Genomic DNA, 57,671 nt, shown 5'->3' with positions numbered 1-57,671 from the left:
GTGACTGTCGGTGGCACCGGGTTGAATGAACTCGTGCCGGTCGCCGAACTTGATCATGAAACCTGTTACCGCGCCGCGGACAGCCGCGACGCGCGGTTCGACGGCGTCTTCTATATCGCGGTCCGGACCACCGGGATCTACTGTCGGCCGTCCTGTCCGGCGACCACGCCGAAGCGCGGCAACCTGACCTTCTACCCGTCGGCCGCCGCGGCCCAGCGGGACGGCTACCGGGCCTGCCGGCGGTGTCGTCCGGACGCGGCGCCCGGCTCTCCGGAGTGGGACTTCCGGGCCGACGCGGTCGGCCGGGCGATGCGGCTGATCGCGGACGGCGTGGTCGAGCGGGAGGGCGTCGCCGGGCTGGCCGCCCGGACCGGCTACAGCCCGCGCCAACTGAACCGGCTGATGTCCGAGCGGCTCGGCGCCGGCCCCCTGGCGCTGGCCCGGACCCGACGGGCGCACACCGCCCGGGTGCTGATCGAGCAGACCGAACTGCCGTTCGCGGACATCGCGTTCGCGGCCGGCTTCGCCAGCGTGCGGCAGTTCAACGACACCATCCGCGTCGTGTACGACAGCGCACCCCGGCAGCTCCGGGCGGCCGCAGGCCCCCGCACCAGGACGGCCACCGGGCCGGCGCCGGCGCCGCTGCGGATCGTGCTCGACCTGCCGGTCCGCCGGCCGTTCGACGGGCCGCGGCTGCTGCGTTTCCTGACCGACCGCGCGATCGGCCGGGTCGAGCGGGCCGACGACGCCGGCTACGCCCGCACCCTCGCCCTGCCCGGCGGACCGGCGGTGGTCCGGTTGACGCCCGCCGACTCCCTGGTCCGGGCCGAGTTCGCGCTGTCCGACCTGCGGGACCTGGCCGCGGCCGTCGAACGATCCCGCCGACTGCTCGACCTGGACGCCGACCCGGAGCTGATCGACGAGACGCTGGCCGCGTCGCCGGTGTTCGCCCCGCTCGTCCGGCGGCGGCCCGGTCTGCGGGTGCCCGGCCACGTCGACGGCTTCGAGGTGGCGGTCCGGGCGGTGGTCGGCCAGCAGGTGTCGGTGGCCGGCGCGCGGACGGTGCTGGGCCGGATCGCCGCCCGGTACGGCAGCCCGCTGCCGGACGGCCTGCAGGACCCGGACGGCGGGCTCGACCTCGTCTTCCCGACCCCGGATCAGCTGGCGGCGGCGGACCCGGAGGAGCTGCCGATGCCGCGCAGCCGGGGCCGGGCCCTGGTCGGGCTGGCCGAGGCGGTCGCGTCCGGCCGGCTGCCGCTCGACTACGGCACCGACCGGGCCGAGGTACGGCAGGCCCTGCTCGCGCTGCCAGGGATCGGGCCGTGGACGGCCGACTACATCGCGATGCGGGCGCTCGGCGATCCGGACATCTGGCTCGGCACCGACCTCGGCGTCCGGCACGCGCTGGCCGCGCTCGGCGCCGATCCGCCGGCCGGCGAGCTCGACCGGTGCCGTCCCTGGCGTTCGTACGCGGTGATGCAGTTGTGGAACCTGGAGGAGAAGCGATGAACCCGACAGTCGTCCGGACGGTGATCGACTCGCCGATCGGCCCGCTCACCCTCGAGTCCAACGGCCGCGCGCTGACCATGATCAGATTCGACGGCGAGGACCTGGGCCGCCCGGCGCCGGTGCCGGTGGGGGAGCCGGACGCGATCCTCGCCGTCACGATCCAGCAGCTGTCCGAGTACTTCGAGGGTGGTCGGACCGACTTCGAGCTGCCGCTGGAGCCGTCCGGGTCGCCGTTCCAGCTCCAGGTCTGGGCGGAGCTGTGCCGGATCGGGTACGGCGAGACGATCAGCTACGGCGAGCTCGCGCTGCGGATCGGCCGTACCCAGGCGGCCAGCCGGGCGGTCGGGCTGGCCAACGGCGCGAACCCGATCCCGGTGGTCGTCCCTTGTCACCGGGTGATCGGCGCCAACGGCACGCTGGTCGGCTACGGTGGCGGGCTGGACCGCAAGAAGGTCCTGCTGCGACTCGAGGCGGAGCATGCGGTGACTGCTCAGGATCGACTACTCTGAGGTGGCCGGAGGGGTCGCTGCGCTATGGGCACCATCACAGTCCGGCGGCACGGATTGACAGGGAACGCTTAGCAGATTGCCAGGTTGGGCCGGAACAATGACGCCCATGAGTAGCACGGTGCGTGAGCCGGAGCAACGGACGAGGACGGGGGAGGACGGCATGCAGAACTGGCCGGCCCCCGACCCCAAGGACTGGCAGCCGCCGGCGGAGCCCGAGTGGCAACCGCCGAGCTGGGAGCAGGTCGTCCGTGATCACAGCGCCCGGGTCTATCGGCTGGCGTACCGGCTGACCGGGAACCCGCACGACGCCGAGGACCTCACCCAGGACGTGTTCGTCCGGGTGTTCCGCTCGCTGCACCGGTTCCAGCCCGGCACCTTCGAGGGCTGGCTGCACCGGATCACCACCAACCTCTTCCTCGACGCCGCCCGGCGGAAGCAGAAGATCCGCTTCGACGGCATGCCGGACGGCACGGCCGAACGGCTGCAGAGCAGCCTGCCCAGCCCGTCGGAGCAGCTCGCCGACGCGGACATGGAGCACGACGTCGCCGCGGCCCTGGCCGCCCTGCCGCCCGAGTTCCGGGCCGCCGTGGTGCTCTGCGACATCGAAGGCATGAGCTACGAGGAGATCGCCAGCGTTCTCGACGTGAAGATCGGTACGGTCCGCAGCCGCATCCACCGCGGCCGGGCCCAGCTGCGGGGGGCCCTGGCCCACCGCCGCCCGACCGCCGATCGGGAACGTTATCTCGGCGTACCCGTTGAGGGAGATGAGGTAGCAGTGACCGAGCCGGCGGAACCGCGACGGCGCGGGCTGCGGAGCTTGCTCGGCGCGAGGACGGCGTGAAGAGGACCACTTGTCACGATTTGGCCGAACTCCGATCCGCTTATGTGGACGGGGCGCTGCAACGCGCCGCTGAAGACCGGGTCGTCAAGCACCTGAGCCGGTGCTCCGACTGCCGCGAGGACGTCGAAGGACTGTTTCGGCTGCGGCAACTGCTGACCCAAGGTGCACCCGCCGGCCCGTCGGCGCCGGGAACCCTGTCCGACCGGCTGGTCTCGATCGCCGGACCCCGGGCCCGCCGGCCGCTGTCGTCGCGACCGTTCGAACAGAGCGCCTGGGCCGACCTGCCCCGGGAACGGCACGCCTCGCTGCGCCGGTCCGCCGCCGTGCTGGCCCTGGTGGCGCTGTTGACCGCGACCGTCGGCGGCATCGGGTACGCTGCGGCGCCCACCGACAAGGCCCCGCTGCTGTCGGATCCCGCCCCACAGGTCCGGACCGAATTCGGCGCCGCGCTGGCCCAACTGCCGACCGCGAGCACGCTGGTCGGCGCCGCCGCCCTGGTCGACCAGGCGTCGCTGTCCGCCCCCGACGCCGACCTCGCCGCGCCCGACCCGGCGACCGGACCCGAGCTTTCCCTGGTGGCCGCGACGAACTGGCTCCGGCGCGCGTTCGAGGCGGCGATCACGGTCGGCTACACCGGTAACCAGCGGATGGTCGCCGGGCTCGGGACCGACCGCACCGCCGGCTCGATGGCCGTGTCCTTCACCCCGGGTCGAGGCAGCAACGTCGTGGTCCGCGGTCCGGACGGCGACGAGCTCGCGGACGGGTTCCTGGCCGCACCACCGCGTACGCCGGTCGGCGACGGCGACGTGTTCCGGATGATCACCGCCGGCTACCGGCTGACCGGCGCGACGCAGGCCAAGTCGGTCGGCCGCTCGGCGGTCATGGTCGACGCGATCAGCTACGCCACCGGCCGGCTCGCGGCCCGCTGGTGGATCGACGAGCAGAGCGGCCTGGTGCTCTGGCAGCAGCGGTTCGACAACGACGGAGCGGTACGGCTCTCGACCGGCTTCACCTCGGTCGCGGTGAACAACGGCCACAGCTCCGAGGACGCGTCGGCCCCGCTCAACCTGCCCGACGACGCCACCACGCTCACCCTGTCGAGCGCTCCCGTGATGTCCGATCGGGGCTGGTCCTGCCACGACCAGCTGGCCGGGCTGTCCCTGGTCCGGCTGCGCAGCGACGGCAGCGACCAGCCGGAGTCGCTGCACATGACCTACAGCGACGGCCTGACCACCGTCGCCGTGTACGAGGCGCACGGCCGGCTGTCCGGCCCGCCCGCGGGTTCGGCCTGGGACGACGAGGTCGGCGCGTACGTACGGAGCGGCACCGCGCTGGTCGCGACCTGGCAGTCCGGCGACAAGGTCTTCACCGTGATCACCGACGGCGACCGCGCGGCGCTGGCCGACGTGGCCGATCAACTGCCCCACGAAACGACTCCTGAGCCAACTACGATGGGCCGCGTCCAAGCGGGCCTGACCCGCATCATCAACAACCTGGTCGGGTAGGCGGACATGGCAGGAGACGACCGCCCCGAGCGGGGCAGTCGGGACGACGACTTCCACTACTACGGACCCTTCGGCACGCCCGAAGGCGACGCGGGATCGTCCCCGACCCCGGCCGGCGCCCCGGGCCCGAGCGGTCCCGGTGGCCAGGCTCCCGGCGATGGTCAGTCTCAAGGTCAGGGCTCCGGTGCACCGGGACCCGGTCAGAGTCCCGGCAGCGCCCAGAACCTCGGCGGTACGCAGACGCCCGGTGGCGCGCAGAACGCCGGTGGTCCGCAGCGGCCGGGTAGCGCGCAGGACTTCGGTGGCCAGAACTTCGGCGGTACGCAAGCGCCCGGCAGCGGCCAGAGCGCCGGTGGTCCGCAGCGGCCCGGTAGCGCTCAGGACTTCGGCGGCCAGCATCGGCCCGGCAGCCCGCAGGGTCCGGGTGCGCAGAACTTCGGTGGTGGGCAGAACTTCGGCGGCGGGCAGGGCTCCCGCGGCATGGGTCAGGCGCAGGACTTCGGTGGGCCACAGGCCCCGCGCAGTGCGCCGGGTCTGGGGTCGCAGGGGCAGGGCTTCGGTGGGCAGGACTCCGGTCGGATGTCGCCCGGCTCCGCTTCCGTACCGCATCAGGGACCGGGTCAGCAGCAGGGCCAGCCTCCGTACGGCACCTCGTCGCCGGGATCGGCGGCCGCGCCGCCGCATCCGTTCGCGGCCCCCGGCCCGACCGGCGTTCCGGCCGGACCGCCGCCCGGCCCGCGCCGGTCCCAGGATCACCAGCCGACGCAACCGATTCCGGTGGCCGGCCCCGGCTACCGCTCGGCGGAGCCGACCCAACTCTTCCCGGCGCCCGGCAACGTGCCGCCGCTGCAGCCGGGCCCCGGCTATCCGCCGCCGCAACCCCAAGCTCAGCCTCAACCTCAGCGTCGCCGGCGCGGCTCCGGCATCGGCATCCTGCTGCTCGCGGTGATCCTCGCGGCCGTGGTCGGCGGCCTGGCCGGCTTCGGCGGCGGGTTGCTGGTCCCCCGGACCGGGACCCAGGCGACGCCGGTCGGCGGACCGCCGGCCAGCACCCGGGAGCCGCTGCCGCCCGCGCCGCCCGAGGCGAACACGGTCGAGATCGCGAAGCGGGTCCTGCCCAGCACCGTGATGATCAGGGTCGGCAACACCGGCGGGTCCGGGTTCATCCTGGACGGCGAGGGCCGGATCATGACCAACAACCACGTCGTGGAAAAGGCGGCCAGCGGCGGCCGGATCACCGTGGTCTACAACGACGGGTCGCGGGCGAGCGCCCGCATCCTCGGCCGCAGCCCGACCTACGACCTGGCCGTGATCCAGGTGCCGACCTCGGAGAAGCTGGTGCCGATGGAGATCGGCGACTCCGACGCCGTCAAGGTCGGCGAGGCCGCGGTCGCGATCGGTTCGCCGCTCGGCCTGGCCAACACGGTGACCCAGGGCATCATCAGCTCCAAGGACCGCCCGGTGGTGGTCGGCGACGACAGCGACCCGGGTGCCAACACCGCCTATATCAACGCGCTGCAGACCGACGCCCCGATCAACCCGGGCAACTCGGGCGGGCCGCTGGTCGACGCCGGCGGCCGCGTGATCGGCGTCAACTCGGCGATCCTGACGATCGGCTCCGGCCAGGGACAGGCCGGCAGCATCGGCCTCGGCTTCGCCATCCCGATCAACCAGGCGATGGACATCGGCGAGATGTTGATCAAGGACGGCAAGGCGACCTACCCGGTGATCGGGGCCAACGTCAGCGACGCCCCGGACGGCAAGGGTGTCGAGCTGTCCGGAGTCGAGAGCGGCGGCCCCGCCGACTCGGCCGGACTGGCCGACGGCGACGTGGTCACGAGCATCGACGGGAAGCCGGTGACCGGGCTGGAGCAGCTGATCGTGGCGATCCGTACCCACCGGCCGGGCGACCAGATCGTGCTGGCGTACGAGCGTGGCAGCCAGAAGGCGGAAGCCAAGGTCACGCTCGGCGCGCGCGAGGGTTGATCACACCCGTGAGAAGCCACCCGCGACCATCGTCACCCGAGTAGGATTCGGTTGTGTTCTTCGACATCGGGCCCACTGAGCTGCTGGCGCTGGTCGTCGTCGCCGTGATCATCTTCGGCCCGGAACGGCTGCCCCAGTTCGCGCGCAAGGCTGCGCACCTGGTCCGGTACGTCCGGACCATGGCCGGGAATGCGCAGAACCAGCTGAAGAAGGAACTCGGTCCGGGCTTCGAGGACGTCGACTTCCGCGACCTGAATCCCAAGGCGTTCATCAAGAAGCACCTGCTGGACGACGTCGAGCCGATCGTCGCCGACGTGAAGGCCGACTTCAACGCGGGCACCGAGGCCGGCAAGGGACTCGCCAAGGACCTCACCGACACGGTCAACAACGCCAAGTCGGGCGACGGCGACCAGATCAACGGCAGCGGCGTCCTGGCGGCTGCCGGCGCCGCCCGCGTGCTGACCCCGTTCGACCCCGACGCCACCTGAGCGGGGGATCGGACGGGGCCCGGGGTCAGCCGACCAGCTGACCCAGCAGTCCGAGCTGGTCATCGACAGGCAGGTCCATCGACCAGAGGATCTCGGTGACGCCGAGCTCCGCCAGCCGCGGGATCGCCTCGGCGACCTGTTCCGGCGAACCGACCACGGTCGCCTCGGTGCCCTGGGCCGTCTCGGTGAGCGACGCGTTCACTCGCAGCACGATCGGCAGCACGGCCGGATCGTGCCCGGCGGCGGAGGCCGCCTCCCGGAAGGCGCCGGCGGTTTCGGTCAGCGCATCCCAGCCGAACCAGATCGGGTTGATGCCGAGGCCGGCCGCCGCCGTCCGCTGCAGTGACGCCGGGGCCATCGCGGCGACCAGGATCGGCGGCCCGCCCGGCTGCACCGGCTTGGGCCCGATCTTGGACTCGGCGAACCGGTAGAAGCGCCCGTCGTACGAGGTCGGATCCGGCGCCCAGGCTGCCCGCATCGCCTCGAGGAACTCGGCGAACCCCGCACCGCGCCGGCTCAGCGGCACCCCAGCCGCCTCGAACTCCTCGGGCATCCAGCCCTGACCGAGGCCGACGACAGCCCGGCCGTTGCTCAGCTGGTCCAGGGTGGCGAAGCGACGGGCCAGGTCCACCGGGTTGTGCAGCAGCGCGACCATGATGCTGGTGCCGAGGGTGACCCGGCTGGTCTTGGCCGCCACGTACGCCAGCACCTCCATCGGCGCATAGACCGAGGCGTAGGCGTCGGGCAACTGTCCGGCGTACCCCTCGTTGGTCGGCATCAGCAGCCGTTCGAAGCTCCAGACCGAGTCCAGCCCGATCCGTTCCGCGCCCTCGGCCGCAGCGGCGATCGCCTCCGCCCCGTTCTCGCTGCCGGCGGTGGGGAGTCCGATCCCGAGTCGCATGCTGAACCTCCTGGGTCGACGATGATCATGGTCCTGTTCGACCCTAACCCGCCGCCCGAAGGTTCGCCGACGATTCAGCGACCGGCCGGCGCCAGCCCCAATTGTTTCCCGGCCAGCCCGCGGCCACGGCCGGCCAGTTGATCGGCCAGCCCGGTCAGCGCGACGGCCGACGGCTGGTCCGGGTCGGTGCCGACGATCGGCGTACCCACGTCGCCACCCTCGCGAAGCTTCGGGTCCAGCGGTACCTGAGCCAGCAGCGGGACCGGGTAGCCGAGCCGCTGGGCCAGCGTCTCCGACACGTCCTTGCCGCCGCCTTCGCCGAAGATGTGGTGCTTCTCGTCGGTGCCGGGGACCAGGTAGTACGACATGTTCTCCACCACGCCGATCACCCGCTGGTTCATCATCGACGCCATCGTGCCGGCCCGTTCCGCGACCTCGGCCGCAGCCTGCTGCGGGGTCGTGATCACCAGCACCTCGGCGTTCGGCAGCTTCTGGCCCAGCGAGATCGCGACGTCGCCGGTGCCCGGCGGCAGATCGATCAGCAGGTAGTCGAGGTCACCCCAGTAGACGTCGGCGAGCATCTGGGTCAGCGCCCGGTCCAGGATCGGACCGCGCCAGGCGACCACCTGATCGCGCCGCGGCTTCAGCATGCCGATCGAGATCACCTTCAGGCCCTGTACCGGGACCGGCATGATCATGTCCTCGACCGAGGTCGGCTTGGAGTCGGCGACGCCCAGCATGGCCGGGATCGAGTGCCCGTAGATGTCGGCGTCCAGCACGCCGACGGTGCGGCCCTTCGCGGCCAGGGCGAGCGCGAGGTTCACGGTGACCGACGACTTGCCGACGCCGCCCTTGCCGGAGGCGACCGCGATCACCTGGGTCAGCGAGTCGGCCCGCGCGAACGGGATGTCGCGTTCGGCCTTGCCGCCGGTCAGCTGCTCCCGCAGCGCGGCCCGCTGCTCGTCCGACATGACGCCGAGGACGACCTCGACCGAGCTGACGCCGGCGACCGCGGAGACGGCCGCCGTGACGTCGCGCCGCAGGGTGTCCTTGAGGGGGCAGCCGGAGACGGTGAGCAGCACCTCGACCCGGACCGCTCCGGCGTCGTCGACGTCGACCGAGTGGACCATTCCCAGTTCGGTGATCGGGCGGCGGATCTCGGGGTCGTTCACCCCGGCCAGGGCCTGCCGGATGGGCGGCTCGAGCGGGTGGTCGGTCGTACGGTCGGACATGTCGCCCAGCCTAGACGGGCCGGTGCGGTAGGCCCGACCCGCAGTCGGGGCCGAGACGGGCGGCCGCCGACACCGGAGGGTCGGCGATCATTCACCTCCGAGGGCTGGTGCACATTGCTTCCCGCCGTGCAGACTGCGCGTGTCAATCTTTTACTCGGGGGAGGTGGCTCGTGCCGACACGTCTGCGGGGCCGGGTGCTGCTGGTCGTTCTCGCCGTTCTGGCGCCGTTGCTGCTGGCCGGTCCGCCGCGTGCGGTTGCCGACGAGCCGGCGGTGGCCGCAGCGGACGGTGCGATCGAGGTCCACCGGCGCTCCCGGCCGGTCGCTCCCGGCGTCACCGCGGAGCAACTGGAGACCCTGGATGCGCGCGGCTGGCAGCAGGGCGACGCGCTCACCATCGACACCAGCCAGGGAGCCCGGATCGGCTACCTGGGCACCGGGGCGCTGACCGAGCCGGCCCCGATCACCGAGCAGGCCGACGCCGCCGGTGCGGTGGCCGCGGTGAACGGCGACTTCTTCGACATCAACAACTCCGGCGCACCGATGGGCCCGGCGGTCGCCGACGGGAAGTTGATCAAGTCCGCCTCGGAGGATCCGTACCGGGCGGTCGGGTTCGACGCCGACGGGATCGGCCGGGTGCTCGAGGTCCTCTTCGAGGGTACGGCGACGCTGCCGACCGGACCGGTCCCGCTGGACCGGCTGAACAGCCCGCTGCTCGGCAAGGACGAGGTGCAGGCGTTCACCGCGCTCTGGGGCGGCTATCCGCGCAGCCGCGCCGTCCAGGGCGTCACCGACCTGGTCGAGGTGATGATCAAGAACGGCGTCGTGACCGCCGTCGATGATCAGGCCGGATCGGGCGAGATCCCTGCGGACACGACGATTCTGCTGGGTCGGGAGGCCGGCGCCGACGCGTTGCGCGCCCTGCGCCCCGGTGACCGGGTGGACGTCTCGTACCGGGCGCGGCCGTCGGACGGCAAGCCGGTGCAGACGGCGGTCGGTGTTCACGAACTCGTCGTCCAGGACGGTCAGGCCCGGCCGGTCGACGACAAGACGTACGCGGGACGGACCGGGATCGGCTTCTCCAAGGACGGCACCAAGATCATCATCGTCAGCGTCGACAGCGACCGGCAGACCCACAGCCGCGGTGCCACCCTGGCCGAGCTGGGCCGGCTGCTCGCCGCCCGCGGCGCCTGGGTCGGCGTGGAACTCGACGGCGGCGGCTCGACGACCCTGGTCAGCCGGCTGCCCGGCGCGGACCGGGTGCAGGTCGACAACACGCCGGGCGACGGCGCCCTGCGCCCGGTGCCGAACGGCCTCGCCGTACTCGGCCCGCGTGGCAGCGGGAAGCCGGCCGGACTCTGGCTGGACACCGCGGCCGACCGCCGGACCGCCGCGAGCGACAGCCCGGTCGCCGGACGGGCCCGGCCCGACCGGGTCTTCACCGGCCTGTCCCGGACGCTGACCGCCACCCCGCACGACGAGACGTACGGACCGGCGAAGGCGACCGCCCCGATCCGCTGGTCGGCCACCCGCGGCACGGTCGACGGCGGCCGGTTCCGCGCCACCGATCCCGGCCCGGCCACGATCACCGCGAGCTCCGGCGCGGCGCAGGGCACGCTCGACCTGGAGGTGCTGGGCCCGGTGGCCCGGCTCGCGGCGACCGCCGAGACGGTCAATGTGCCGACCGCCGACGACACCGCGACCTTCGGCATCCTCGGCTACGACGCCTTCGGCACTTCGGCACCGATCGACCCGGCCGATGTCGAGCTCGACTACGACGACACCCGGTACGCGATCGAACCGACCGCGGACGGCCGGTTCCGGGTGACGCCGCGGCAGGCGTCCGGGGCGGGGCTGGTCACCGCCCGGGTCGGCGGGCTGACCGCGACCCTCGGCGTCTCCGTCGGCGTCGAGAAGCAGCTGCTGGCGACCTTCGACGACGCCGACACCTGGACGGTCGGCACGGCCCGGGCCACGGCGTCGGTGAGCAAGGTCCCGGACGGCGAGGACGGCGCCGCGCTCAAGCTCTCGTACGACTTCAGCCAGTCCACGCTGACCCGCAACGCCTACGCGATCCCGCCGCAGCGGCTCGGCGTCGAGGGCCAGGCCCGGTCGTTCGGGATGTCGCTGTACGGGCACGGTAAGGGGGAGTGGACCGCCTTCGGCCTGTACGACGCCACCGGCAAGTTCACCGCCGTCTACGGACCGTACGTCGACTGGACCGGCTGGAAGAACATCGAGCTCGCGGTGCCGGCCGGGCTGCCGCAGCCGGTCACCCTCGGCCGGATCTACACCCTGGAGACGAAGGCGTCCGCGCAGTACACCGGCGAGGTCTTGATCGACAACCTCTACGTCAAGGCGGCACCGGCCGTCGACGTACCGCCGCCGGCTGCGGTCCGGGCACCGATCGTGCAGACCCAGACCGCCGTCGACGGCCGCAGCTGGCGGTTCGCGGTGATCTCCGACGCCCAGTTCGTCGCCCGGGACCCGGACTCGCCGCTGGTCCGGGCGGCCCGCCGGACGCTCCGCGAGATCAAGGCCGCGAAGCCCGACTTCTTCGTCATCGCCGGCGACTTCGTCGACGAGGCGACCGAGGCGGATTTCCAACTGGCCAAGCGAATCCTGGACGAGGAGATCGGCGGCTCGGTGCCGTACCACTACGTGCCGGGCAACCACGAGATCATGGGCTCGGCGATCACCAACTTCGAGAAGTACTTCGGCGCCACCCACCGGACTTTTGATCATGAAGGCACCCGGTTCGTGACCCTGAACTCGTCGACCGGAACCCTGCGCGGCGGTGGCTTCGATCAGCTCGCGATGCTGCGGACGGCGCTGGACGACGCCGCCAAGGACCGGTCGATCAGCTCGGTGATGATCATCGAGCACCATCCGCCGCGGGACCCGACGCCGGCCCGGAACAGCCAGCTCGGCGACCGGCACGAGGCGGCGCTGCTGGAGACCTGGCTGGCCGATTTCCAGCGCTCCACCGGCAAGGGCGCAGCGTTCATCGGCGGCCACGTCGGCACCTTCCACGCGGCGCTGGTCGACAACGTCCCGTACGTGATCAACGGCAACTCCGGCAAGGCGCCGGCCACCTCACCGGGCGAGGGCGGGTTCACCGGCTGGTCCCTGTACGGGGTCGATCCGGTGTCCCGTACCGACCAGGCCCGGGCCCGCCGGTTCCCGTACCTGGGTGGTCCGGACTGGCTGTCGGCCCAGTTCCGCCCGCACGTCGACGGGCTGAGCCTGACCGCGCCGGCCACGCTGGCCGTCGGGGCGACCGGTTCGGCGAGCGCCGAACTGGTGCAGGGATCGCGGCCGGTGCCGGTGGCCTATCCGGTCAGCGCGGACTGGGCGGCCTCGCCGAATCTGCGCTTCGACCCGGCGACCGGAGAGCTCACCGCGCTCGCGGCGGGCACCGGAACGCTTGCCGTGACGGTGAACGGCACGACCGAGACCGTGACGATCAAGATCACCGGTTAGTCGACGAGGGGGTGGTGCGTTCCTCGTCGAGTTCGGCGAGGATCGTGCGCAGCTCGTTGCGCAGTTCGGAGCGTACGTAGTCGCGGGTGGCCAGCTCACCGACCGACATCCGCAGCGAGGCGATCTCCCGGGCCAGGAAGTCCATGTCGGCACGGTTCTGGGCACCCTGGGCCCGGTCCTGCTCGAGTCCGACCCGGTCCCGCGCCTCCTGCCGGTTCTGCGCGAGCAAGATCAACGGCGCCGCGTACGAGGCCTGCAGCGACAGCAGCAGGGTGAGGAAGATGAACGGGTACTCGTCGATCCGGGGCCGCGGCGGCCCGATCGGTGCGTTCCAGAGCACCCAGGCGATGATCAACACGGTCATCCAGGCCAGGAACCTGGCCGTGCCCATGAACCGGGCGAAGCCCTCGGCGAACTGGCCGAAAGCGTCCCGATCCCAACTGGGCCTGGGAAGCGGGACCCGGCGGCCGCGGCCGGGGGTGTTCAGGCGGTCCCGGTCGCCGGCGGTACGGCTCCGGCTGGACTGTCGATCACTGCTGGCCACGGGTCACCGCCTGAGAAGAGAGTTGGTCCAACTGGGTGCCCCGCCAGTCGGCCGGCAGGACATGATCAAGAACGTCGTCGACCGTCACCGCGCCGATCAGGCGATGATCATCATCGACCACCGGAGCATTGACCAGGTCGTAGGTGGCGAAGTAGCGGCTGACGCTGTGCAGATTGGCCTCGGGGGAGAGCGGCTCCAGCTCGGTGTCGATCAACGCCGAGGCGAGGGTCGACGGCGGTTCGCGGAGCAGCCGCTGGATGTGCACCCCGCCGACGAACTGTCCGGTGGGGGTCTCCAGCGGACTTCGGCAGACGTAGACCATGCAGGCCATCGACGGACTCAGCTCGGGATCGCGGACCATGGCCAGCGCGTCGGCGACCGTCGAGTCGGCGGAAACGATCACCGGCTCGGTGGTCATCATCCCGCCCGCCGTGAACTCGGCGTAGCTGAGCAGCCGGCGGACGTCCTCGGCCTCGTCCGGCTCCATCCGCTGCAGCAGCATCTCTGCCACTTCGGGGGACAGGTCCGCGATCAGGTCGGCGGCGTCGTCGGGCTCCATCTCGGCCAGCACGTCCGCGGCGCGCTCCACCTCGAGCTTCTGGATCAGCTGCACCTGTTCGTCCTCGGGCAGCTCCTCCAGCGCGTCGGCCAGTTTCTGATCATCGAGCGCGGCCGCGACCTCGACCCGGCGTTCCGGCAGCATCTCGTGCAGCTCCCGGGCGATGTCGGCCGGCTTCATGTCCTCCATCTGGGCCAGCAGCCGCTCCGTACCCCGCTCGTGGTCGACACCAAGATCACGAATCACCGACCAGTCGACGATCGTGACGTGGCCGCGACGGCCGAACCGGCGAGGTTTCCCTTCCCGCAGTGCGACCTTGGACAGTTCCCACTCGAGCGTGCGGACCGAGTACATGGCCACGTCGAACACGGTGGCCGGACCTGGGTTGTCGGTGCGGGTGACCTGCACGTCGAACAGGTCGTCGATCACCAGCATCTCGGATTCCCGGCGCTCGAACCGGCGCGGGTTGACCGCGCCGGAGATGACGACCTGGGCCGCGTCGATGCCGCGGACTCCGGCCATCGGCAGGAAGATCCGGTGTTTCGCGAAGAGTTCGACGATCAGGCCCTTGACGCGCGGCGCCCGGCCCGCGGACCGTCGCTGCACGACGACGTCGCGCACCTTGCCGATCTGGTCCCCCGACCCATCGAGCACCGGCAGGCCGCGAATCCGTGAGATGAAGATCGAATTCGAGGTCCCGTTCACGTGTTGAGGGTAACGCCGCGACCTTGCCGGACGGCATCGTGTCGCACCGCGCGGCGGACACAGCCAACTCACAGTCCGCCGGAGTAGATTGGGCGCCGAAGCAGGTACAGGAGGAATCATGGCGTTCTCGCAGTCGCAGGGTGTCAGCTCGATCTTCGAGCTCGAGTTCCCGCAGTCGGTCGGGATCTACAACAGTTACGCCGACGCCCAGAAGGCGGTCGACTTCCTGTCCGATCAGAAGTTCGAGGTGCAGAATCTCGCGATCGTCGGCACCGAGCTGAAGTCGGTGGAACGGGTGCTCGGCCGGAAGACCTGGCGCACCGTCCTGATCAGTGGTGTGCAGTCGGGCGTGTCGACCGGCCTGCTGGTCGGCCTGCTGATGTTGATCTTCCTCCCGGTCCCGAACATCCTGGTCCTGTTCCTGGTCGCGCTCGCCATCGGCATCGCGATCAGCATCGTCTTCCAATCGATCGGGTACGCGCTCTCTCAGGGCAAGCGAGACTTCACCTCGGTCACCCAGACCGTGGCGACGAAGTACGAGGTGCTCTGCGAGCACAAGGTCGCCGCCCGTGCCCGCGAACTCCTGCTCCAGCTCCCCGGAGCCCGCGCCTCCGCCTTCGAATAACCGCCGCCCTCGCACAACCGCCGACTCGGCAGAACAGCAGGCGATTCTGCGGCGTGTCGCTGCGGAAGTGCCGTGTCGGCCCGATCGGGGTGGTGGGCTTCCCGTCGGGTGGCGGGGTCTGTCGCTTGGCTTGATCGGGTGGCGGGTCTCGCGCCTGGCTTGATCGGGTGGCGGGTCTCGCGCCTGGCTTGATCGGGTGGCGGGTCTCGCGCCTGGCTTGATCGGGTGGCGGGTCTCCCGCCCGGCTTGATCGGGTGGCGGGTCTACCGCCCGGCTTGATCGGGTGGCGGGTCTCCCGCCCGGCTTGATCGGGTGGCGGGTCTCCCGCCCGGCTTGATCGGGTGGCGGGTCTCCCGCCCGACTTGATCGGGTGGCGGGTCTCCCGCCTGGCTTGATCGGATGGCGGGTCTCCCGCCCGACTTGATCGGATGGCGGGTCTCCCGCCTGGCTTGATCGGATGGCGGGTCGACCGCCCGGCTTGATCGGAAGGTCGGCCCTACCGTCGGCTTGATCGGGCGGGCGGGCCTGGCGTCGGTTCGTTTTGATCTTGGTTGCCGAGCGCATCGCCGTCCGTCCCATCCGGCCTGAGCCCGCGCGCGTACCTCCGCGACTTCCGGCAGCTCCGTGATCGTTGGACCCACCCATGACCACGCGCCAGTCCTGCCCGGGTGGCTCGATCCGCACCGCTCGGCACGGCCGCGACTGTGGAGCCCCCAACCCACCAAGGCTGCTCCCTTGTCGCGCGCCGTCCTCTTCGCATCCGCGATCGTTGTACGCCTGCGCGACCGTTGCACGAGTCGCGGATGCGAGAAACGGTCGCGCGTGCGGCGGAGGGCGAACCTGGCGTGCGTTGCCTTGCAGGATCGCGACCGTTCCAGCGGAGGCGAGGGTTGAGGGGATAGCGGAGGGCCGGGGCGAGGCTAGCTTGGCCCGGGCTGCTCTTCGTGCCCTGCTCTGCCCTTCCCATCCGCGACCGTTGTACGCAGGCGCGACCGTTGCACGAGTCGCGGATGCGAGGAGCGGTCGCGCCTGCGGTGGAGGGCGAGGGTCGCGCGCGTTGCCTGGTGGGCTCGCGACCGTTGTGCTCAGGCGCGTCCCTCGCCCCCAGTCACGAGAGCGAGGAACGGTCGAGGTCGGAGTGAAGCACGTTCGGTCTCCTCGCGTCGCGCCCTACTTGACGCATTCGCGCCCTTGTACGCATGCGCGCGTCCGCTGCCCAGTCGCGGGAGCAAGGAACGGTCAGGGCTGTGGCGAGTGGAGGTCGGTCCGGGCTGCCCCCGAGCCGTGCCCCGATCTACGCAGGCGCGACCGTTGCACGCAAGCGCGACCGTTGCACGAGTCGCGGCTGCGAGGATCAGTCGCGGCTGCGCGGAAGCGAGCTGGGGTCAGGGGGCGAGGATGTCCTTCATCCAGGCTTCGACGGCGTCGGGGGTACGGGGGAGGCCGGCGGAGAGGTTCTCGTTGCCGGTCTCGGTGATCAACACGTCGTCCTCGATCCGGACGCCGATGCCGCGGAACCGCTCCGGGACCAGCAGGTCCTCGGACTTGAAGTAGAGGCCCGGTTCGATGGTGATGATCATGCCCGGGGCCAGGGTGCCTTCGCGGTAGTTCTCGCGGCGCGCCTGGGCGCAGTCGTGGACGTCGATGCCCAGATGGTGCGAGGTGCCGTGCACCATCCAGCGGCGGTGCTGGCCGCCGGTCTCCGCGTTCAGCGACTCCTCGGCGGAGACCGGAAGGATGCCCCAGTCGGCCAGCCGGCGGGCGATCACCTCGATCGCGGCGGCATGCACGTCGGAGAACTTCGCGCCCGGCACCGCGGCCTTGAAGCCGGCCTCCTGCGCCTCCAGAACGGCCAGGTAGACCTCGCGCTGCGCCTCCGAGAACGTACCGGTCAGCGGCAGGGTGCGGGTGATATCCGCCGTATACAAGGAATCCAGCTCGATCCCGGCGTCGATCAAGATCAGATCGCCGGACTTCAGGTCGCCGTCGTTGCGGATCCAGTGCAGCGTGCAGGCATGATCACCGGAGGCCGCGATGGTGTCGTAGCCGATCGCGTTTCCGGCGTGCCGCGCGTGCAGGCCGAAGACGCCCTCGACCCAGCGCTCACCGCGTCCCCGCCGGATCGCCTCCGGGAAGTCGGCCACCACGGCGGCGAACGCCTCGCCGGTCCGGGTGCAGGCCTCGCGCATCTGCTCGACCTCGTACTCGTCCTTGATCAACCGCAGCTCGCTGAGCGCCGTCGCCAGCTCGGTGTCCGGGTCGACCTGATCTTCCTCCGTCGTCGCCGAGTCGGCCGAGATCCCTGCCTCCGTACGGATTCGGGCCACCTGGGCGGTGACGGCGGGGTCGGCGTCGCCGACGATCCGGATCGGGGTGTCGCCGGCGTTCTTGGCCAGGTCGTCGTCGAGGTCTTCGATCGCGACGCAGCGGATACCGCAGAGCCGGCTCAGCTCGTCCAGCGACGGGCGCTGCCCGACCCACATCTCCCCGTACCGCGCGTTGGCGTAGAACTCCTCGGCGTCCCGGGGCGCGCGCGGCTTGAAGTAGAGCGTCGCGTCGTGGCCGTCGTCGGTCGGCTCCAGCACCAGCACGGCGTCCGGTTCGCGGTCGGTGCCGAGCCCGGTCAGGTGCGCGAACGCCGAGTGCGGCCGGTAACGGTAGTCCGTGTCGTTGGAGCGGATCTTCAACCCGCCGGCCGGGACGACCAGTCGCTCGCCGGGGAACTGGGCGCTGATGGCGGCGCGCCGCGCCACCGCGTGGGAGGCGGCCGGCAGCGGTTCGGGCAGCTCGGTCGAGTACGGAGCCCAGTCGGTCCCGATGAACGCCTTGAACGCCTCGGAGAACGGGGTCTGACGGTTCGGCAGGGCCGGCTGCTTCTCGCTGCTCATGAGGTTCAGTCTCCATCACGCCCGAGCACGACCAAAGTCGAGGAGGGCCGTCGTCCCACTTTCGCCGACCGGGCACCTCTGCAGCGACACGCCGTCCCAACGGCTGCTTTTGTGCCCGGTCGGCGGGGAGGGGGAGGTGGGGGCGGCTTAGGGTTGTCGCGTGGCCGATGCGTACACCGAACTCACTCGACCAGAGCTTGCCGAACGAGCGGCGGCACTCGGCTTCCGCGACGACGATCGGGCCGACCTGCTGACGGCGGCGAAGCAGGTGGCCGGCGAACCGGAACTGCTGGCCGAGATCGACCGGCGGGCCGCCGACCTGACGGCCGCGATCGGGGTGTTCGACCGCGACGGCGGCGATCCCTGGGCCGGCTACGACGCCGAGGCGGCCGGGCCGGGCGCGGCGGGCGTGCTGCCGATGCTCACCCTGCTGGCGACCGTCGACCGGGTGCGCGAATTCCATACAGCTCAGCGGATCCCGGACGACGTCTCCTGGCGGTCCCTGTCCGACCTGGGGCAGCAGGTCTGGGTGCACCGGCTCACGTACGGCAGCTTCGGCCTGCACACGTACGGCTGGCTCCGGGTGGCCTGGTCGGCGGCGCTGTACTGGCTCGGCCGGCTCCAGTTCGACCTGGAGCGGGACCGGGCGGACGACGCGTGGGTGCTGTCGACACACATCCCGCGGACCGGTCCGCTGACCCCGGAGAGCGTGGACGAGTCGTTCACGGCGGCGGCCGCCTTCTTCGCCGAACACTTCCCGGACCAGCCCGCCGCAAGGTTCTACTGCGGCAGCTGGCTGCTCGACCCGGAACTGAGCAAGGGACTGCCGGCCGAGTCCAACATGGCCCGGTTCCAGGGCCGCTGGCGGCTCCGGGACAACCCGCGCGAGGCCGACGGTGACGCGCTGTTCTTCACCTTCGCCCGCCGCGGCGACGTCGACCTGGACTCGCTGCCGCAGGACACCACCCTGCAGCGGCTGATCGTCGACCGGCTCCGCGCCGGCGACCACTGGTACGTCTACAGCGGGACCGTCGACATCGAGGCCTACCGGTGACCACCGAGCTGTACCTGATCCGCCACGGCGAGACCGAGTGGAGCGCGAACGGGCGGCACACCTCGCGGACCGACCTGCCGCTGACACCGCGCGGCGAGGAGCAGGCCCGGGCCCTGACCGGCCGGCTTGATCCGGCGGAGTTCGGGCTGATCCTGTCCAGCCCCCGGCTGCGGGCCCGGCAGACCGCCGAGCTGGCCGGCTTCACCGGCACCGGCGCGCCGACCCTCGACGACGACCTGGTCGAGTGGGACTACGGCGACTACGAGGGCCGGACCAGCGCCGAGATCCGGGAACTGGTGCCGGGCTGGACGATCTGGGACTTCCCGGCGCCCGGCGGCGAGACCGCCGGTCAGGTCCGGGAACGGCTGGAACGGGTGATCGCGCGGGTCCGCGACGCCGGCGTCGAGCGGGCGATCTGCTTCGCGCACGGGCACGCGTTGCGGGCCCTGACCCTGTGCTGGCTCGGCCTCGACCTCACCCTGGGCGACCACTTCCCGCTGCACACGGGCACCCTCTCGGTGCTCGGCACGGAGAAGGACCTGCCCGCCCTGCTGCAGTGGAACGCGCCGTCCCACCCCGGAAAGGCCTGAGCCTGCCGAAACCCCTGGTCAGGGGCGTTCGACAGGCTCAGGACACGGTCGTTCAGGCGGTGGCGGCCTTCTTCAGCCGGGTGCCCGGACGGAGCCGGGCGGCCTTGCTGGCGGCGATCTCAATGGCCTCGCCGGTCTGCGGGTTCCGACCCTGCCGCGCGGCCCGGTCGACCACGTCCAGGGTGAACACGCCCGGCCACTTCACCTCGTCGCCGGAGGACACGGCCTTCTCCAGAGTCCCGGCGAGGGCATCCAGCACCCGGTCGACGGAATCCTTCGTCAGCTCGGTCTCCTTGGCGATCGCCGTGGTGAGTTCGGCTCGATTCACGCTTGCTCCTTCATGTTGTGTGAGCCGTACGGCTCTGGGCGGCGGTTAGCTTACCCGCCAGGGGAGACAGTCAGAACTGGAAGGCCGACATCCGGCGCCAACCGACCAGCAGCAGGGTCAGTGCGAGGCCTGTCGTGCCGACCATCATCGCGGTCATCGGGACGGCCGTACCGTCGGCCAGCGCACCGACGAGCGGCGCCGCCAGACCGCCGACCAGGAACTGGGCCGCACCGAGCAGGGCCGCCGCAGCGCCGGCCGATTCGCCGTGCCGGCTGAGCGCGATCGCGGGCGCGTTCGGGAACGCCAGACCGACCGAGGCGATCACGAACCAGAGCGGGATCACCAGCCCGAGCAGCCCGCCGGTTCCGGTCGCGGCCATGACGAGTGTGATCACGCTGCCCAGCAGGGCCAGGCCGATCCCGACGCGCAGCACCAGCACCGGTCCGTGCCGGCGGACCAGGATCGGGTTGATCTGGGAGACACCGATCAGGCCGGCGGCGATGATGCCGAAGACGAGCCCGTACTGCTGCGGGTCGAGCCCGTACAGCTGCTGCAGGACGAACGGGGAACCGGAGATGTAGCAGAACATGGTCGCGAAGGACAGGCCCGCGATGCCGACCATGATCACGAACAGCCGGTCACTGAGCAGTGTTCGGTACGAGCGCAGGGAGCGACCGAGCTTGGCCGGCAGCCGGCGCTCCGGCGGCAACGTCTCGGGCAGCGCGACCGCGGCCAGCACGACCAGCCCGACTGCGATGATCGCCAGCACGACGAAGATCCCGCGCCAGGACGTGAAGCGCAGCAGCGCACCGCCGAGCGACGGCGCGAGGATCGGGGCGACGCCCATCACCAGCACCAGCCGGGACAGCAGCTGGGCCGCCTTGATCCCGGTGAACAGGTCCCGCACCATCGCCATCGCGACAACGGAGACGGCGGCGCCCGCCAGGCCCTGCACGGTACGGGTCACGGCCAGCATGGTCACCGTCGGCGCGAGCGCGCAGAGCACCGACATCAGGCCGTGGCCGAGCAGCCCGATCAGCAGCGGCCGGCGCCGGCCGACCGCGTCGGAGAGCGGCCCGATGATCAACTGCCCGACGCCGATGCCGGCCAGCACCCCGGTCAGGGTCAGCTGCGCCATCGCGTCGGTGGCCTTGAGTTCGGTGGTCAGGGTCGGCAGCGCCGGCAGGTAGGTGTCGATGGTCAGCGGCCCGAGGGCGCTGAGCGCGCCGAGCACCAGAACCAGCCGGACGTAGGTGCCGCCGACGAAGCGGTCGGCCAGCGAGCCCGGAGCCGCCACGGCGGCGGGTTCCGGGGCAGACGCGGTCGTCATAGATCTTCTCCTTGAATGGGCCCCCCACGACGACCCGAATGCGGGCACATCGATGGCGAACATGCCAACTCTGCGGAGTCCTGATTCATTCCCCGGTCCGGTTGAGTAGGCTCGCACGCACAACTTCACGGCGCACGAAGGGAGATCATCATCAAAGCCGACAAGGGTGCCCAACTGCGCTTGCTCGCTCTGCAGCAGATCGACAGCGCACTGGCCCAGCTGCTGCACCGCCGCAAGTCTCTGCCCGAGCATGATCAGCTCGCGGCCGCGGAACGGGAGCGGGACGTGGCCGAGGCGGCCCTGGTCCAGGCCGAGACCGAGGTCAGCGACCTGAGCGCCGACCAGGCGAAGGCCGAGTCCGACCTCGAGCCGGTACGACAGCGACTGGCTCGGGACGAGGCCCGGGTGGCCGACGGGTCGGTCAGCGACCCGAAACAGCTGGAGTCGCTGGTCGCCGAGGTGGGCCACCTGCGCAAGCGGATCTCCGACCTGGAGGACGCGGAGCTCGAGGTGATGGAGAAGCTCGAGACCGCGACTGCCCGGGCCGCGGAGCTCAAGGCGACGGCCGACCGGATCCGTTCCGAGGTGGATCGGCTGACCGGCGAACGGGACACCAAGGTCGCCGCGATCAATGCCGAGGCCGGGGAGCGGAAGGCGGAACGGACCGCGGCCCAGCCGGGGCTGCCGACCGACCTGCTCGCCCTGTACGAGAAGGTCCGGGCCACCCACAGCGGAGTCGGTGCCGCCGAGTTGCGGAACCGTCGCTGCACCGGCTGCCAGCTGGAGATCAACGCGGCCGAGCTGCGCGTGTTCGCCGCCGCGCCGGCGGATGAGGTGCTGCGCTGCGAGGAGTGCAGCCGGATCCTGGTCCGGACCGAGAACTCCGGCCTCTGACCGCCGGTACCCGTGACCCTGTTCGACCCTGAGCCGCCGGCCGATCGACCCCGCCGGCGGCTGGTCGCGGAGGCCGACGGCGGCGCCCGCGGCAACCCCGGCCCGGCCGCCTACGGGGCGCTGGTCTGCGACGCAGAGACCGGCGAGCTGCTGGCCGAGGAGGGCCTGCCGATCGGCGTCGCCACCAACAACGTCGCCGAGTATCGCGGCCTGGTCGCGGCCCTGGAACTGGCCCGCGCGATCGACCCGACCGCCGAGGTCGAGGTACGGATGGACTCCAAGCTCGTGATCGAGCAGATGGCGGGCCGCTGGAAGATCAAGCATCCCGACCTGAAGCCGCTGGCCCTGCGCGCCGCGGCGCTCCGGCCGCCGGCGGTGACCTGGGTCTGGTTTCCGCGGGAGCGCAACAAGCGGGCCGACGCCCTGGTCAACGCCGCCCTCGACGGCAAGCCGGTGACCCGCAGCATCGCCTGATCGCACTAGGCTCCGGGACATGCCGGCACGCAAGCTAGCCCTGTCCGATCGCGCCAAGGCCGAGGTGGCCGACGGTCTGATCGCTCTCCGTACCGAACTGCAGGTCCCGGACGAGTTCCTGGCCGAGGTGATCGCCGCCGCCGAGCGGGCGGCCAAGGAGCCCCGGCTGCCGGAGCTGGACCGGACCGATCTGGAGTTGATCAGGATCGACCCGGAGGGGTCGCGCGACCTGGACCAGGCGCTGCATCTCGCCGAGTCCGGTGACGGCTTCGTGGTGTCGTACGCGATCGCCGATGTCGGCGCCTTCGTCGAACCGGACGGCCCGATCGACGCCGAGGCGCACCGGCGCGGCCAGACGCTCTACGCGCCGGACCGGCGGACTCCGCTGCACCCGCCGGTGCTCAGCGAGGACGCGGCCAGCCTGCTGCCCGACCAGGTGCGGCCGGCCGTCCTGTGGACGCTCACGCTGGACCGGTCCGGCATCCAGACCGGGGTGACGGTGGAGCGGGCGCTGGTCCGGAGCCGGGAGCAGCTGACGTACCTGCAGGCGCAGCAGGAGCTCGACGGCGGGTCGGCCCGGCCGTCGCTGGAGCTGCTCCGGACGGTGGGGCAGCTGCGCGAGCAGCAGGAGCGGGACCGGGGCGGGGTCAGCCTGCCGATCCCCGAGCAGCAGGTCGCCGTCGCCGATGATCACTGGACGCTGGAGTTCCGGTCGCCACTGCCGGTGGAGGGCTGGAACGCCCAGATCTCGCTGCTGACCGGGATGGCGGCGGCCCGGATCATGCTGGACGGCGGGATCGGCGTGCTGCGGACGCTCCCGCCCGCCGAGGACTCCTCGCTGCACCGGTTGCGTCGGATCGCGAAGGCGCTGCGGATCTCCTGGCCGGACGAGCTCTCCTATCCCGAGTTCGTCCGGACCCTCGACCCGGCCCAGGCCAGGGACGCCGCGATGCTGGCGGCCTGCACCAGCCTGTTCCGCGGCGCCGGCTACGCCGCGTTCGACGGAGCGCCGCCCGAGCAGCCGCAGCATGCCGCCCTCGCCGTCGAGTACGCCCACGCCACCGCACCGCTGCGCCGGCTGGTCGACCGGTACGTGAGCGAGGTCTGCCTCGCCCTGGCCGCCGGGCAGCCGGTGCCGGACCGGATCCGGGCGGGCCTGTCGGCGCTGCCGGAGGCGATGGCGGCGTCGGAACAACAGGCCAAGCGGTACGAGCGCGCCGTCCTCGACCTGGTCGAGCTGGCCGTGCTGCGGTCGGCCGGCGACACGGTGTTCGACGCGATGGTCACCGAGCTGGACGAACGCAAGGACCGGGGCAAGCTCGTGGTCGCCGAGCCGGCCGTCGAGGCCTCGGTGCGCGGCGATCGGCTCCGGCTCGGCGAGGAGCTTCGGGTCCGGCTGATCAAGGACGAACTGGACCGGGGATCCGTCGTCTTCGAACCCGCCTGATCCAAGAGATTTCCGCGGTTCGGTCGTGCCGATTGGCGCGGTGTGCTTGAATCACAAGTGAGTTGCCGTTTGGGGGAGGTTGGGCCGCCGGTCTGTCAGGTCGGTGGTCTCGTCGGGACAACGCGACCCGGTCGCCAGGGGGACGGCCGAGGAGGGCCGGCCCCCAACGGTGTCGCCGCGATCGTGGCTTTCCGTGGGCCGGTCCTCGCCGGGCCGCTCCCCGTACCTCAGGAATCCTTTGTGGCGTACGGTTTCCGGCCGATCACGTGGACCAGTCCGAGAGCCGGCGGCGGGCCGCCCAGCGGGAGATAGTCCCGCACCACCTGCCGCATCGGTGTGTTGCCGTCGACCGCGTCGTCCCAGCGCTGCCACAGTTCCAGACTGTCCGGCGGCACCCAGGCCTTGACGTCGGTGAGCCCGCCGGTGAGCGCCGTGTGCTTGCCCCACCAGTCGGCCGGATGCCAGGTCAGCACCTCGAACCCGGCGGACTCGGCGAGTGACGGCAGCGGCTCGACCAGATACGGGTCGTCGCGCAACGACGGCGTGGCGAAACCGAGCACGCCGCCCGGCTTGAGTGCGGTGACCAGCCGGCGCAGGAAGTAGACGTCGGTGCCGAAGTATTCCCAGGCGTCCAGGCTGACGATCGCGTCGTAGGCCTCCTTCGGCAGGTCGACCGTGCGGATGTCGCCGTGCTGTGGCGTGACCAGGTCGTCAACGCCCATCGCGCGGTACGTCTGCGCAGCCTCCTCGGGCGTGATCCACAGGTCCAGCGCATCGACGGCGACGCCCGCCTCCCGGGCCAGGAACACGGCGGTGGCGCCGCGCCCCGGGCCGAGGTCGAGCACCCGCTGGCCCGGTTGCAGGGCGAGGTCGTCCCAGAGTTCCTCCAACTGCCACAACGGATTCGGGCCCATGTCCAGCGACAGCAACCACTCCGGGTCGTACGTCGACGAACGCGGGAACCGCTCGGGCAGCGACAGCAACTCGGGCCTCAAATGATCACTCCACTTCGACGTGATCACGCCAGGAGTGCTGCGGCTGCCAGCCGAGCAGTTCCCGGGCGCGATCGATGGCAAGCAGAGTCTCGTGTTCGCCGACGGCTCGGGTCAACGGAGTTTCGCCGAACACCTCGGCTAGCAGGTCGGCCGACGGCCGGTTCATGCAGGTGTCGGCGGCGGCGATGATCATGCTGTGGCTGCCGGCGACCGCCTCGGCCGGAGCGGTCAGCCCGGCCCGGCAGGCGGACGCGACGTCGCGTTCGTCGATGTAGCCCCAGAGATTCCACTTGCGCAGTTGGGGATCCGGCCAGAAGGACGGGAACCGGGCGTAGTCGGCGACGGTCATGATGTTGGAGAACCGGAGCCCGATGAACGGGATGCCGGACCACTGGGCCAGCTGTTCGGCGATCGTCTCGCTGGCCACCTTCGACAGCGCGTAGGTCGAGGTGGGCAGCGGATAATGATCTTCGTCGACCGGCGCGTAGCGGGGCGGTGTGTCGAACGGCAGCCCGAGCGTCGTCTCGCTGGACGCCCAGACCACCCGGCCGAGACCGTGCTGGGTCGCGGCCGAGAACACGTTGAAGTTCATCGTGATGTTGCTGTTGAACGTGACGGCCGGGGTGGCGAGCCCGGGCGCCGGGATGTTGGCCAGGTGGACCACGGCGTCGGTGCCGGCGAGCACCTCGGCCGCCTGGCCGTAGTCGGTCAGGTCGGCCTGTAGCACGCCGTCGCGGCGCTGCTCCGGTCCGACCAGGAGATCGGTGGCACGCACCGTGTAGCCGTGTTGGCGAAGATCATCGACGACGGCCCGGCCGGCCTTGCCGGCGGCCCCGGTGACGCAGATCGTTTCGGTCATGTCGATCTTCCTAGCACCCTGGGCCGCCGACGGCTCAGACGGGTCGGACGCAGGCGCACTGGCCGGCGACCAGCGTGCATTCGGCCGCCTCGGTGTCGCTGAGGTCGGTCCTGGTCGGCTCGGGCCCGACGGCCGCGGGTTCCCGGCGCGGCCAGACCAGGATCGCGGTGCCGGCACCGGCCGCGGCCAGTAGGCCGAGGACGATCCAGGTGGTGCCGAGCCCGGCCTGCAGGGCCAGCCAGCCGGCGATCGGGTACGTCACCAGCCAGGCCAGGTGGGACAGCGAGAACTGGGCCGCGAACACCTCCGGCAACCCGTTCGGCGGTACGGACCGGCGCAGCACGCGTCCGGTCGGCGTGATCACCAGGGCCATCCCGGCGCCGATCGCGAACCAGTCGAGGGCGGTGGCCACCCAGGCCGCGGTGCCGCCGGCGTAGTTGACGATCATGATCGCCGCGGCGACGGCCGCCACCAGCAGGAAGCCGCCGGTGATCATGACCGGGCGCTCCGCGATCCGGTCCAGCACCTTGGGCAGCAGCAGCGCGATGATCAAGGTCCCGGCGCCGGACGCCGCGAGCATCCAGGCCACCTCGGACTGGCCGCCGCCCAACCGGTCCCGGACGTAGTTGACCGTGTTGACGATCACGATCGAGCCGGCGGACGCGACGACCAGGTTCAGTGCGAGTACGCCGCGCAGCCGCGGTGTCGCCACGAACCGGCGGATGCCGGCGGCGACCCGGTCGAAGGCCCGGGCGTGCGGGTTGGGCCGGGCGTTCGGGATCCGGGTGGACAGCACCAGCACCGCCGACGCGGCGAACCCGACCGCGGTGCCGACGAACAGCCAGTTGAAGCTGATCAAGGCCAGCGCGAGCGCGGCCAGTACCGGGCTGAGCAGGCTCTCCATGGTGGAGGCGAGCTGGGACGCCGACAGCGCCCGGGTGTAGTCGGCCTCCTCGGTGACGATGTCCGGGATCACCGCCTGGAAGGTCGGCGTGAATGCGGCGGAGGCCGTCTGCAGCAGGCCGATCAGCAGGTAGATCTGCCAGATCTCGGTGACGAACGGGAGCGCGATCACCACGGCGCCGCGGACCACGTCGAGGATCACCAGGAACAGTCGGCGGGGCAGTCGGTCCACGTAGGCGGCGGCGATCGGGGCGACGATCACGTACAAGATCATCTTGATGGTGAGGGCGGTGCCGAGCACGGCGCCGGCTCTCGGGCCGGCGAGCTCGTACGCCAGCAGGCCGAGGGCGACGGTCGCCAGCCCGGTGCCGAACAGCGCGATCACCTGGGCGCTGAACAGGCGCCGGTAGTCGCGGATCGCGAACAGGCTCATCGAAGTTGATCTTTCTCGGTCGAGGGGTCAGGAATCCGGGCGGAGCCCGGCCAGCAGGTTGAAGGCGCCGGTGAGCAGGTTGAGCGCGACGACGCCCACCACGTCGGCGAGTTCGCGGTCGCTGTAGCCGTACTCCCGCAGTTCGGCGAACTGAGCGTCGGTGATCGAGGTCGGCTCACGGTACACCTGGAGCCCGAGCTCGATGATCGCGGTGATCTTGGGATCGGCGGACCGGCCGGCGCGAGCGTTGTCGATCTCCTCCTCGGTGATCTTGAGCTTGCGCGCGGCGGCCACGTGCGACTCCAGGCAGAGGCCGCAGCCCTGCTGCGTCTGGACCGCGATCGAGATCCGTTCGCTGAGCTTGCGGTCGAGCTTGGCCCGGCCCATGGCGCGGCTGAGGTGCAGGTAGCCGCCCAGCACGGCGGGGGAGTGCGCCATGGTCGAGACCATCGTGCCGACCTGGCCGTGCCGGGCGACCAGCTCGCCGAGTAGGTCCTGGGACCTGCCGGTCGCCGTCTCCGGGGTGAGAGCGCTGAGGCGTGGCATCGGGCCCGTCCTCAGTGGTGGTGCGGCCGGCCGGCCTCGACCGTGAACGACGCCGTGCGGACGACGCCGCCGTGCTGGAAGTCCAGGTAGAGCCGGTAGGCGCCGGGGCTGGGGGCGGTCGCGACGAACACGATGTCCGGTCCGGCCGGGGTGCTCCCGTCGCCGGGGTGGCCCTCGGGATGGACGTGCAGGTACGCCAGGTCGCCGACCCGCAGCGCGACCAGGTGTCCGTACGCGGCCAGGTAGGGCTCCAGGTCGGTCACCGGCCGGCCGTCGCGCTGCACCGTGAGGGTCAGCTCGGCCGGCTGCCCGGCCGTCAGGTCCCCGGTCAGGGTCACCGCGTAGTCGTCGATCCGGAACGTCGGCTCGACCGGCTGCAGCGGCTGCGGGTCGAACGCACCGGCGACCGAGATGTCGACGCCGAGCGTCAGCTGGTCGTGCCCGGCCGGCTTGAAGTCGGCGAAGTAGCGCCAGACCCCCGGGGTCAGGTCCAGGTCGACGGTCCACGTGCCGGCCGCGTCGAGCGTCGGGTGTACGTGCTGGAACCCGGTCTGGTCGCGGCGGGTCGCGATCAGGTGCAGTTCCTTGTCGTGCGTCGGTTCGAACGCGGTGACCGGCGTGCCGTCGGGCCCGGCGATCCGGAAGGTGATCTGCTGCCGTCCGGCGGTGAAGATCACCGAGTCCGGCTGCAAGGTGTAGCCCTGCTCCGAGACCGTCAGCCCGCCCGGCCCGTGGCCCGCGTGGGCCGAGTGGTCCCCGTGCGCCGAGTGTTCCCCGTGCGCGGAGTGGTCCTTGTGCGCGGAGTGGTCGCCGTGCGCGTTGTGATCGCCGTGGGCGTTGTGATCGTCGTGCGCGGCGGGTGCGCCGTGCTGCTGGTGCGCCGTGTGATCGCCGTGGCCTGCGTGGTTCGTCATCGCCAAGTCCTCCGTCCGTGCCGGACCAGGTGCCCGGCTCGTACCGGAGCATATACCCCCTGGGGGTATCTGACAAGGCCGGTTCGGCGGCCGGCGGAGGAGTGGAGGAGTCAGACGCAGACGGTGAGGGCTGCGGGCCGGATCTCGGCGGTGATCAGCCGGGTCGGCCCGACCACATCGCCGTCGAGCTGGAGCATCTCGGGGTTCCGGGTTCGGATCTCGACCCGGCGCGCCTGCCATTGGTCGACCGTGTCGTCGTCGCGAGGCCGCCGGGTGATCAGCCGGGCCAGCACCTTGATCCAGTGGGTCAGCCGGCGCGGCGCGGCCACGTACACGTCGAGCAGGCCGTCGTCGGGCTTCGCCCCCGGGATGAGCGTGATCCCACCGGGTAGCTGGCCCACGTTGCCGATGGCGCACAGGGCGGCCCGGCGTCGTCGCGGCCGGTGCCCGTCGACCTCGATCGTCACCTTCATCGGCAGCTGCTCGGCGGCCTTGCGTGCGGCGATGACGTACGCGGCCGGACCGAGGGTCTTCTTCAGCCGCGGGTCGACGTTGTCCATGATCATGGCGTCGATCCCGATGCCGGCCATCACAGCGAAGTGCTGGCCGTCCCGGTCGCCGCCGTCCAGCTTGATCAGATCGATCGTCCGGGTCTCGCGCCGGAACGCGACCCGGATCGCCTCGGCCTCGTCGAGCGGCAGCCCGAGGTTGCGCGCCAGCAGGTTGCCGGTGCCGGCGGCCACCACCCCGAGCGGGATCCCGGTGCCGGCCAGCCGGTCGGCGACGACCCGCACCGTGCCGTCGCCGCCGGCCGCGATGACCAGGTCGACCCCGGCAACGACCGCGCGGTCGGTCATAGCGCGGCCCGGATCGTCCTCGGTGGTCTCGAGCCACAGCGGCTCGGCCCAGTCCGCCGGAAGTCGATCATGGACCAGCAGTCGGAACTCCTCGCTGATCTTGACCGGGTTGTACACCACGGCGCAGCTGGGTGCGGTCTCTGACATCGCTCCGCCGGCTCAGGACTCGGCGCGGCGACGGATCAGGCCGAAGATCAACAGGACGACCAGGCTGCCGATCACCGCGGTGATCAAGCCCTGGAAGCTGAAGATCTCGTCGTAGCGGACGTTGAACAGCAGCCCGCCGAGAAAGCCGCCGAGCAGCGCGCCGACGATGCCGAGCGCGATGGTGGCGAGCCAGCCGCCGCCCTGCTTCCCGGGCAGGATGGCCTTGGCGATCAGGCCGCCGAGCAGGCCGATGACGAGGTAGGCGATAACGGTTCCCATGGTTCTCCTTGGCTGGGTGGGGATGGTGGTCCGGAACGTTCCGGCTCCCGCTGGTCGACGGGAGCCGGAACGGAGGGGTCAGCGGTCGTCGTCGACGACGGTCCGGCCGGCGTCCTTCAGGTTCTCGCCCGCCTGCTTGGCCTTCGCCTTGACCTGTTCGGCCCTGCCCTCGCCGGCGAGTTCGTCGTTGTTCGTCGCCTCGCCGACCTTCTCCTTGGCCTGACCGGCCAGTTCCTCGGCCTTGTTCCTGGCCTTGTCCGCGAATCCCATGACGGCTCCTTCCCTCGTGCGGTCCCACGGTCCCGGTCGGGACCTGGGCCTCATAGGTAGAGACGCGCCGCGTGGCGAAACGTCACGGAACGATCACAGCCCGCGTGAGACCCATCCGCCATCGCGCGTCCTGCCGCGGTGCGGGCTGTGCCCCTGGATCAGGGCACGCTGCAGTTCCGGCTGCCTGGTCAGATTCCAGGACCGGCCACGGTCGTACAGGAAGTAGCCGTACCCGCAGTCGGCGAAGTCGATCACTCCGGCCCGCCAGCCGCCGAGCCAGATACCGCTGGAAGACCAGATCGGACCTGGCGTGCCGCGGATCCCGGAACCTCTGCCGATGCACCCGCAGCACCCGAATGGATCGAGGTCCAGCCTCAAGTTCAGATCGTTGCCGTCACCGAGGACGCTGACCCGAGTGCCCGGCGGGAGCTCGTATGCGCCGTGAAGGTGTTCCAGTTGAGCGCCGGAGAGGAGATCCAATGCCAGTCGCTAAGAACCGAAGCACCGTGCCCGTCGGATTTCGGCCGGACGAACGGCCCAGTCACTCGTAGAGGATCCCGGCCGTGCTTGAACTGGCGTCCCTAGGTCATGCGTTACCAACCTTGCTCTCCGAAGGGGAGCATCACGTAGACGACTATCGCAGCGGAGCGAGCGTCAAGCGAGGTTGCCACACCGTGCGGTCTACATCGAGCCACGGTGTGTCGGCGAACCTGACCTGACGCCATGTCCCAAGACGTCGACTGGCTGGGCGTTGAGGAAGCCGCCGCGGCCGAGACTGCATCTGGGTGGGGTTTCGATCCGCTCAATCGCGCGCAGCATGGAGGTGGATTGCGGGGCTGTCCGAGCGAATTTATCGAAGCGATGTCACGGAGTTGGCGGTGGCTCCGTCGTGCGCCTCGGCTCGTGGTCTCCAGTCCTGCCCCAGCTCGTGCCGACGTCCCGTATCACGTCGAACTGTCCTTAATGATGCCGTCTGATGGACGCGAAGCTTGGCCCGAATCCGCGATGCGGAATCCTCCTGTCTGGCGCCGACTTGCGGCCAACAGTTGTCGCTAGTAGTCGCGCGTGCCGCGGACAGCCGCCCTTCGTGCTTTGACGAGTGATTCTTTGAGCAAGGGCTCGTAGATCTCGACGCCTCGTCGGCCTAGGCGGGCGATGTCCTCGTCGTCAGAGCTGGCAAGACCTCGAAGGTTGTCGAGGCTGGCAGCGTAACGTTCGTGCTCCTCGCCTGTGAATGATCCGACTTCAAGTGTGCGGAGCAGGTCGTCGGGTTCTGCGCTGAGTGGCCGGAGCATCGTGGCGAGGGTGGCGAGTGGGAAGCGGTGTCCGAATTGGAACTGAAATGCGCCAAGGAGGTCACGGATAGAGATATTGAAGGCGGGTTCACTGACGGTGCCAGTAATCCAGTCGGCGTCCTTGCCGGCGATGACCCAGAAGAACTCGTGCGCTATTTCAGTGTCTCTTACTTCCTGCCAGAGTTTGTCCCGGTCGGCGGGGCAGAGGAGCCGCACTGGCTCTTCCCATCCGTCGAGGTCTCTCCAGCTGTTGCCCGTCGTGGTCTTGGCGTTCTTGACGAATAGTTCGATGAAGACATCGGGCGATGCTTTCGCGAGTGAATTGAGTGCTTGGGTCTGGATCTGGTCGTGTCTGCTGTTCTCAGGCACGGTGTAGCACGTCATAGCATTGAGCCAGTCCACGTCATCGGGCTGGGAGTCGTCATCGCAGGTCCATTCGGCCGCCCACAGTGCTGCCGCGGTTCCGCGGACCTCGTCGTTTGTGTGGGTGAATAGCGCTTTCCTAGTTGGTTCGGGCGCGTTTCGAAGTACGAATTGCGATTCGAGTTGTAGGACGTCACCGGGGTTCAGTTGGTCGACGACCCTTTGGACAAGGCCAGGGTTTGTCGATTGGCCGATAGCTGCGCTGATGATGCCGTGTCGGCCGTTCGGGTCAGCGAGCAGCCGGTCGGCGATCGCGGAGGTCAGTTGGTCGGTGCGTACGCATTCGCCGATGAGCACTGAGGCTGACCCTGCAAGGCCATGGTCGATGGCGGCGGTGAGCCACTTGGTTGGCTCCGCATCGGGCTGGTACGCGATGCGCGCGAACACTTGCCAGGCGGCGGTGGTCGTTTGGCCGACGGCCGCGAGCTCAGACTCGTGGGCCTTCAGCCACTCCATAAGCACCTCGGGTTCCTGTTGCTGGAAGGGTGCGAGTGCTTTGTCGAGCGCGGCTTCTTTGAGGCGCCTGCCTTCCTCGTAGTTTGTCAGGCGTTCGCGTGCGAGAGCCTCGAACAGCGTGTCTGGTTCGTCGAGCCGGATATTGAGGGTGCTTACTGCTTTGTTGAACCGGGCTCGGACGCCGGGTGTGGCGATGAATGGGGCGAGGGTATTCGCGATTTCCTTCGCGATGCGGTTGCCAGCGCAGACCTGGGCGGTGTTGGGCTCGCCGCCGAATGGGAGGCCCCATCCGTTCGCGATTCTCACCCATCTGTCGAGCAGGCCGATCAGTGCGAGTTGGATGGTGGGCGTTAGTCCGCGGGCGCGAGCGGTAAGTGCGGGCTGAATGGAATCATATAGCGTTTCCATGTCGGTGGCGGCCCAGGTGAACGACTGCAGGATGAACTGGTGGAGGACCTCGGGGTTCACGTAGTTGCCGTCGAACGTCGGGGCGAGGATTTCGCAAACGAGCGCGGCCCAGACGGTGTCGGTAAGGTTGGCGTCGGGCACTGCCAGGAGTGCTTCGACGAGTCTCGTGAGATCGGCGAGTTGGGGATGGTCGCCGCTGCGGGTGTCGCGGACTTCTTCGACGAGTTCCTTGACCGCCGGTTCGATGTCGTGGCCTGCGTCCTCGAGAACGGTGAGCGCTTTGACAAATGTGGCAACAGCGCCGGGGACGTTGTGTTCCACTGCATCAGCGACGCGGGCGGCCAGGAGCTTCGCTTCGCTCTCGACAGTCGCGAAATAATCAGTGGCGTTGAGCGCTGCACTGACGCGCGCCATGTAGATGTCGACGGCGGCTTGCGCTTGTTCGGGGCCGAGTTGGCCGAAGCTCCGTAGGAGCTCGACGTCTTTCTTAGCATCGGGCAGCACAGCGACAAGTTCGGTGGCGGTCGGCACTCTTGGGTGCGTTGCGCCAAGGAGTTTCGCGTAGATCTGGATCTGCGTGATGTCGGCAGCGAGTTCTGGGAACGTGTCTTTGACGTCGCTCAATCGGACGGGCGAGGCGGTGCCGGAGAAGTAGACCTCGGATGCGACGCTTGCGGCGATGATGGGCGGTTGGACGCGGTAGGTCTGGGTGTGCTCGATCTGCTGGGCCTCATGGTTGTAGTGCTTGTGGTCCTGGACGTCGACGAGGCCGGCGATCGCCACGGATCGAATGAGTCGGATCAGTACAGGTCGCCGGATCTGGAGGACGTCTGCTAGACGTCGTAGCTGGTCGTCGTTGACCTGGCCTAGGAGCGCCAGGGTGCCAAGCACATCGACTGCGTCTTCCGATGCGTTGGACATGCGCAGGAAGGCGAAGATCTGGTCTCGCAGTGCCCTCCCGGTCCATACGGACTTCCAGTCACTTTCATGTATGAGGAGATCGGCCAGGTTCAGTGCCCAGGCTGGGCGCCCGTCGGCTTGTGTGAGGAGGTGCACGATCACAGAGAGTCGGGTGATGCCGCGGTCGCGGAGAATTGCCCCGAGCTCTTCGCGGGTGAGGAGATCGACCTCGAGCTGGTCCGCGTTCGAGATGTGGTCAGCGATCCGGTCCGTTTCGTGCGGCCAGCACGTCGCGATGATCCGGTAGTCGAGCTTCTCCGCGTCGCGCAGTTGTAGGAGCAGATCGACGTCTTGGAGTCGTCCGCCGGCGTCGTCGACCACGACCAGGGCGGGCTTTGTTTCGATGAGATCGTCAAGAAGTCTCACGGGCGTGGGCTGCCGCTCGAGGAACAGGGCGCCATCGAGTTTGCTGGCGACGTGGCTCTTTCCGACGCCTGGAACCCCGAACAGGATCACGTCCGACTCGGACTCCTCTACTTCGGCGATGAGTGCGTCGCGTCCGATGGTCGATAGTTGCTGTTCGTCGGGGCGTGCTCCGCGCGGGTGGCGCGAGAGGCTGAATGGTCCGCCTTCGATGTCGAGGACCTTGCGTCGCCAGTCGGGATTCGCCCGGAACAGGTTCGCGAACCATGCTCGGTCGTAGACCTGCACGAGTTCGCAATCGAACTCCTTCGCGATGGCTCTGAGCTTCTCGCGCTTCGACCTGTTCGCTTCGGCGAGGTTGACCACGACGACACGCTGCACTGGGACATCGTTCTTTCGCATCGATTGCAGGCTGTCTCGCAGGCTCCGCTTCGCGCCGTCCCAACTCCGCGACGACGTGATGATGAGACCGGTGATCTGCGATTCTTCGGTGATCTCAGCATCAAGGCCGAAGTCGGAGCCTCCGGTGATCGGCGCGAGCCCGGGGTGGATAGGACTGAGCAGAGAGGTCGCACAGTCTTCGAAATCGGCCGGGTTGATCCGTGCGCGCGTATCAGAGAGGCGTTGGTCGATGCGGTCGAGCAAGTTCACATCAACCACCTCGGCGCTGACCTGCATCCGAACTTGTTGACTGGTCCCATGGAGCGAATGTACTGGCGGGCGACGATCAAACGACCGGCCCCAAACCCGTGACGCTTCACCCTGTGCCGTTCGAGTCGCTGCGGGCGAAGTGTTCAGCGTTAGAGGTTGCCCGCAGGCATAACATCGCGCACACGACGGTCACCCGATCGCTGGCACGTCATGACGAAGCGATGGAATCACCATCGCCACCCACGCCGGTGAGGCTACGGACCTCACCGCCCTCAGTTCGAGCCCCACGATCGCTGTTGCGCACCATGTCGAATTGCCTTCTGACCAGGAATATTGGGGGAAACAGGCCGAACCCCAGCATCGAGATGTTGGGGTTCGGCAACCTGGGGTGAGTAACGGGACTCGAACCCGCGACATCCTGGACCACAACCAGGTGCTCTACCAGCTGAGCTATACCCACCATGTGCGTCGTGCAGCAGCGTGAATCATAGCGTCCGACCCCGGCGCGGGAGAAATCAGTTCTCGGCCGCGGGCTCGGCGGTCTCCGGGCGGCGGCCGGTGATGACGCCCTGGTGCCGCTCGGCGATCTGCTTCGCGGTGGCGGTGTCCGGGCCCGGCTGCGGTACGAAGACGGCCTCGCGGTAGTAGCGCAGTTCCTCGATCGACTCCTGGATGTCGGCCAGGGCTCGGTGATTGCCGGACTTGGCGGGGGACTGGTAGTAGACCCGGGGGTACCAGCGCCGGGCCAGCTCCTTCACCGACGAGACGTCGACGTTGCGGTAGTGGACGTGCGACTCCAGGGTCGGCATGTCCCGGGCCAGGAACGCGCGGTCGGTGCCGATCGTGTTGCCGGCCAGTGGCGCCTTGCCGGCTTCGGGGATCTGGGCGCTGATGTACTCCAGCACCCGGGCCTCGGCCTCCTCCATGGTCAGCCCGCGGTCGAGCTCCTCCAGCAGCCCGGAGTTCTGGTGCATGGCGCGCACGAAGTCGCTCATCTGCTCCAGTGCCTCGTCGCTCGGCTTGATCAACACGTCGACCCCGTCGCCGATCACGTTGAGCTCGGCGTCGGTGACCAGCGCGGCCACCTCGATCAGGGCGTCAGCGCTCAGGTCGAGGCCGGTCATCTCACAGTCAACCCACACCAGCATGTCATTCACCGGCCATACAATACGGATACGGTCACGGCGCGTCCTTCGACAGGCTGAGGACATGGCGGTCCGGTGCGAATCGTGGCACCCAGCGGGCGACCCACGCGGAGCCGGCCAACGTCAGCCCGGCCAGCCCGAACGAGGCGGCGGCCAGCGGGCCGAATGCGGTGATCAGGGTGATCAGAGCGGGTCCGCCCGCGTTGCCCAGGTCGGCGAACAGCCGCCAGCCGCCGAGGAACTGAGCCCGCGCGTCCGGCGGTGAGGCGTCGGCGCCGAGCGTCATCACGATTCCGGACGAGATCCCGTTGCCGAAGCCCATCAGGGCGGCCACCAGGCCGATGGTCAGGGTGTCGTGGGTGAACGGGAGCAGGATGAAGCCGGCGCCGAGAATGATCATGGACGGTACGGCGACCCAGACCCGGCCGAACCGGTCCATGATCGCGCCGCCCGGATAGAAGAGCAGCATGTCGACGCCGGCCGAGATGCCGAAGATCAGGCTGGTGGTGGCCGCGTCGACGCCGACCGATTCCGCCCAGAGCGGGATGATCGACTGCCTGGTGGCGCGGGCCGCGGCGATCATCAGCACCCCGGTGCCGAGGGTGGCCAGGGTGCGCCGGTGCTCGGCCAGCACCGACCAGACACTGCGGCGTACGGTGACCGGCGCGCGGGTCGCGGCGTTCAGGTCGGGCAACAGGAAGGTGAGTACGGCAGCCGCGAGGCTCATCACGGCCGCGAACCCGTACGCCGCCGCGAGGCCGAAGTGGGTCACCAGCAGGGCCGCGACGAACGGGCCGATGAAGGTGCCGATCCGGCTGGTGCCGCCCAGCGTGGACAGGGCCCGAGCCCGTTGCTGGATCGGGATGGCCTCGGTCAGATAGGCCTGCCGGGCCAGACTGAACACCGCCCCGGCCAGCCCGGCCACGAACACAGCGATCGCCAGCAGGATCAGGGACTTCGCGAGGAAGGCGCCGAGCAGTGCCGCCGCGTCGAGCAGACAGGCCGCGATCAGTGCCCGCCGCTCGCCGATCCGGGCGGCGAGCGCGCCGGCCGGCAGGTCACCGACCAGTTGGCCGATGCCGATCAGGGCGACGATCAAGGCGGCGATGCCGACACTGGCCCCCAGGTCGCGTGCGGACAGCGCGACCAAAGGCAGGATCGCCCCCGATCCGACCGAGACCAGGATGGTCGGCCCGTAGGCCGGAACCGCGATCCGCCGCCACCGAATCGTTTCATCGTTCGGTGGACTCACAAGCGCCCATTATCCCCGGCTAGGATGGTCCGGCGCTCTCGCCCCCGTAGCTCAGCTGGATAGAGCAACAGCCTTCTAATCTGTTGGTCGGAGGTTCGAGTCCTCCCGGGGGCGCTCCAAGCCCTACCAGGTCTGGCCGGCCGGCTCCTGGATGGTCGCGTTGATCCGGTTGAACAGGTTGGTCAGGGCGACGGTCAGGATGATGGCGCTCAGCTGGCCCTCGTCGAAGTGGTCGGTGACCGCGTCCCAGACCTCGTTCGACACGACCTCGCTGGACTTGTCGGCCTGCCGGGTCATCGACTCGGCGAGCTGCAGCGCGGCGCGCTCGGCGTCGCTGTAGAACGGCGCCTCGCGCCAGGCACCGACGTTGCCGACCCGGTCGTCGCCGACGCCGGACTTCTTGAGGTTGGCCACGTGCCCGTACACGCAGGCGCTGCAGCCGTTGATCTGGCTGGCCCGCAGGGCGATCAGCTCCAGCAGCTCGGGGTCGGCGCCGCCCTGATGGGTGGCCTTGACCAGCTTCTGGATGCCTTCCATCGCGGCCGGGAAGGCGAAGGCCGGGTTCTTCATGCGTGCTTCCATGGTGGTGCTCCTTGATCGAATGGGTGACTGCTTCACCCCTCTGACGGAGCCCCGATCGGGAATGTGACGGATCCGGGACGATCAGTTCTGGTCGACCAGGAATCGCCGGACCATGATCAGCAGTCGTACGGTGCAGACGACGGCCGCGACCAGGCCGATGATCATGACGGCGACGACGGCCTCGGGGGCGGTGTCGGTGTAGTTCCACCAGGTCCCGCGGCGGCCGGTGAACCGCGCGTACAGCGACGGCGCCGCCATGATCAGGACGAGCAGGGCGGTCCAGCAGGTGAGCCCGAGGGCCCGCAGCCAGGTTCGGCCGGTTCCCCGGCCGGGCCGGAGGCTGCGGCGGATCGACCAGGTGCCGGCGGCCAGGACGGCCGCGGCGGCGGTCAGCGCGACGAACGGGAGCACGCTGCCGACGCTAATCGGGCCCCGGTGCAGTACGGATCGCTCCGTGGCCACGACCCGGGTACGACCGCGGTCCGATCAGGGGCCCCGTAGGATTCTGACTTGTGCCGATCGACTTTCACATGCCGGAACCGGGCTTGCGATGATCGACCGTCGCCGTCGGAACACAGCCCTGCTGGTCGCGGGGTGCTTCTTCATGGAGAACTTCGACGGCACCATCGTCACCACCAGCGCGCCACGGATGGCGGCCGCGTTCGGGGTCGAGCCGGCGGCCGTGGGGCTGGTCTCGGCGTCGTACCTGATCACGCTGGCGGTGCTGATCCCGCTCAGCAACTGGCTGACCCGGCGGTACGGCACCCGGCCCGTCTTCCTCTCCGCGATCGTGATCTTCACCCTGGCCTCGCTCGGCTGCGCGCTGAGCCAGACCCTGCCGATGCTGGTGATCATGCGGGTGCTGCAGGGTGTCGGCGGCGCGATGATGGTGCCGGTCGGCCGGATGGCGGTGCTGAACACGGCGGACAAGTCCGACATCGTGCGGCTGGTCGCCTACATCGTCTGGCCGGCCCTGGTGGCGCCGGTGATCGCGCCGCTGGCCGGCGGTCTGATCACGACGTACGCGTCGTGGCACTGGATGTTCCTGATCAACCTGCCGCTCGGGGTGATCGCGTTCATTGCGGCCTGGCGGCTGATCGGCTCGATCGACGCGCCGGCACCGCCACCGCTGGACTGGACCGGGATGATCTTGTCCGGCGTCGGGCTCGGCGGGCTGACCTACGCCGCGCACCTGGTCACCGACCCGTCGCCCGGGATCTGGCCGGCCGTGATCGGCGGGCTCTCGGTGATCATCATCGTGGCCGCGGTGCTGCACCTGCTGCGCGCGCGGCACCCGCTGCTCAATCTGCGGATCTGGTCGGTGCGGACGTTCCGTGCCTCGCAGGCCTCCGGGTTCGCCTTCCAACTGGCGATGTCGTCGGTGCCGTTCCTGCTGCCGCTGCTGTTCCAGCAGGGGCTGGGCTGGTCGGCGGTCCAGTCCGGCGCGCTGGTGATCTTCGTCTTCGTCGGCAACATCGGCATCAAGCCGGCCACCACCGGGCTGATCAACGCGTTCGGGTTCCGGCCGCTGTTGGTCGTCGCGACCCTCGGCCTGGCCGGCTCGGTGATCGCCCTCGGCCTGACCACGGCCGCGACGCCGATCCCGGTGATCGCGATCCTCGCCATGATCAGCGGCGTGTTCCGGTCGCTCGGCATGACCTGCTACAACACGATCGGGCTGGCCGACGTACCGCCGGAACAGATGGGTGACGCCAACGCGCTCTCGGCCACCACGCATCAGCTCGCGGCCGGTCTGGCGATCGCGCTGGCCTCGGTCGCCTGGCAGGGCGCCACAATCGTCGCCGGCAGCGGGGGCGGCGCGCTCTCGTACGGCGTCGCCTTCGTCGGCGTCGCTCTGTTCGCCCTGCTCGCCGCGGTCGGCGCGATCCGGTTGCCGGCCGGCGCCGGCGATGCCGTACGTCAGCCGGCGGGGACCCGATCGAGGAGGAACTGAACGTGGAAACGGAAGCGGCCGAGCTGGTGCTCGCCGGCGGGCACGTGATCGATCCGGCGGGCGGCGTGGACGGTGTCGCCGATGTTGCGCTCGGCGGCGGCCGGGTGATCGCCGTCGGGCCGGGGCTGGCGACCGGGGCCGCACAGGTGATCGACGTCTCCGGCCACTACGTGACGCCGGGCCTGATCGACCTGCACGTGCACGCGTTCGACGGGCACCGCAACTCCGTCCTGTCGCTGAATCCGATCATCAACACGTTCAGCAGCGGCGTGACGACGATCGTCGACGCCGGGACGTCGGGCTGGAAGGACTTCCACGAGTTCAAGAGCCGGATCATCGACCACGCGAAGATCAGGATCCTGGCCTTCGTCAACATCGTCGGCGCCGGCATGTACGGGCCCTGGGAGGACGACCCGGCCGAACTGCGGCCAGGCCCGGCGGCCGCGATCGCGCAGGAGTACGCCGACGTGGTGGTCGGGATCAAGACCGCCCACTACTGGATCAAGCGCGACTTCGACGCCGAGCACCCGCCGTGGCTGGCGGTCGACAGCGCGGTCGAGGCCGGTGAGCTGGCCGGCGTGCCGGTGATGACGGATTTCTTTCCCTGGAAGGAGGAACGGCGCTACTCCGACCTGATCCTGCACCACCTGCGGCCCGGCGACATCCACACCCACGTGTTCGCCCAGCAGTTCCCGATCGTCGACGACCAGGGCAAGGTCCGTGATCATCTCTGGCAGGCCCGGGAGCGCGGCGTGATCTTCGATCTCGGCCACGGGTCGGCCAGCTTCTGGTTCCAGAACGCGGCGCCGGCGGTCCGGGACGGCTTCGTACCGGACTCGATCAGCACCGACCTGCACACCGGCAACCTCAACGGCCCGGTGATCGACCTGCAGACCGCGATGAACAAGATCCTCAACCTCGGCGTACCGCTGGCCGACGTGATCGCCCGGGTCACCGTCGCGCCGGCCCGGGAGATGCACCGGCCGGAACTCGGCACCCTGGCGCCGGGGGCCGAGGCGGACGTCGCGGTGTTCGCCCTGGACCGCGGCGACTTCGGGTACCTGGACAGCGGCAGGGTCCGGCTGGCGGGGGATCGGCGGCTGCGCTGCCGGCTCACGCTGCGGGCCGGCGAGGTGGTCTTGAACCCGGACGGGCTGGGCCGGCCGACCTGGCAGGAGCAGCCGGAATCGCGGGCCGAGGTCGCCCTGCTGGCGCAGAGCGGCGACGCTCCGGCCGGGTCCGCCGTCGCTCCCTAGTCCGCCTGGGCGGGTCAGGAGTTGCCCTGGAACCGGCCGTCGGTAGCCTTGGCGTCGTGTCGGAGACCGTAGCGGAGAGGCGTGCCCGGATCCGGTCCGGTATTCCGAAGGAGTCGGACCCGAGCGTTCCGCCGCCCAAGCGGCTGCTGATGAACCACCTCTTCTGGATCGGCATCGCGCTGCTGTTCACGTACGCGGTGCTGCTGGTGCTGCTCTACCAACAGGTGGTCCCGGACCGCGAGGTCCCCGGCGGCCGGCTGATCGGGCTCGGCACCGAGGCGCTGCCGAAGGCGGCCTGGTACGCCGCGCTGACCGCCGTCCCGCTCTCCCTGATCTTCTTCTTCGCGGACCGGTTCCGGCCGCAGCGGCTCTGGATCTGGCTGCTCGTGTTCGGCTGGGGCGCCTGCGTCGCGACGTTCGTCTCGGCGAACGTGAACAGCTGGGCCGCCTCGCAGCTGAGCATCATCGGCGACGGCGACCCGGCCACCGGAGCCCGGGCGGCGATCTTCGTCGCACCGTTCGTCGAGGAGTCGACGAAGGCCACCGTGCTCTTCGGCATCGCGATCCTGATGCGGTACCGGCTGGTCAGCCGGATCAACGGCGTGGTGCTGGCCGGGCTGTCCGGCGTCGGCTTCGCGTTCGTCGAGAACATCCTCTACTACGGCCGCGTCTACCGGTACGTGGCGCAGACGTTCGGCCCGGTCACGCCGCTGGAGGCGATGCAGTCGCTGGCCTTCCAGCGCGGCCTGCTGACCTGCTTCGGGCATCCGCTGTTCACCTCGATGGCGGGCATCGGGCTGGCGATCGCGATCCGCAACAAGAGCAAGGTGGTCCGGATCGTGGCCCCGGTGGCCGGGTTCTGCGCCGCCGCGTTCCTGCACATGGCGTTCAACACGACGGCCACCCTGGTCTCCGGCCCGACGCTGATGTTCATGTACTTCGGCGTCGCGCTGCCGCTGGTGCTGGCCATGATCATCTTCGTGGTCCGGCAGGTGTTCCGGGAGGGCCGGCTGATCCGGGAACGGCTGACCGACTACCACCGGCTCGGCTGGCTGCTCGACGTCGAGCCGTATTCGGCCTCCCGGCTGCGGACCAGGCTGCGCGCCCTGTGGCATGCCCTGTTCCTCGGCCCGTACGAGTTCATCGACACGGTCCGGGCGCAGCGGACGCTGACCGAGCTGGCGTACCTGCGCGACGCGATCACCCGCGGCATCATCGACGACGCCGGGCTGCGCCGGGAGAAGATCCTGCTGGCCCGGATGCAGCAGCTGCGCGGCCGGGCGGTGCTGAACCCGACCGGCCGGGCGCGCTACCCGAAGCTCGCCTTCCGCCGGAAGTCGGAGATCGAGAACTATCCGGCGCCGAGCTATCCCGGCCCGGCCGGGATCGGCGGCTACTTCCCGGCCCCGAACGGCTCGTCGCCCGGCTCGGTGCCGCTCGGGCAGACCGCGACGCAGTACTCCGAGGTCGACCCGAACTGGAAGCCGCCGAGCCAGTAGTCAGCGGCGGCCGGTCACGAGAGTTCGACGGCTGCCGTACCGAAGGCGACGTTGAACCGGTCGCACCAGATCACCACCGAGGTCAGCCCGTCCAGGTCGGCGTCGGCCGGGATCTCGTAGTTCTGGTTGCCCCGGTTGGCCTTGAGTACGCCGAGCTTCACGTACCGGCCGTCGTCGTAGGAGGCCCAGTCGCCGCCGCTCGGCTGGTCGGTGATCCAGACGTGCAGGTCCGGGCCGTCGGAGGTGTCCAGGTCGACCAGGCGGAGCACCCGCCGGCCGTCGGCCAGCTTCCGGATCACCGCCTCGCCCGAGGTACCGTGCTCGGCGTCCTCGAAGTCGCCGCGGGCCAGTTCCAGGTCCTCGGGTTTGGGCTTCGGCTTCGGCGTCTGGGTCTGGGTCTGGGTACGGGACGGTTCGGGAGACGGCGTGCCGGACGGTGTCGGGTCAGGGGAGGCCGGCGCACTGCTCGGAGCCGACGCCGGCGCTTCCGGTGCGGCGGACAGCTCGGCCTCGTCGACCGTGCTGGACGTGAACAAGCGCCAGGGCTGGAACAGCGCGAGGACCACGGCCAGCGCGAGGACCGCGGCGGCCACGCCGGGCACGAGAAGTCGTCTCATGATCACAGCATGGCCGTCGGTGGTGGTCCGGGCGAGGCTTCGGCCCCTTACCGAATGATGACGTTGTGGGTCCCTGCCACGCTGGAGATTGAAATCTATATAATGGGTGACACTTCTATATTGTGAGTCTCGACGACACGAGGTTGCCATGACGTTTCCTGCGACCGGGCTCGTACCGATCCTGGCCACGCCCTTCGAACCCGACGGTGCCCTGGACCGGCCGGGCCTGCGCCGGCTGACCGAGTTCCAGCTCGACTGCGAGGTGGCCGGGCTCGCCGTGTTCGGTCTGGCCAGCGAGGGGTTCAGCCTGACCTCGGCGGAGAAGGCGGCGATCCTGGCCGAGGTCCGTACGGTCGCCGGGCCGGAGGTCGGCGTGGTCGCCGGCGTGAACGCGACCAGCACGGCGACGGCGGTGGAACAGGCGCAGGCCGCGGCCGACGCCGGAGCGGACGCCCTGATGGTGCTGCCGCCGTTCCTGACCAAGCAGCCGGCCGGCCGGCTGGGCGACTTCTTCGCCACGGTCGCCGAACGGTCCGGGCTGCCGGTGATGGTGCAGGACGCCCCCGCCGCGACCGGGGTGGCGATGTCGGTGCCGCTGCTGGTCGAGCTGAGCAAGCTGGCCGGCGTCGAGGCGGTCAAGATCGAGACCCAGCCGACCGCGCCGAAGGTCGGTGCCGTCGTCGATGCCGGGACGACCTGGGCGGTCTTCGGCGGGCAGAACGCGCTGTTCGTGCTCGAGGAGTACGCCCGCGGCGGGGTGGGCACCATGCCGGCCTGCGAGTTCGCGGATGCGCTCGCCGTCGTGCTGCGGGACTGGGAGCAGGGCCGCGTGGAGGAGGCGCACCGCGGCTTCAACGCGCTGCTGCCCTTGATCAGGTTCGGCCTGCAGCCGGGGATCGCGCACGCCGTCCACAAGGACGTGCTGGTCCGGCGCGGGGTGATCGAGCACGACACCGTACGGGATCCGGTGCAGCCGCTCGACCCGGGCAGCCGGGCCGCCCTCGACCTGATCTGGACGATGAACCCGCTGCCGGCCTGGACGCCGTCGAGATGACCTCGCAGACCAACCGGTCCAAGGGAGTGCTGCTGGTCGGTGCCTCGACGCCGATCGGGCGCTCGATCACCGCCCGGTTCGTCGCCGCCGGGCACCGGGTCGCCGGGGTCTCCCTCGAGGCTGCCGGCGATCCGGCGTTGGCCGCCGACCTGGTCGCCGACTGCTCCGTCGACGCCGGCGCGCGGTCGGCCGTCGCCGGCGCCGCGGAGGCGCTGGGCGGACTCGACGTCCTGGTCACCGCGGCCGCCCGGCAGCCGCGCGGGCCCGCCCACCTGCTCTCCGACGAGGACTGGCAGCGGGCCTTCACGGGCAGCGTCGACACGGTGTTCCGGACGGCCCGGGCCGCCCTGCCGCTGCTCTCGTCCGGCGGTTCGATCGTGGCCGTCTCCTCGGTGAACGCGACCCGGCCGGCCCCGCGGGTGACCGCCTACGCGGCGGCCAAGGGCGCGGTCGAGGCCCTGGTCCGGGCGATGGCGGTGGACTACGCGAGCAGCGGCATCCGGGTCAACGGCGTCCGCCCCGGCATCGTCCCGCGCCCCGACGCGCCGCTGCGCCCCGGCCTCGAGGCCGGTTACCCGCTGGGCCGGGTGATCCATCCCGACGAGATCGCCGCCGCCGTCCACTTCCTCGCCTCGGACGAAGCCAGCGCGATCACCGGCGTGATCATCCCCGTCGACGGCGGCCTCTCGATCGCCTCCGCCGCCACCGGTGCCCGCCCCGACCTGGCGGCCCTCGCCGCGGAAGCGTTCTTCGACTGATGCGTTCGGTGCGGAGCGGTCCTCCGCGTCAGTGTTCGGCGCGTCGATAGATCAGTTCGGCGAAGCCGTCGGCGTAGTGCCCGTGGTGCAGCAGTTCGAGCGAGGTCAACGATCCGGCCAGTGATTCGGCGGGCGGCCGATCTGCCGCCGAGGCCCAGACTTCGGCGGTGTACGGGACGGGCCGTTGGTCGAACAGCGGCACCCCGGAGCCGAGCAGCAGGGGCATGATCAGGATCTCCAGGCGGTCCAGGACACCGGCGCCGAGCAGGGACCGGATGGCGCCGCCGCCGCCGACCACCTGGGCATCGCCGTCGAAGACGCCGGCCTGCTCCGGCAACGGCCGGGACGAGAGGACGTACACGGGAGTGTCGGGCCAGGGCCACGTTTCCCAGCCACCGCCGAAGCCCTGGTCGAAGCTGGTCCGCCCCCAGACCACGGCGCCGCAGCCGGCCTTGTACTCGGTGAAGCCATGATCATCTTCGGTGCTGGGCCCGACGTCGACCACCGGCCAGCCGGCCGGGGTTGAGATGTACCCGTCCAGGCTCATGGAAATGCGGGTCTTGATCAACATGCGTTCTCCTTGGTCCCCGGTGACTCGGTACCAAGGTAGGCAGCGCGAAGCGGGCCCGGTAGTGACACCAGTCAGACGCGGGCGGCGCCGAGGCTCACGCTGTTGTAACCGAGGGCGGTGGAGATCTGGTCGGCGTGCTCGATCACCAGGGTGCCCAGTTCGTCCTGGCGGCGGCCGAGGTCGATCGCGGACAGCGGGCCGGAGACGGAGATGGCGGCGACGACCCGGCTGGTCTGGTCGCGGATCGGGGCGGCGACGCAGGCCCGGCCGAAGGCCAGCTCCTCGATCTCGGTGGCGTAGCCGCGAGAACGTACCTCCTCGAGGGCCTTCAGCAGGTCGGCCGAGCGGGTCAGCGTCTTCGGGGTGAATCCGGGCAGCGTCTTGCCGAGCAGCTCGACCACCTCGTCGGGGTCGGAATCGGACAGCAGGGCCTTGCCGAGTCCGGTGGCGTGCAGCGGGCCGCCGCGGCCGACCATCGTGAAGTTGCGCGGCGCCTGCCGGCCCTCGAAGTGGCACAGGTAGAACAGCCGGTCGTCGACCCGCTCCGCGACGTTGGTGCCGAGGCCGAATTCGGCGGCCAGGTTCTGCGCCACCTGCCGGGACTGCCGGAACACGGCGGACTGGTTCAGCGCCAGCGAGGACAGGCTGATCGTCCGCCGGCCGATCCGGTAGAGGCCGGACCGGGCGTCGTGGGCCAGGAAGCCGAGCGCCTCCAGGGCGCCGACCAGTCGGGACACGGTGGACTGCCCGAGCCCGGTCAACTGGACGAGTTCCGACACCCGGCGCTCCGGATGCTCTTCCGTGAACGCGTCCAGCAGCGACAGCGCCCGCTCGATGCTCTGCGTGCCGCCCGGCTCCTTGCCCGCCGCCCGAACCATCCGTCCTCCTTGGGTTCCTGTGTCGGACCACTGTAGTGACAGGGTCCGGCAACGACTTCGGATCAGCGCGCCGCCGACCGGATCGCGTCCTCGTCGACCGTCACGCCGAGTCCCGGTCCGGTCGGCAGCCGGTAGTGGTCCGGCCGGGCCTCGAGCGGGGTGGTCAGCAGCCGGTTGGCCGCCTCGACGGTGGCCGGCCCGTATTCGAAGTACGGCGCGTTCTGGGCCGTGGCCGCGACGTGCAGTCCGGCCACCAGGGCCAGCCCGAGGGCGGCCGAGTGGTGCGGCAGGATCGGCCGGTACGCGGCGTTGACGAGCTCCGCGATCGCCGCCCCCTCGGTGATCCCGGTCCGGCCGATGTCCGGCTGGTAGTAGTCCAGAGCGTCCATCCGGAGCCACTGGGTCACCTCGGTACGGTGCCGGAAGGCCTCGCCGCCGGCGATCGGCAGGTCGGCCCGGGCGGCCAGTTCGGCGTAGCCGGCGGCGTGCTCGGCGGGCAGCGCCGACTCCAGGAACCAGGCACCGCGGGCGCCGAGTTCCCGGGCCAGCCGGAGCGCGTCGGCGCCGTCGTACACGCAATGGCTGTCGACGGCGATCTTGACGTCGGGCAGCGCCGCGCGCCCGGCCGCCGCCGCGACATCGAAGCTGCGCAGGTCGGCGTCGACGCCGTTGCCGAGGTGCAGCTTGAACCGGCTCGCACCACCCTCGATCAGTTTCATGATCGTTTCGCCGCGGGCCTCGTCGGTGGCGCCGCCGACACTGGTCACATAACTCGGGATCTCCCGGCGGTACGCGCCGCCGAGCAGGGTCGCCACCGACAGGCCGGTGGCGACGCCGAGCAGGTCCCAGAGCGCGATGTCGACCGCGGCCAGCGCGTCGGCCTGGTGCCCGACCAGGTGCCCGCGTTCCCGCATCAACTCGCCGAGCCGGAACCGCAGCGGCTTGACCTCGGCGGCGTCGGCGCCGACCAGGGCCGGCGTCAGCAGGTCGGTGACGATCGCGGCCGGGACCCGTGGCGCCGCCGGCGCCAGGGCCTCGCCCCAGCCGACGTGGCCCGACTCGGTCTCGATCCGGACGAACAGCGTCTCGCGGCCGGTCGGATAGATCGTCGGCCGGTTCCGCCCGACGTGGTAGCGGGCTCCGGCGGGATCCGGCCGTCCGTCGCCGGTCAGGGTGAGCGGGAAGGCCTCGACCGAGCTGATGATCAACTCCGGCCGGCCCGGGGCTGCTGCGGTCAGTCGACGCTCGGCCAGATCCGGATGATCATCATCGGACACCATGCCGTGGTTGATCATGTGTTGGCTCATGATTTCACTGCTCCTGCGATCCCTTCGACGAACGTGCGTTGCAAAAACAGGAAGACCGTGACGATCGGCACCAGGCTGATGCAGGCGGCCGCGGCGAGACCGGTCCAGTCGGCCGTGTACTGGCCGAAGAAGCTGTACATGCCCACGCCCAGGGTACGCAGTTCGGGCCGCCCCAGCGTGAAGACCAGTGGCACCATGAACGCGTTCCAGGCGCCGATGAAGGAGAACAGCGTGACGGTGCCGATGATCGGCTTCGCCAGTGGCAGCATCACGGTGGCGAAGGTGCGCAGGAAGCCGGCGCCGTCGATCTTGGCCGCGTCCTCCAGCTCCTGCGGCAGCTGGGCGAAATAGCCCATGAACAAGAGGATCTGGATCACGTGCGCCGGACCGGCCGCGGCCAGCACGGCGCCGATCAGCCCGTTGTTCAGGCCGAGCGCGTCGACCAGCTTGAACACCGGGATGATCGTGTAGCCGTGCGGGATGAACATGGTCGCGATCAGGACGCCGATGATGATCTTCTTGCCGGGCATCCGGCCGCGGCCGAGAGCGTACCCGGCGGTGGCCGACACCAGCACGATGATCACCACCACGGTGAACGAGAAGACCACCGTGTTCGCCGTGTAGGCGCCGAAGTTGGCCGTCTGCCAGGCCCGGCTGAAGTTGTCCAGCGTCGGCTGCTGGGGGAGTACGGAGAGCCCGCCGAGCAACATCTCGGACTGCGACTTGAACGCACTCGACAGCACCCAGATGAACGGGTAGATCCAGACCAGGCAGAACGGCAGCAGGAACAGGTGCCACAGCTTGGCCCGGTGCCGGAACCACAGGGAGAGCTGTGATCCGCCCCGGCTCGGACTGTCCGACGGTGCGGCCGGGGTGGCGAGCTCACGATCGGCCAGCGTCGTCATGCGACCCCCTTCGTGTAGCGGCGCCGCAACAGCGGAGCCTGGATCAGGGTCAAGATCAACGTGAACATCCCGAAGACGACGCCGGCGGCGCAGGCAAACCCGTACCGTGGCGCGGCCATCTCCGGATCGAACGCGTACCGGTAGATGTAGGTCGCCACGACGTCGGTCGCATAGTTCGGGCCGGCCTTCGTGGTCGCCTGGATCAGGTCGAACGGATTCATGCTGGACTGGAAGGTGAGCAGCAGGATCACGATCGCGATCGGCACCAGCATCGGCACCGTGATGTTGGTCAGCACCTGCCGGGCGCCGGCACCGTCCACCTTGGCCGCCTCGTAGATCTCGGCCGGGATCGTCTGCAGAGCGGCCAGCCAGTAGATCAGCGTGATGCCGAACCCCTTCCACAGATCGATGATCAACACCGTCGGCAGCGCACTGCCCTCGGAGCCGAGGAAGTTGATCGGGTCCTTGATCAGACCGGTCGACTGCAGCACCTCGTTGACGAAGCCGCCGGACGGGTCGAGCATCACCGCGAACACGATGCCGACCACGGCGGTCGTGGTGACCACCGGCAGGAACAGGAACAGCCGATAGAGGTTCCGGCCGCGCAGCCGCGGGTTGTTCAGGATGATCGCCATGATCAAGGTCAGCGGCATCTGCACGAAGATCGCGACCAGCGAGAAGATGAACGAGTTCTTGAAGGCGTTCCAGAACCGCGGGCTGGTCAGCACCTCGGTGTAGTTCTGCACGCCGAGGAAGTCCTCCGCCGGCCCGAGCCCGTCCCAGTCGAAGAACGAGTAGTACCAGCTCGCGATCATCGGCCAGACGGTGAACAGGACGAACAGCACCAGCATCGGCACCAGGAACAGGTAGTGCCACCGGTGTTCGATCATGCGCCGGCCGAGGCTCTTCTGCCGGGTCCGCCGCGGCGCTCCGGGACCGGTGATCATGGACGGGGAAGCGGTCACGCCGGCGTCCAGTCCTTGAGCGGGTCGTAGTCGGCGTAGACCAGGTCGTCCCGGGACACCTCGACCCCGGAACCGCTGAGCTTCTTGATCTCGGCGTCGAGGAACGCGTCCAGGCTCTTGTTCAGGGTGGCCGCCTTCGGCGCGAAGTCCTCGTTGCGGGTGATCGACTGCAGCGACGAATCGGCGTGCGCGAGGTCGGGCTTCGCGCTCTTGGCCGCGAGCAGCTTCTGCACGCCGACGCTGCCGTCGGTGGCCGGTCCGGGCGCGCGCCGGATGCTCGCGTCGAACGCCTCGATGATCCCCTTCTCCTGCTCGGAGAGATCGGTCGCCTCGCGCCAGGCCGATTCCATCGCGGTGAAGGTACGGAACTTCGCGAAGTAGGCGCGCTGGAACTCCTCCGAGACGAGGAAGTCCATCAGCTTCCAGGCCTCCTCGGGGTGCTTGGACTCGGCCGACATCGACCACAGCGGCGCGAACGCCGAGGACTGTCCGTAGTACCCCTTGCGGCCGGAGTCCGGGACCGGGACCGGGCTGACCCCGAAGTCGAGCTCGGGATTGAGCTTGGCGATCTCGTTCACGTTCCAGCCGCCACCGATGTAGAAGCCGATCTTGCCCTTGGCGAACTCGGTGAAGACCCGAGCGCCGTCCCAGCTCTCCCAGCCCGGCTGGTAGACCTTGTCGGCCTGCAGCTTGCGGATCAGCTCGACCGCGTCGACCAGCGAGGGGTCGTCGAAGGCGGTCTTGCCGGTGCGGTAGTCGATCCCGATGCCGCCGATGCTGGACGGCCCGGCCTGCGCCTGCAGCGCGTTGATGTCGGCCGGCTTGGCACCGGACAGCGCCGCGCCGAAGTACTTGCCGGATCCCTTGCTGGTCAGGGATCTGGCGTACGTCTCGTACTCGCCGACGGTCTTCGGCGGCTCCGCGTACCCGCCCTCGGCGAGCAGCGTCTTGTTGTAGACCAGGAATCCGCCGGCGGACCACTGGCCGGAGACCAGCGGCAGCGACAGCAGCTTGCCCTCCCGGTGCAGGCCCGAGGTACGAGGATCGAGCGCACCGTCGGGGAACCGGGAGGCAAGATCACTGGCCGTGGCCTGCTCGTCCAGTGCGGCGACCCAGCCGCGACCGGAGATCCGGTTCAACGCCTCGGCGCCCTGGCAGCGGAACACGTCCGGAGCGTTGCCCTGCTGGAACATCAACTCGATCGCGTTGAGTTGCTGGTCGGTCGGGTTCTCGATGATCTTGACGTTGATGCCGGTCTTCTTGGTGAAGGCGGCGAACTGTTCGGCGTAGAACTGCGAGGCGCCCGACGGGTCCGGCACGATCGCGACGGTCAGGGTGACGGTGCCGTTGCTGGACGTGCTGCTCGGGCCGGAGCCGAACAGGGTGCACGACGCGGTGGATGCCGCGCCGATGCCGATGGCCGCGCCGGCGCCGAGGCCGCGCAACAGGCCACGGCGAGTGAGGGTGGAACCGGTCACGAACCTGCCTCCTTGCAGAAGTGTCTGAATGAAAGAACCGTATGGTGAATCTTAGACCCATAAATAGGGATTCGTCACTCGACCTGGAGGAAACGCACCGCCGACGCGCGGTGATAGCCCGGGTTGCGGACCTCGAGCGTGACCGATCCCTCGGTGCCCGCCGCGAAGCGGTAGCGGCCGATCGGGAACCAGGTGTTCGGCTGCTTGCGCTGGTCGACCACGACCTCCGAGGTGCCTTCCGCGTGCCGGACCAGATAGACGGCGGCTGTGGTCGTCTCGAGGTTCGACGGGTACCAGACCGCTACGTCGTACTCGGCGTTCGTCGGCAGGTCAGGGGTCCAGCGCGCGGTCCCGCCGAGCATGCCCTCGGCGCTGTAGCGGGACCGGATCTGGTTCCAGCCGGCCAGCGAGCTGGGCAGCCATTCCCCGGTCTCGCGGTAGGCCGGATACGGCGTCTCGTTGTGCACGATGAGGCCCGCGTCAGCGATCTTGACCCGCGTCGTGGTCGTGTGGACGTCGGCCAGCCGGACCCGGAACTGGAAGGTCCCGCCCGCCATCGCGTCCGCGGGGGAGTGCGAGACGAAGGTGTGACTCGCCTCCGCCTTCGGCGGCAGCTGGACGGTCACTGCGGGGTTCTCGATGGGCCAGCCGGGCTGGCCGCCCAGGGTGAGCAGGCCTGTGGTGGCGACCGGGCCCGCGTTGTAGAACCTGGCCGTCAGTCGCACGCTGTCGCCGGGCTTGGCCAGCACCTCCGGCTCGGCGCGGAGGCTGATCACGCCGCGCCCGTCCCGGACCGCCACGGTGGCCGGCCGGGGCGTCAGCTCGCCGCCGGTCCAGCGGATCCGGCCGGTCAGGCTGACCTCGCCGAAGGCTGCGGTGGCTGCCGCGGTGACCCGGAAGCTCGCCTCGGCCGTGCCGTGGCCGGGCACGGTGGCCGGGGCGTCGCCCGGGGTGCTGGTCCAGCCGTCCGGCACCGTCAGCTCGTACGTCAGCCCGGACAGTGGGGCCGAGCCGGCGTTGCGGATCCGCAGCACGACCTCGGCGGTGCCGCCGGCCACGGTGCTGGCCGGAGCCTCGACCTCGCCCGAGGCGGGCTCGCCGGCCGGCGTGATCAGGGTGACCGCCGGCGGCAGTCGGAGGGTGACCGGTTCGGTGGTCAGGTCCGCGTTGACCAGCCGGTACGTGAACGACGCGGCCGGGTCGTCGACGCCGATCGTCCACTCGTACGGGAACGGCTTGGCCGGTGTCTCCTGCTCGGGGCCGTCGCCGATCCGGTACCGCAGCCTGGTCGGCGTCTCGGTGTCGAACTGGACGTAGGCGTCGTAGCCGGACAGGTCTGGCCGGACCAGCAGCAGGCCGCGGGCCAACCCGAAGTCGGAACCCGGGTCGGTGTCCTGGCTGTGGCTGCTGCCGGCTTCGTGATCTTGGTGGCTCGGCACCGGTGGCCGGTGTCCGGGCACCGTGACCTTGCGGAAGATCAACGCGGCCTGACCCTTCCGCGGCACGGTCAGGGTGACCGCCGTGCGGCCCGGCTCAAGCCGTAACCGCTTCGTCGTACCGGCGCTGTGCTGGACGACGTCGATCCCGTCCGGCGCGGCGACCTTGATCAACTCCGTGCCGACGTCGACGGTGACCTGCTGGGCGGCGGTCGAGGAGTTGGTCAGGCTGACGTACAGCGAGTCGTTGCCGACCCCGGTCAGCCAGTTGATCAACGGGTTGTCGATCTTGATCAGTCCCGGGGGCAGGTAGGGCCAGACGTCGTCCTCGCCGTGGAAGGTGCCCGGCCGGTGCCCGTACACACTGAATTTGAAGTAGACGAAGTTCGCCTCGAAGGCGCCCGGGAAGGAGACCTTGCCGCCGGACCGGACGAAGTGCTCGCTGAACAGGTAGTCCATCGCCAGGCCGAGCTGGGCCGGTGCGTGGTGGAAGTAGATCCCGGAGAGCCCGGGCGGCCCGGTCACGGCGAAGTCCGGCTTCAGCGTCGAGGCCAGGAACTGCCGGTTGTAGTAGCCGGGGTAGGTGGTGAACCGGCCCACCACGAGGTTGTCGGCGATGTCAGCCAGAAGATCATCATCGACGTAATGGGCGAGCCGGAGCAGGAACGGAGCCCAGCACGGATTGAGCACGAAACCGCCACCGGGGTTGGGATTCGTCTCGCTGAACACCTTGAACGTGGAGAGCTGCTCGAAGGTCAGCCCGGAGGTGGAGACCGTCCAGGCCGGCACCTGCTCCGGCTCCGGAGTCGTGCCCGGATAGTCGGGCAGGGCGCCGTCCGGCCAGTCGAACTGGCTGTCGATCACGTGGCCCTGCGGCACGGTGATCGTCCCGTCCGGCACCACCCGCACCTCGGTCTGGGTGACGAACCGCTTCGCCTCCCGATAGGCCCCGGCCAGGAACCGCTCGTCGCCGGTCGCCTCGAACAAGATCAACAAGTCGGCCCAGTAGCGGCAGTAGTTGTAGCCGAAGCCGACCTCGGAACCGACCGCCGTATAGGGAGTGTCGATCTCGTCGGTGATGTAGCGCTCCGCCAGCAGTCGGGCCGCCTCGAGATAGGAGTCGTCGCCGGTCAGCCGGGCCGCCGCCAGGGCGACCGAGAACGGGTGCCGGGCCTGTCCGGTGACTTCGCTGACCGCGAGCTGCCGGCCGAGCCGGCGCAGTCCGGCGTTGCGGCGCAGGGTCAGTTCGTCGAGGCCGTTCAGGGTCACCGTGTCGCCGGGGATCTGGCCGACCCGGTACTGGGTGAGGTCGCCGTAGACCGCCTTGCCCTTGATCGGGGTGTAGCCGATGCCCTTGCGCGAGAGCTGGTACTCGAGCAGATGCCGGGCGCGACGCTGATAAAGATCATCATCGCCCTGGTGGGTCAGGTAGTGCGCGCCGAGCAGGACGCCCGCGATCGAGGTGCGGACGCACTGGTCGTTCTCCACGTCGATGAAGCCCTTGGCCCGGTTCCACCAACCGGAGAAGGACGGCACGAACTGCTCGGTGTCGTCGCCCTCCGGCTCGATGCCGACCAGTTCGATCAGGTTGTGCACGGTGTCGGTCAGCGAGGTGTCGTAGACGTTCTGGCGGTAGGCCCGGTAGTCGTACTCGGTCCGCAGCAGGTGGTCGTAGGCCTGATACAGCGAGCCGGGTTGGGCGATCACGCCGAACGAGAAGCCGCGCTTCTGCCCCGTCTTCAGCGGGGTCAGCTCGCCGACGTGCGGGGCGTAGGCGACCGGGGTCAGTGCGCCGTCGTCGTTGCGCAGGCTCATTCCGTACGGCTGCCGGTGCGGGCCGAGCTGGCGCTCGTGCTGGAACGCCATCACGTCGCCGGGGATGAAGACGCCGTAGCTGACGTCCCGGCCGGCCAGCGTGCGCTGCAGCAGCGCGGCCGGCGTGAACAGCTCCCACGCGGACAGCGCGGTGGGCGTCTCGTAGACGACCTTGGCGTGCTGCAGGGCCCCGCAGAGGACCTCGTCGACGTGGTCCTGGTCGGTGGTGTCGAAGGACTGGTAGCCGACCAGGTAATGATCATCCCGGCCCGCCGTCAGGACGTGATCCAGTGCCGGCAGTTCATGATCAAGATTCCAGCGGACCGTCAGGTCGTAGCTCTCGGGTCGGCCGGCCCGCAGTTCGACGGCGGTCGGGCTGAGCTTGCGTACGGAGTCGAAGGCGACCCAGTGCGTTGTCAGTGGCCCGTAGTAGTAGGCCGGCCCGCCGGGGAACTCGCCGGTGAAGATCACCCACTGCTCGTCGAATCGGTGTTCGGGATCGGTGAGGGTGACCCAGCCGTCCGGTGTCGCGATGGCGAGGTCGCGGACGATGGTCCGCTGGCGGCTCCCGTCGGGCGCGTCCCAGGAGGCCTCGTGGAACGTGATTCGGTAAGCCTGGTTGGAAATCCTGGCCATTTCGCGGAGCTCGAGGCCGGGCTTGGCGAGCCTCCGGAGGGCGTCCGTCAGCGGGGCTTGGGCCGGCCCGGGTTGCGGTTCGGCGGCCGCGGTGGAGGCTCCGAGGACGGGCGGGAGAACGGCTCCGGTGAGCAACAGACCGACGGCACTGCGCCGACTGAGTTTGATAGAACTAATCCGCATATTCGACGCTGAATCCATGATATGGATGGTAAGCGCGTGATCTTGGACACGACAAGGTCGTATCGGTAGGTGATCGGTGGTTGTCCACAGCCGCTGGGCAACGAATTCGTTCGTCCACAGACTTCTTCCGACCTGAACGATCCGCCGCGTTCTGCGCAGGCTCCTGAGCGAGAAGTCCGAACGGACCGAGCAGAGGAGAACGCAGATGGAGACCTACGTCAGCATGACCGGCTGGGTCGGCAGCGCCGTGGAGTACCGCTGCCTGACGTCCGCCGACCGCAGTTACACGACGCATCACGCGTCCTTCCGGCTGGCCGCGACGCCGCGGATCAGACGGGGCGGCGCCTGGACCGACGGCGAGACCAACTGGATCACGGTGGTGTGCTTCCGCGGGTTGGCGCAGAACGTCGGGTCCAGCGTCAGTAAGGGCGACCCGGTGACCGTCTGGGGCAAGCTGCGGCGGGAGACCTGGGAGCGCGAGGGCGAGACGAACGAGCGGACGGTGATCGAGGCGGTGGTCGTCGGGCACGACCTGAACCGGGGCACCAGCATGTTCAAGAAGAACGAACGGCCGCAGACGTACGAGGAGCCGGAGATCGGCGACCTGATCGAGAAGGTGGAGACCCCGGAGCCTCCGGAGACCCCGGAACAGGAGGATCTGGCCGCGGCGGCGCGGGAGGACCGACTCGCCCTGGCCTGAGCCGGGAGCGGGTGCGGAGGGGGCCGCGGCGCCGCATCGCCGCGGCTCCCGCCTCCGCCGGAACCGGCGCCGGCTCGCACGATCTGACGACCGGGGCAGCCGCTGGCATACTGGGCGGTTGCACCTCAAGTCCCGATTTGTGAAGGCATGCGCTGATTCCATGGCTGAGTACGTCTACTCGTTGCACAACGTCCGCAAGGCCCTCGGTGACAAGGTCATCCTGGACAACGTCACCCTCGACTTCCTGCCCGGCGCCAAGATCGGCGTCGTCGGCCCCAACGGCACGGGCAAGTCGACCCTGCTCAAGCTGATGGCGGGAATCGAGCACGCCAACAACGGCGAGGCCCGGATCGCCAAGGATGCGACCGTCGGCATCCTGCTGCAGGAGCCGCCGCTGACCGAGGACAAGACCGTCCTGGAGAACATCGAGGAAGCGGTCGCCGAGACCAAGGCCCTGGTGGTGCGGTACAACGAGGTGGCCGAGGCGATGGCCGACCCGGATGCCGACTACGACGCGCTGCTGGGCGAGATGGGCGAGCTGCAGACGGAGCTGGACCGGCGCGATGCGTGGGAGCTGGATTCCCAGCTGGAGCAGGCGATGGACGCTCTGCGCTGCCCGCCCGGCGACGCCGACGTCAGCGTGCTGTCCGGTGGCGAGCGGCGCCGGGTGGCGCTGTGCAAGCTGCTGCTGCAGCAGCCCGACCTGCTGCTGCTCGACGAGCCCACCAACCACCTTGACGCCGAGTCGGTGCACTGGTTGGAGGGCCACCTGAAGTCGTACCCGGGCGCCGTCCTGGCGGTGACCCACGATAGGTACTTCCTGGACAACGTCGCCGAGTGGATCCTCGAGATCGACCGCGGCAAGACGCACCCGTACGAGGGCAACTACTCGACCTACCTGGACACCAAGCGGTCCCGGCTGCAGATGGAGGGCCGCAAGGACGCCAAGCGGGCCAAGATCCTCGAGCGCGAGCTGGAGTGGGTCCGGTCCAACCCGAAGGCGCGCCAGGCCAAGAACCGGGCCCGGCTGGCCCGCTACGAGGAGCTCGCGACCGAGGCGGAGCGCACCCGCAAGCTCGACTTCGAGGAGATCAACATCCCGCCGGGCCCGCGGCTCGGCAACCAGGTGCTGGAGGTCGACAAGCTGGTCAAGGGGTACGGCGACCGGCTGCTGTTCGACGGCCTGTCGTTCTCGCTGCCCCGGGCGGGCATCGTCGGCGTGGTCGGCCCGAACGGCGTCGGCAAGTCGACCCTGTTCCGGATGATCGTCGGGGAGGAGCAGCCGGACAACGGTGCGCTCCGTCTCGGTGACACGGTCAAGGTGTCCTACGTCGACCAGGGCCGCGGCGGGATCGACCCGAAGAAGAACGTCTGGGAGGTCGTGTCCGACGGCCTCGACCACATCAAGGTGGCCAGCTTCGAGATGCCGTCCCGGGCCTACGTGGCCTCGTTCGGCTTCAAGGGACCGGACCAGCAGAAGCCGGCCGGCGTGCTGTCCGGCGGTGAACGGAACCGGCTCAACCTCGCCCTGACGCTCAAGATCGGCGGCAACCTGCTGCTGCTCGACGAGCCGACCAACGACCTGGACGTGGAGACCCTGCAGTCGCTCGAGGACGCGCTGCTCGAGTTCCCGGGCTGCGCCGTGGTGATCTCCCACGACCGGTGGTTCCTGGACCGGGTGGCGACCCACATCCTGGCCTGGGAGGGCACCGAGGAGGACGAGGCCTCCTGGTTCTGGTTCGAGGGCAACTTCGCCGACTACGAGGCCAACAAGATCGCCCGGCTCGGTGCCGAGGCGGCCCGGCCGCACCGGACCACCCACCGCCGGCTCACCCGGTCCTGACCGAAAGTCGATCATGGCCGGCGACCGGGACCAGGAACTGCCCTCGGCGGAGCACCAGGCACCGCCGGGGGTGGACGACCGCACCGTCGAGGCAGTCGGCAAGATCACCGAGGCGCTGGAGACCTGCGAACGCGCCCGGGGCCACCTGTACGCGTTCCACCAGCTGACCGGCTCGGCCGACATCAAG

At 69.9% G+C, this 57,671-nt stretch carries 50 protein-coding genes and 2 tRNA genes (1 of these 52 running past the window's edge); 22 read left to right on the top strand and 30 right to left on the bottom strand.

Features of this window, described 5'->3' with window-relative positions; all coding sequences use genetic code 11:
* Window positions 1-33 precede the first annotated feature (33 nt).
* The 6 genes from ACFQU4_RS18255 to ACFQU4_RS18230 all read left to right on the top strand — a co-directional run bounded on the left by ACFQU4_RS18255 (window position 34) and on the right by ACFQU4_RS18230 (window position 6,838).
* Complete coding sequence (locus tag ACFQU4_RS18255; protein ID WP_377494449.1) at window positions 34-1,509, top strand: DNA-3-methyladenine glycosylase 2 family protein; 1,476 nt, start codon at window positions 34-36, stop codon at window positions 1,507-1,509.
* Window positions 1,506-2,018: a methylated-DNA--[protein]-cysteine S-methyltransferase gene (locus tag ACFQU4_RS18250; RefSeq protein ID WP_377494446.1), complete on the top strand. Its 513-nt coding sequence runs from the start codon at window positions 1,506-1,508 to the stop codon at window positions 2,016-2,018. The genes ACFQU4_RS18255 and ACFQU4_RS18250 overlap by 4 nt, the downstream gene beginning before the upstream one ends.
* Before the next feature lie 160 nt (window positions 2,019-2,178).
* Complete coding sequence (gene sigE, locus ACFQU4_RS18245) at window positions 2,179-2,859, top strand: RNA polymerase sigma factor SigE (protein ID WP_377495154.1); 681 nt, start codon at window positions 2,179-2,181, stop codon at window positions 2,857-2,859.
* A complete protein-coding gene (locus ACFQU4_RS18240) occupies window positions 2,856-4,364 on the top strand; it encodes a zf-HC2 domain-containing protein (RefSeq protein ID WP_377494444.1) in 1,509 nt (502 codons plus the stop codon). Before sigE ends, ACFQU4_RS18240 begins: the two co-directional genes overlap by 4 nt.
* Before the next feature lie 6 nt (window positions 4,365-4,370).
* Window positions 4,371-6,350: a S1C family serine protease gene (locus ACFQU4_RS18235; protein WP_377494442.1), complete on the top strand. Its 1,980-nt coding sequence runs from the start codon at window positions 4,371-4,373 to the stop codon at window positions 6,348-6,350.
* Window positions 6,351-6,403: 53 nt separating this feature from the next.
* Window positions 6,404-6,838, top strand: a complete 435-nt coding sequence (locus ACFQU4_RS18230; RefSeq protein ID WP_377494440.1) for a sec-independent translocase — start codon at window positions 6,404-6,406, stop codon at window positions 6,836-6,838.
* 25 nt (window positions 6,839-6,863) lie between these two features.
* Here ACFQU4_RS18230 and ACFQU4_RS18225 read toward each other — a convergent pair whose 3' ends face one another.
* Window positions 6,864-7,739, bottom strand: coding sequence for an LLM class flavin-dependent oxidoreductase (locus tag ACFQU4_RS18225; RefSeq protein WP_377494438.1), 876 nt, complete (start codon window positions 7,737-7,739; stop codon window positions 6,864-6,866).
* A 74-nt stretch (window positions 7,740-7,813) separates the two neighbouring features.
* Window positions 7,814-8,971 carry an Mrp/NBP35 family ATP-binding protein gene (locus ACFQU4_RS18220; RefSeq protein ID WP_377494436.1) on the bottom strand — a complete coding sequence of 386 codons (1,158 nt, stop codon included), beginning with the start codon at window positions 8,969-8,971 and terminating at the stop codon, window positions 7,814-7,816.
* Window positions 8,972-9,141: 170 nt separating this feature from the next.
* On the opposite strand from ACFQU4_RS18220, the gene ACFQU4_RS18215 reads away from it, so the two are divergent.
* Entirely contained in the window at window positions 9,142-12,453 is a 3,312-nt protein-coding gene (locus ACFQU4_RS18215) for a phosphodiester glycosidase family protein (protein WP_377494434.1), read from the top strand.
* Here ACFQU4_RS18215 and ACFQU4_RS18210 read toward each other — a convergent pair.
* Window positions 12,443-12,997, bottom strand: a complete 555-nt coding sequence (locus ACFQU4_RS18210; RefSeq protein ID WP_377494432.1) for a DUF1003 domain-containing protein — start codon at window positions 12,995-12,997, stop codon at window positions 12,443-12,445. The two genes, ACFQU4_RS18215 and ACFQU4_RS18210, sit on opposite strands and share 11 nt — an antisense overlap.
* Complete coding sequence (locus ACFQU4_RS18205) at window positions 12,984-14,261, bottom strand: magnesium transporter MgtE N-terminal domain-containing protein (protein WP_377494430.1); 1,278 nt, start codon at window positions 14,259-14,261, stop codon at window positions 12,984-12,986. The genes ACFQU4_RS18210 and ACFQU4_RS18205 overlap by 14 nt, the downstream gene beginning before the upstream one ends.
* 118 nt (window positions 14,262-14,379) lie before the next feature.
* Here ACFQU4_RS18205 and ACFQU4_RS18200 point away from each other — a divergent pair, with 118 nt between their 5' ends.
* Window positions 14,380-14,886, top strand: coding sequence for a general stress protein (locus ACFQU4_RS18200; RefSeq protein ID WP_377494428.1), 507 nt, complete (start codon window positions 14,380-14,382; stop codon window positions 14,884-14,886).
* 1,385 nt (window positions 14,887-16,271) lie between these two features.
* Here ACFQU4_RS18200 and ACFQU4_RS18195 read toward each other — a convergent pair.
* On the bottom strand, window positions 16,272-17,774 hold the full coding sequence (locus ACFQU4_RS18195) for an aminopeptidase P family protein (RefSeq protein ID WP_377494426.1): 1,503 nt from the start codon (window positions 17,772-17,774) through the stop codon (window positions 16,272-16,274).
* Between the two features lie 160 nt (window positions 17,775-17,934).
* Here ACFQU4_RS18195 and ACFQU4_RS18190 point away from each other — a divergent pair, with 160 nt between their 5' ends.
* A complete protein-coding gene (locus tag ACFQU4_RS18190) occupies window positions 17,935-18,828 on the top strand; it encodes an acyltransferase domain-containing protein (protein ID WP_377494424.1) in 894 nt (297 codons plus the stop codon).
* Window positions 18,825-19,418 (top strand): histidine phosphatase family protein, encoded by a 594-nt coding sequence (locus tag ACFQU4_RS18185; RefSeq protein WP_377494422.1) that lies wholly within the window; start codon window positions 18,825-18,827, stop codon window positions 19,416-19,418. The genes ACFQU4_RS18190 and ACFQU4_RS18185 overlap by 4 nt, the downstream gene beginning before the upstream one ends.
* A gap of 52 nt (window positions 19,419-19,470) precedes the next feature.
* Here the strand turns inward: ACFQU4_RS18185 and ACFQU4_RS18180 are convergent, their stop codons facing one another.
* Both ACFQU4_RS18180 and ACFQU4_RS18175 read right to left on the bottom strand, forming a co-directional pair.
* Window positions 19,471-19,746 carry an HU family DNA-binding protein gene (locus ACFQU4_RS18180; protein WP_377494420.1) on the bottom strand — a complete coding sequence of 92 codons (276 nt, stop codon included), beginning with the start codon at window positions 19,744-19,746 and terminating at the stop codon, window positions 19,471-19,473.
* Window positions 19,747-19,816: 70 nt separating this feature from the next.
* Entirely contained in the window at window positions 19,817-21,076 is a 1,260-nt protein-coding gene (locus tag ACFQU4_RS18175; RefSeq protein ID WP_377494418.1) for a multidrug effflux MFS transporter, read from the bottom strand.
* A 180-nt stretch (window positions 21,077-21,256) separates the two neighbouring features.
* Between ACFQU4_RS18175 and ACFQU4_RS18170 the strand changes: the two genes are divergently transcribed.
* Genes ACFQU4_RS18170 through ACFQU4_RS18160 form a run of 3 tightly spaced genes read left to right on the top strand, consistent with a single transcriptional unit; the run spans window position 21,257 to window position 23,891 of the window.
* Entirely contained in the window at window positions 21,257-21,970 is a 714-nt protein-coding gene (locus ACFQU4_RS18170) for a zinc ribbon domain-containing protein (RefSeq protein WP_377494416.1), read from the top strand.
* Window positions 21,971-21,982: 12 nt separating this feature from the next.
* Window positions 21,983-22,444 (top strand): reverse transcriptase-like protein, encoded by a 462-nt coding sequence (locus ACFQU4_RS18165; protein ID WP_377494414.1) that lies wholly within the window; start codon window positions 21,983-21,985, stop codon window positions 22,442-22,444.
* A 19-nt stretch (window positions 22,445-22,463) separates the two neighbouring features.
* Entirely contained in the window at window positions 22,464-23,891 is a 1,428-nt protein-coding gene (locus ACFQU4_RS18160) for an RNB domain-containing ribonuclease (protein WP_377494412.1), read from the top strand.
* A 227-nt stretch (window positions 23,892-24,118) separates the two neighbouring features.
* Here ACFQU4_RS18160 and ACFQU4_RS18155 read toward each other — a convergent pair whose 3' ends face one another.
* The 13 genes from ACFQU4_RS18155 to ACFQU4_RS18095 all read right to left on the bottom strand — a co-directional run bounded on the left by ACFQU4_RS18155 (window position 24,119) and on the right by ACFQU4_RS18095 (window position 37,023).
* Window positions 24,119-24,913: an SAM-dependent methyltransferase gene (locus tag ACFQU4_RS18155; RefSeq protein ID WP_377494410.1), complete on the bottom strand. Its 795-nt coding sequence runs from the start codon at window positions 24,911-24,913 to the stop codon at window positions 24,119-24,121.
* Window positions 24,891-25,745, bottom strand: coding sequence for an NAD-dependent epimerase/dehydratase family protein (locus tag ACFQU4_RS18150; protein WP_377494408.1), 855 nt, complete (start codon window positions 25,743-25,745; stop codon window positions 24,891-24,893). The genes ACFQU4_RS18155 and ACFQU4_RS18150 overlap by 23 nt, the downstream gene beginning before the upstream one ends.
* Window positions 25,746-25,779: 34 nt before the next feature.
* Complete coding sequence (locus tag ACFQU4_RS18145) at window positions 25,780-27,081, bottom strand: MFS transporter (protein ID WP_377494406.1); 1,302 nt, start codon at window positions 27,079-27,081, stop codon at window positions 25,780-25,782.
* 27 nt (window positions 27,082-27,108) lie between these two features.
* Window positions 27,109-27,627, bottom strand: a complete 519-nt coding sequence (locus tag ACFQU4_RS18140) for a carboxymuconolactone decarboxylase family protein (RefSeq protein ID WP_377494404.1) — start codon at window positions 27,625-27,627, stop codon at window positions 27,109-27,111.
* 11 nt (window positions 27,628-27,638) lie between these two features.
* Entirely contained in the window at window positions 27,639-28,541 is a 903-nt protein-coding gene (locus ACFQU4_RS18135; RefSeq protein ID WP_377494402.1) for a hypothetical protein, read from the bottom strand.
* 110 nt (window positions 28,542-28,651) lie between these two features.
* The gene (locus ACFQU4_RS18130) at window positions 28,652-29,545 is read right to left on the bottom strand and encodes a diacylglycerol/lipid kinase family protein (protein WP_377494400.1); all 894 of its coding nucleotides are present in this window, start codon (window positions 29,543-29,545) and stop codon (window positions 28,652-28,654) included.
* Between the two features lie 12 nt (window positions 29,546-29,557).
* Entirely contained in the window at window positions 29,558-29,824 is a 267-nt protein-coding gene (locus ACFQU4_RS18125; protein WP_377494398.1) for a GlsB/YeaQ/YmgE family stress response membrane protein, read from the bottom strand.
* A 78-nt stretch (window positions 29,825-29,902) separates the two neighbouring features.
* Window positions 29,903-30,094 carry a CsbD family protein gene (locus tag ACFQU4_RS18120; RefSeq protein WP_377494396.1) on the bottom strand — a complete coding sequence of 64 codons (192 nt, stop codon included), beginning with the start codon at window positions 30,092-30,094 and terminating at the stop codon, window positions 29,903-29,905.
* A 93-nt stretch (window positions 30,095-30,187) separates the two neighbouring features.
* On the bottom strand, window positions 30,188-30,574 hold the full coding sequence (locus tag ACFQU4_RS18115) for a phosphotransferase (RefSeq protein WP_377494394.1): 387 nt from the start codon (window positions 30,572-30,574) through the stop codon (window positions 30,188-30,190).
* Window positions 30,575-31,146: 572 nt separating this feature from the next.
* Window positions 31,147-34,677, bottom strand: coding sequence for a hypothetical protein (locus tag ACFQU4_RS18110; RefSeq protein ID WP_377494392.1), 3,531 nt, complete (start codon window positions 34,675-34,677; stop codon window positions 31,147-31,149).
* A gap of 357 nt (window positions 34,678-35,034) precedes the next feature.
* Window positions 35,035-35,110, bottom strand: a tRNA-His gene (locus ACFQU4_RS18105).
* 55 nt (window positions 35,111-35,165) lie between these two features.
* Complete coding sequence (gene orn / locus ACFQU4_RS18100; protein WP_377495152.1) at window positions 35,166-35,798, bottom strand: oligoribonuclease; 633 nt, start codon at window positions 35,796-35,798, stop codon at window positions 35,166-35,168.
* Between the two features lie 31 nt (window positions 35,799-35,829).
* Entirely contained in the window at window positions 35,830-37,023 is a 1,194-nt protein-coding gene (locus ACFQU4_RS18095) for an MFS transporter (protein WP_377495150.1), read from the bottom strand.
* A 64-nt stretch (window positions 37,024-37,087) separates the two neighbouring features.
* Between ACFQU4_RS18095 and ACFQU4_RS18090 the strand changes: the two genes are divergently transcribed.
* A tRNA-Arg gene (locus ACFQU4_RS18090) sits at window positions 37,088-37,161 on the top strand.
* 9 nt (window positions 37,162-37,170) lie between these two features.
* Here the strand turns inward: ACFQU4_RS18090 and ACFQU4_RS18085 are convergent.
* Entirely contained in the window at window positions 37,171-37,629 is a 459-nt protein-coding gene (locus tag ACFQU4_RS18085) for a carboxymuconolactone decarboxylase family protein (RefSeq protein ID WP_377494390.1), read from the bottom strand.
* Between the two features lie 81 nt (window positions 37,630-37,710).
* A complete protein-coding gene (locus tag ACFQU4_RS18080; protein WP_377494388.1) occupies window positions 37,711-38,040 on the bottom strand; it encodes a hypothetical protein in 330 nt (109 codons plus the stop codon).
* Between the two features lie 139 nt (window positions 38,041-38,179).
* Here ACFQU4_RS18080 and ACFQU4_RS18075 point away from each other — a divergent pair, with 139 nt between their 5' ends.
* Genes ACFQU4_RS18075 through ACFQU4_RS18065 form a run of 3 tightly spaced genes read left to right on the top strand, consistent with a single transcriptional unit; the run spans window position 38,180 to window position 42,338 of the window.
* Window positions 38,180-39,583 carry an MFS transporter gene (locus ACFQU4_RS18075; RefSeq protein WP_377494386.1) on the top strand — a complete coding sequence of 468 codons (1,404 nt, stop codon included), beginning with the start codon at window positions 38,180-38,182 and terminating at the stop codon, window positions 39,581-39,583.
* A gap of 2 nt (window positions 39,584-39,585) precedes the next feature.
* The gene (locus ACFQU4_RS18070; protein WP_377494384.1) at window positions 39,586-40,839 is read left to right on the top strand and encodes an amidohydrolase/deacetylase family metallohydrolase; all 1,254 of its coding nucleotides are present in this window, start codon (window positions 39,586-39,588) and stop codon (window positions 40,837-40,839) included.
* Window positions 40,840-40,895: 56 nt separating this feature from the next.
* Entirely contained in the window at window positions 40,896-42,338 is a 1,443-nt protein-coding gene (locus ACFQU4_RS18065; protein WP_377494382.1) for a PrsW family intramembrane metalloprotease, read from the top strand.
* A gap of 14 nt (window positions 42,339-42,352) precedes the next feature.
* On the opposite strand, the gene ACFQU4_RS18060 is transcribed toward ACFQU4_RS18065, so the two are convergent.
* Window positions 42,353-42,955: a DM13 domain-containing protein gene (locus tag ACFQU4_RS18060; RefSeq protein WP_377494380.1), complete on the bottom strand. Its 603-nt coding sequence runs from the start codon at window positions 42,953-42,955 to the stop codon at window positions 42,353-42,355.
* 148 nt (window positions 42,956-43,103) lie between these two features.
* On the opposite strand from ACFQU4_RS18060, the gene ACFQU4_RS18055 reads away from it, so the two are divergent.
* Window positions 43,104-44,009: a dihydrodipicolinate synthase family protein gene (locus tag ACFQU4_RS18055; RefSeq protein WP_377494378.1), complete on the top strand. Its 906-nt coding sequence runs from the start codon at window positions 43,104-43,106 to the stop codon at window positions 44,007-44,009.
* Window positions 44,006-44,767: an SDR family NAD(P)-dependent oxidoreductase gene (locus ACFQU4_RS18050; RefSeq protein ID WP_377494376.1), complete on the top strand. Its 762-nt coding sequence runs from the start codon at window positions 44,006-44,008 to the stop codon at window positions 44,765-44,767. Before ACFQU4_RS18055 ends, ACFQU4_RS18050 begins: the two co-directional genes overlap by 4 nt.
* A 28-nt stretch (window positions 44,768-44,795) precedes the next feature.
* Here the strand turns inward: ACFQU4_RS18050 and ACFQU4_RS18045 are convergent, their stop codons facing one another.
* The 7 genes from ACFQU4_RS18045 to ACFQU4_RS18015 form a co-directional block, all read right to left on the bottom strand.
* A complete protein-coding gene (locus ACFQU4_RS18045) occupies window positions 44,796-45,338 on the bottom strand; it encodes a dihydrofolate reductase family protein (RefSeq protein WP_377494374.1) in 543 nt (180 codons plus the stop codon).
* Window positions 45,339-45,409: 71 nt separating this feature from the next.
* Window positions 45,410-46,216, bottom strand: a complete 807-nt coding sequence (locus tag ACFQU4_RS18040; RefSeq protein WP_377494372.1) for an IclR family transcriptional regulator — start codon at window positions 46,214-46,216, stop codon at window positions 45,410-45,412.
* 62 nt (window positions 46,217-46,278) lie between these two features.
* Complete coding sequence (locus ACFQU4_RS18035) at window positions 46,279-47,523, bottom strand: mandelate racemase/muconate lactonizing enzyme family protein (RefSeq protein WP_377494370.1); 1,245 nt, start codon at window positions 47,521-47,523, stop codon at window positions 46,279-46,281.
* Window positions 47,520-48,428 (bottom strand): carbohydrate ABC transporter permease, encoded by a 909-nt coding sequence (locus tag ACFQU4_RS18030; protein WP_377494368.1) that lies wholly within the window; start codon window positions 48,426-48,428, stop codon window positions 47,520-47,522. The genes ACFQU4_RS18035 and ACFQU4_RS18030 overlap by 4 nt, the downstream gene beginning before the upstream one ends.
* Window positions 48,425-49,393, bottom strand: coding sequence for a carbohydrate ABC transporter permease (locus ACFQU4_RS18025; RefSeq protein WP_377494366.1), 969 nt, complete (start codon window positions 49,391-49,393; stop codon window positions 48,425-48,427). The genes ACFQU4_RS18030 and ACFQU4_RS18025 overlap by 4 nt, the downstream gene beginning before the upstream one ends.
* Entirely contained in the window at window positions 49,390-50,871 is a 1,482-nt protein-coding gene (locus ACFQU4_RS18020; RefSeq protein WP_377494364.1) for an ABC transporter substrate-binding protein, read from the bottom strand. The genes ACFQU4_RS18025 and ACFQU4_RS18020 overlap by 4 nt, the downstream gene beginning before the upstream one ends.
* A 74-nt stretch (window positions 50,872-50,945) precedes the next feature.
* Entirely contained in the window at window positions 50,946-54,758 is a 3,813-nt protein-coding gene (locus ACFQU4_RS18015) for an NEW3 domain-containing protein (RefSeq protein ID WP_377494362.1), read from the bottom strand.
* Between the two features lie 388 nt (window positions 54,759-55,146).
* On the opposite strand from ACFQU4_RS18015, the gene ACFQU4_RS18010 reads away from it, so the two are divergent.
* The 3 genes from ACFQU4_RS18010 to ACFQU4_RS18000 all read left to right on the top strand — a co-directional run.
* On the top strand, window positions 55,147-55,641 hold the full coding sequence (locus ACFQU4_RS18010) for a single-stranded DNA-binding protein (RefSeq protein WP_377494360.1): 495 nt from the start codon (window positions 55,147-55,149) through the stop codon (window positions 55,639-55,641).
* 160 nt (window positions 55,642-55,801) lie between these two features.
* Window positions 55,802-57,484, top strand: coding sequence for an energy-dependent translational throttle protein EttA (gene ettA, locus ACFQU4_RS18005; protein WP_377494358.1), 1,683 nt, complete (start codon window positions 55,802-55,804; stop codon window positions 57,482-57,484).
* A 13-nt stretch (window positions 57,485-57,497) separates the two neighbouring features.
* Window positions 57,498-57,671 carry the 5' portion of a hypothetical protein gene (locus ACFQU4_RS18000; protein ID WP_377494356.1) on the top strand. The gene runs 294 nt beyond the window's last position, so the window shows 174 of its 468 coding nt (coding positions 1-174); it begins with the start codon at window positions 57,498-57,500; its stop codon lies beyond the right edge, outside the window.

This window comes from Microlunatus sp. GCM10028923 (genome assembly GCF_042666975.1).
Classification (GTDB): domain Bacteria; phylum Actinomycetota; class Actinomycetes; order Propionibacteriales; family Propionibacteriaceae; genus Microlunatus.
This window is presented reverse-complemented; position numbering and strand designations above follow the sequence as displayed.

Coding starts and splice junctions, on each gene's coding strand:
- ACFQU4_RS18250 (WP_377494446.1), top strand. CDS start 1,506: ATGAACCCGACAGTCGTCCGGACGGTGATCGACTCGCCGATCGGCCCG.
- sigE (WP_377495154.1), top strand. CDS start 2,179: ATGCAGAACTGGCCGGCCCCCGACCCCAAGGACTGGCAGCCGCCGGCG.
- ACFQU4_RS18235 (WP_377494442.1), top strand. CDS start 4,371: ATGGCAGGAGACGACCGCCCCGAGCGGGGCAGTCGGGACGACGACTTC.
- ACFQU4_RS18225 (WP_377494438.1), bottom strand. CDS start 7,739: ATGCGACTCGGGATCGGACTCCCCACCGCCGGCAGCGAGAACGGGGCG.
- ACFQU4_RS18220 (WP_377494436.1), bottom strand. CDS start 8,971: ATGTCCGACCGTACGACCGACCACCCGCTCGAGCCGCCCATCCGGCAG.
- ACFQU4_RS18200 (WP_377494428.1), top strand. CDS start 14,380: ATGGCGTTCTCGCAGTCGCAGGGTGTCAGCTCGATCTTCGAGCTCGAG.
- ACFQU4_RS18195 (WP_377494426.1), bottom strand. CDS start 17,774: ATGAGCAGCGAGAAGCAGCCGGCCCTGCCGAACCGTCAGACCCCGTTC.
- ACFQU4_RS18175 (WP_377494418.1), bottom strand. CDS start 21,076: ATGACGACCGCGTCTGCCCCGGAACCCGCCGCCGTGGCGGCTCCGGGC.
- ACFQU4_RS18160 (WP_377494412.1), top strand. CDS start 22,464: ATGCCGGCACGCAAGCTAGCCCTGTCCGATCGCGCCAAGGCCGAGGTG.
- ACFQU4_RS18150 (WP_377494408.1), bottom strand. CDS start 25,745: ATGACCGAAACGATCTGCGTCACCGGGGCCGCCGGCAAGGCCGGCCGG.
- ACFQU4_RS18145 (WP_377494406.1), bottom strand. CDS start 27,081: ATGAGCCTGTTCGCGATCCGCGACTACCGGCGCCTGTTCAGCGCCCAG.
- ACFQU4_RS18140 (WP_377494404.1), bottom strand. CDS start 27,627: ATGCCACGCCTCAGCGCTCTCACCCCGGAGACGGCGACCGGCAGGTCC.
- ACFQU4_RS18135 (WP_377494402.1), bottom strand. CDS start 28,541: ATGACGAACCACGCAGGCCACGGCGATCACACGGCGCACCAGCAGCAC.
- ACFQU4_RS18130 (WP_377494400.1), bottom strand. CDS start 29,545: ATGTCAGAGACCGCACCCAGCTGCGCCGTGGTGTACAACCCGGTCAAG.
- ACFQU4_RS18125 (WP_377494398.1), bottom strand. CDS start 29,824: ATGGGAACCGTTATCGCCTACCTCGTCATCGGCCTGCTCGGCGGCCTG.
- ACFQU4_RS18120 (WP_377494396.1), bottom strand. CDS start 30,094: ATGGGATTCGCGGACAAGGCCAGGAACAAGGCCGAGGAACTGGCCGGT.
- ACFQU4_RS18110 (WP_377494392.1), bottom strand. CDS start 34,677: ATGCAGGTCAGCGCCGAGGTGGTTGATGTGAACTTGCTCGACCGCATC.
- orn (WP_377495152.1), bottom strand. CDS start 35,798: ATGCTGGTGTGGGTTGACTGTGAGATGACCGGCCTCGACCTGAGCGCT.
- ACFQU4_RS18085 (WP_377494390.1), bottom strand. CDS start 37,629: ATGGAAGCACGCATGAAGAACCCGGCCTTCGCCTTCCCGGCCGCGATG.
- ACFQU4_RS18075 (WP_377494386.1), top strand. CDS start 38,180: ATGATCGACCGTCGCCGTCGGAACACAGCCCTGCTGGTCGCGGGGTGC.
- ACFQU4_RS18060 (WP_377494380.1), bottom strand. CDS start 42,955: ATGAGACGACTTCTCGTGCCCGGCGTGGCCGCCGCGGTCCTCGCGCTG.
- ACFQU4_RS18055 (WP_377494378.1), top strand. CDS start 43,104: ATGACGTTTCCTGCGACCGGGCTCGTACCGATCCTGGCCACGCCCTTC.
- ACFQU4_RS18050 (WP_377494376.1), top strand. CDS start 44,006: ATGACCTCGCAGACCAACCGGTCCAAGGGAGTGCTGCTGGTCGGTGCC.
- ACFQU4_RS18045 (WP_377494374.1), bottom strand. CDS start 45,338: ATGTTGATCAAGACCCGCATTTCCATGAGCCTGGACGGGTACATCTCA.
- ACFQU4_RS18040 (WP_377494372.1), bottom strand. CDS start 46,216: ATGGTTCGGGCGGCGGGCAAGGAGCCGGGCGGCACGCAGAGCATCGAG.
- ACFQU4_RS18035 (WP_377494370.1), bottom strand. CDS start 47,523: ATGAGCCAACACATGATCAACCACGGCATGGTGTCCGATGATGATCAT.
- ACFQU4_RS18030 (WP_377494368.1), bottom strand. CDS start 48,428: ATGACGACGCTGGCCGATCGTGAGCTCGCCACCCCGGCCGCACCGTCG.
- ACFQU4_RS18015 (WP_377494362.1), bottom strand. CDS start 54,758: ATGGCCAGGATTTCCAACCAGGCTTACCGAATCACGTTCCACGAGGCC.
- ACFQU4_RS18010 (WP_377494360.1), top strand. CDS start 55,147: ATGGAGACCTACGTCAGCATGACCGGCTGGGTCGGCAGCGCCGTGGAG.
- ettA (WP_377494358.1), top strand. CDS start 55,802: ATGGCTGAGTACGTCTACTCGTTGCACAACGTCCGCAAGGCCCTCGGT.